The following is a 57,671-nucleotide window of genomic DNA, read 5'->3' on the forward strand; positions in this document are numbered from 1 at the left end:
GCCAGTCGCTGGAAGTCGCCCTCCTCAACGCCAACAAACATCCCCACCCGTTGCGTTTCAAGGTGACGCGGGCCGACGCCGGCATCTTCCAGCGCGTTCCAGGACTCCTGCAACAACAGCCGCTGCCTAGGATCCAGTGTTTTCGCTTCGCGGGGCGAGATCTCAAAAAACATGGGATCAAACTCACTGACTCCTGGCACGCTGCCCATCCAAATACAACGCGTCTTGCTGGGATCCTCGCGATGATCGCCATAATAATCGCGCCAGTCGTAGCGATCAGCTGGGATCTCGCCCACCATGTCAAGTCCTTCGGCTAACACGCGCCACAGCTCATCGGCATTGCGAGCGCCAGGGAAGCGGCCACTGATCCCGATAATGGCGATCGTGTCGGCACTCGATGTTGACGCGACGACAGGAGCCGGTATCGGCAACGGCTCCGTTGCGCTGATCACTTCACCACGATAACAAGCTTCGACCGCCTGCCGGTGGTGTGCTAGTAAATAGGCAGCGATTTTCGCAAGGGTGGAATGGCTAAAAAACAGCTCCGGGGTCAATTTGAGGCTAAGGTGACGACTCAACAGTCCGGCGTATTCCGCCAAGCTAATGGAATCAAAGCCGAAGTCCGCCAAGTTGGTGTCTTCACCAAGCGTATGCCGTTCGGCATTGAGCGGCCGGCTCGCCAAATCCCGCAAATCCCATAACAGAGACTGCTCTACGCTCAGCCCTTTGAGTTCCGGACGGCTTCGCGTCCGCTCGCTCATGGGTTGGGCCGTCGTTGCTTTAATCGTTGAGTTAGCCGTTGCTTTGCGTACCGGATCATTGATCCCGTCCACTAATTGCTGCAATCTTGCTGGCTCACCAGCCAACACCAGCATGTGATCGGCATCGCTGGCGACAATCTGCTGCAACAACGTCAAGCCTTCAGCGTTTTCCAGCATGCGCTGACCGCTCGACTTCAAATAAAACTCGGTCGATGCCTGCTCGCCCACTGCCATACCACCATTGCGCCACAGCGGCCAATGGATCGCCACGACACGCCGAGCACGCCCGGCCTGTGCATAACGCGCATAGGCCTGCTGGAATCGATTAGCCATCGCATAGCTGCACGCTCCCATATCGCCAAGCATCGCCGAGCTAGACGAGAAATAACAGATCAATGCCAGCGGTTGCGCCGCCAGCACTTCATCCAACACAAGCGTGGCCTTGACCTTAGGATGCAATACCGCGTCGAAATCAGCTTGTGCACTGTCAAACAGGCTGCCCTGCGCGCTTAGGCCAGCAGCATGGATCAATCCGTCGATCGGTCCGCTCTGTGGCAGTACCTCGGCCAGCGCAGCGGCCATCGCCTGACGATCAGCACAATCAGCCTGCAAATAGAAAATGCTGCACTTATCATGACGCAGGCTATCAAGTTGCGCCTGTTGGGCCGCCGACAGCGAGGAACGACCGTTCAGAATGAGAGTGAGTTGACCGTCGCTGCGTCGCTTCGCCCGGCTTGAAAGGTCTTGCGCTAACAGCAATCCCAATCCACCCAGCCCTCCGGTGATCAACAGCGTATTGATCTGCTCCAGTGCCAGCGGCTCGACAGCTGCGGTTGCACGAGTCGACGCCAGCCTCAACTGGAAAGTGCGCCCGCTTTGGTATAGTCTGCCGCCCGCCGCATCGCCGCTAAGCTGCAGCCACAGGCGGCGCAGCCAGCGACTGTCGTCGCCGGTATTGTCCGGCAAGTCAATCGCCACCTCGACGGGGCAATGCGCCATTACTGCGCCGAGCGAACGCTCGATGCCGATCCAAGATTCAAGATAACAGCGCTCAAGCGCGTCGCCAGCCCGGCCGGCCAGCAATAATCGGTCGATTGGCGCCGCCGTGGCAGCCATCGCCTTAAGCAGGGCGACAATCGCGCTGTTGTCGATCATCCAGCGACGATCGTCCATACTCCATAAATAGAGCACTCGGCTAGCGCCATGAGCCGACAACACGTGTTGCAGCCCTTCTTGTAACTGCTGCGGATCGTCGACTGCTACACGATAATGGCCATCGTCATCGCGTTCATTTCGATTACCGGCCGCAATAAATATCAATTCGGTTTGCGCACTGAGCGCACGGACCTGCTGCACTAACTGCTGCCGCAGCCCAGGTTCGCTCAGCAAGCAAATCAATCGTTTGATCGGCGCGCCCGGCCCCGGTTCATCAGCCTCCTGCCATTGCTCGGTATAGGTTGCCACTGTCGTTTCGGTGGCCACTGTCGTTTCGGTGACTGCTCTTTCTCTTTGTCCAACAGTAGCTGCCGGCGCATCTAGCCAGTACCGCTCTTTGGCGAATGCATAGCTCGGTAGACCGATTCGGGCCGGACGCGGCCCCTCGCCATAAAGACACGTCCAGTCCAATGCTTCGGTCTCTTCAGCGCCAGCAAGCCATCGCGCCGCCAACTGTCGCATATCGCCAGCGGCTACGGCCTCTTCGGCCGTCATGCTGGCTATGCCAAAGTCGACGCCCGGCTCGCCGGCCATCCACGCTTGCAGCTGTCGCCGTAACTGCTCCACGCTGTCAACCATGAAAATGGCCCGCGTTGCCATCGCCTCCCGACCGGTTTGCAGCGTGTAAGCCAAAGCGGCAAGATCGGGCGTGTGTTGCGCCAGGTATGCCAGTAACCGCGCCACCTGCTCTTTCAAGCGTGACGCATTGCGCGCCGACAACGGAACCAGCACCTTCTCGCCCTGGTGCGTGGCGAACTCGCGCTGCTCACGATACTCTTGCAGCACAACATGAGCGTTTGTGCCAGAAAAACCAAAGGAGCTGACGCCAGCGCGCCGCGGTGCGCTTTGCTCCGGCCAGTCGCGTCCTTCTCGATCGATCACCAGCGGCGAATCATCGAGCTTGATGTGGGGATTCTGTTGTTTAAAGTGGCCTAACGCCGGCAACTTATGGTGCTTCATCTGCTGCAGCACCTTGATGACTCCCGCGATGCCTGCCGCACCCTCGGTATGACCAATATTGGCCTTCACCGAGCCAATATGGCAAAAACCCCGGTCGTTGGTATAACGTGCAAAGGCCCGCTTGAGCGCATTGATCTCGATCGGATCGCCAAGCTTGGTACCGGTGCCATGGGCCTCGATATAACTGAGGCTACGAGGATCAATGCCGGCGTCTTGCCAAGCATGCACGATCACGTTTTCCTCTCCGGCCACGCTCGGTGCAGTCAGTGAGGGCGTGTAGCCACCATGCAACGCCGCCGAACCCTTGATGATCCCATGAATCGGATCGCCGTCAGCCAACGCTTTCGACAGCGGCTTAAGCAGCAGCATCGCCACGCATTCGCCCGGTACGTAACCGTCCGCTTGTGCATCAAAGGTGTGACAGCGTCCCGTCGGCGATAGCGCGCGGATCGCAGAAAAATACCGGTAGTGCCAGGATGACAGCAGTAAGTTGCTGCCGCCCACAAAGGCCATTTCACATTCGCCGTTGCGCAATGAAACACAGGCGGCGTGCAACGCCACCAACGACGACGAGCAGGCCGTATTGAACATCAGGCTCGGCCCTTTGAAGTCGAACCAGAATGAAATTCGGTTGGCGGCAATCACCCCACTGCCCGTGGCGATATAGGGATCCATCGGCAGTCCCAGCTCGGTGATCTTGTCAACGTATTCGTTGAAACAGGACCCGATGAATACACCGGTACGACTGCCTCGTAACTGCCTAATTACTCCAGCGTTCTCGGCAGCAGCGTAAGTGCTCTGCAGTAGCAGCCGCACCTGAGGATCCATCCATTGGGCTTCGCGGCGGGACAGATGAAAAAAGTCGGCGTCGAACTTATCGACGTTGTCGATAAAACTGCCCCACTTGGAATAGGTCTTGTCATGCGCGTCAGGATCAGCATCAAACCAAGGCGCAACGTCCCAGTGATCTGCCGGCACCTCCTTGATCAGCTCGCGGTCCTGCCAGATATTCTGCCAAAATTGGTCAAGGTCGTCGGCGCCACCGAACTGTCCCTGCATACCGATGATGGCGATATCCTGCTGACGGTCACCGCCGCTGACGGCGCTGGGCGAATCATGGGCGACACACTCGTCCATAAAACAGGTTTCAGCAATCGGCGAAGCATCACTTACCTTCACCGGCGTAACACTTGTTTTCACCGGCGCAACGTCAGTCGTCTCGCTACGCCGGGCCAATAATGGCGTAAAAGCTGCTTTGTACTCCTGCCATAAAAACGTCGCCAGTTCAGCCACACTGGGATATTCAAAAAATATTGTCGGCTCCAGCTCGATCGCTGCGGCACTTTCAAGCCGACTCGTCAAGTTGACCAGCTGCAGCGACTCCAGTCCCAATTCCATCAAGTTGCGGTGACGCTGCTTTTTACCAATTTGCTTGGCACCGAGGGCTTGCAACTGTGCCAACAGGTAGTCTTCGATCCCTTCGCGGCTACAGCCACTGTCACTGTCGCGCCGCGCTTTATCGTCAACCAAGTGGCTGCCTCGCAGCCGCTTCAGCGAGCATCCGCTGAATTCGGCCACCAGCACCCCATCGTCGTCGTACAGCTGTGCGTCGAACAACACCAGCTCGCCAGAATTTTTGACTAATTGGGTATGAATCCAGCCCGTTGCCGGTGCTTGGCCACGATGGAGGACCAGCGATTTAACGCCAAACGGAATAAAATTGCTGTCCAGTTGTTCGCTGGCCAGCAGCGGAATGACAGTCAAAAAGGCGCTGTTGATCAACAACGGATGCAAGCTGTAGTGGCGGGACTCCGCGTCGTCAGAGACAGCCAGCGTAATTCGGGACAGCGCTTCGCCGTCATCCTGCCGCTGGTAAAGCGCCTTTAGGGTCCGATAGCTATCGCCGATGTGGATCTGCTCGCTAATCTGGTAGATCGATGCCAGCGGCTCTACCGCTGTCATACCCGCCATGAGCGCGGCTGGATCGACCTGCCGCCGCTGGGCCGCCACGGCCGACAATTCACCACTCGCCTTAGGCTGCCAAGGCGCTGACGGCGAATGTCGGCATACCGCCTCGAAGACCCGCCCATCACGCTGGGTTGCGCGGATCGCCACCTCAAGCTGCTCACCTTCAGCCAGCGCGACGGGAGCGGCAAACGTCAGCTTTTTCAGTTGCAGCGCCTCACCATCGGCGAGCTGGCCCAAGCCGTACTCCAGCGCCAAGCTGGCATAGGTCAGTCCCAACAGGATCTGCTGCTGATTGAACTGGTGATCCTTGAGATAGCGCTCATCGTAATGGTAAACAGCGGCTGCAATGGGGTTCTCGATCGCCGGTGGCGCTTGAATCACCCGCTCCGCCTGGTCACGGCGATAGCTAGCCCGGATCTTTTCAAACTCTCTGGCCGCTTCTTCGACACTGATTTCTTTGCGCTGTATTTTCCGGTGTAGAACCCTAATTTGACTGTCCACTGTTCTCTTCGCTCTCAAATGCGGATATGGCAGGCGGTGTCCAAGCGACTTTCCCGCCCGTGTCCGGTTAGCGACCGGTCAGGTCGAGAAATGCCTTGTTCGAAGGCCGCAAAAACGGCAGGTAGGTTGGCGGCGGCAACTTGCCCACCAGACGCGGTGAGATCCCCTTGGGCCCCATCTCTCGAGCCAACATCGCGATAAACAGCGTGATCTCCAACGCGGCGACATGACGGCCGAGACAGGTGTGAGGACCGCCGCCAAACTGGCAGCTTTCCACCTGGTTCGGTGCCCGATCCATGCCCAGCCAGCGCTCTGGCCTCCAGCTATCCGGATCCGGGTAGCGTTCAGGATGACGAGAAACATGCAGCAGGCTGACACCCACCATCGCACCGGCAGGGACCGTATGACCCATCATTTCAAACTCGGTATGCACCTTGCGCATTTCAAACGGCGCCGGTGGATAGAGCCGCAAGGTTTCTCGGAATATGGCTTCAGCCAGCGGCACTTGCTTGACCAGTTCCTCATGGGTATAAGGCACGCTGTCTAGGCCAGCAACCTGTTGACACAACTGTTGCCAGACGTGCGGGTGCTGCGACAGCATTAACGCCGACCACGCCATCACCGCGGCGGTTGTTTCCGAGCCGGCAAAACCCAGACCTAGGATGTTGTGCACCAATTCGACCTCAGACATGCCGTTGCCGTTATCGTCGCGACCGAAGATCATCGCCCCGATCAGGCTATCACGGTCGTTGTTGGCGCGTACCGTGGCGACGATTTGTGACACCCGCTGCTCCAGCCAGCCGCGCGCCTTACGGCAGCGCCAGGCAGGAAAGCCCGGCAAGTTGATTTTCAGCGGGATCATGCCGAGAAAAAACTCTTCGTACTGGTGGCGCCACTGCTCTAGCTCGTGGGTTTCAATGCCCATAATCCGGAACACCACCTCCAGCGCAATATCCTTGGTCTCTGGGAAAATCGCCAATTTGCGCTCGCTGGTCCAGCGCTTGAGCCGTTGCTCGATGGTTTCCACCACGAACTGGCCGACTCGCGCGCGGGTCAGCCCTTTCGGGGTAAAAGCATCCATGCTAGCGCGACGCGCATTGCGATGGCGTTGACCATCAAAGGCGTTCATTGCCTCGCCGGTGATAACCGGCATCTGTTCGCGCAGATAGGAGTTGTCAGTGTACTTGTTCTGAAGGATCGCCAGGCCATCCTCATCCATAATCTGCAGCACAGGTAGCTTAGTGCCGAAATAAGTCCAAAACATCGGCCCGCAAACCGCCTCGGCCTGGCGCAACTCACTGAGCGCATTCTGACTGATCTTATGGACATGGCCCAGCAGTGGAATCTTGCCTGGCATGACCGGAAACCCGTCTTTCATTTTCAAGTTCTTGGCAACCGGGCGCGCCACGTTGGCCGACTGATCATTGCGCTCGATTTTGAGATCGTTTACCGCCACCTGGCTAGGTTGCGCTTCCATGCCCGCATCTGCCTGCGCCAACGCGATCGTATCTTGTTTATGGTTCATTTTATTCCCCGTTATGCATTCGTTAGACTGTTGTGATCAGTTGCTCAAATTGTTCAGCATTCAGCTCGCCGCTACTAATGCGGCGATAGAGCAGGTTATTGAACAACGGTTGCGGCGTTGCGGCGACCTGCGACGGCTGCGCCATCGCGTGTTCAAACTCATATTCCGGCAAAGCGACCCGATTGCCACCTTCCGGGTAGAGCGTGGACGTGTCCAACTGCGCGCCGCGGCAATAAGCTGCCGCCATCTGCGCGAGCGTGCCTGACGCGGTCCCGGCCTCCCCGTCTTCAATACCATCAAACGGCGAGATCCAGCAGCAGCCTTCCACCGACAGCTCGTCAGACAGCAATGACTGCAGCCGTGCCACCATCTGTTCCATGGTGTCGGCCACCACCGCCGCGCGGTGCGTCAAACGGTGTTCACGCTGCGCTAAGCTGTAGGCCAGATCCTGCAGTTCGAGACTGGGATGAGCAACGGTAAATGCGTTGAACTTTTTTAAGTAGGCTAACAAGCTGTGGCGGCTAGCCGCCGCGAAAACCAACAACTGCGTCTGCCCTTGACGGTGTCTGAGCGGTGTCCGACGCTCCAGGTGCTCCTCCACCACTAGGCTGGCGTAACTGCCACCGGCGCCAAAAGAATTGATTAAGCAACGGCGCGGCTCACGCGCTCCCTCTGCGCTTACCGGCGCCGGCCACGGCGCCACCTGCTGTTGCAAATAAAAAGCGCTGCCCTCGAGCCGTATATGAGGGTTGGGCGGGTCGGCGTTGATCGACGGCGCCAATTGCCCATGCTGCAACTGCAGTAACACCTTGGTGAGCTGGGAAATGCCCGATGCCGCCTCAAGGTGGCCAATATTTGACTTAACTGTGCCAAGCGCGCAGCTGGAGGGCTGCATATCGCCAAACACTTTTTTAAGCGCCGCCACCTCGATTGGATCGCCCAACTCGGAGCCATTGGCCGCCGCTTCGACGTAGTTGATTTGCGCCGGTTTCAAGCCAGCCCGCTCGATGGTTTGCGCAATGAGCCGAGATTGCTGCTGAGTATCCGGAGCCGAATACATCAGCCTGCCACCGCCATGATTGACGCTGGAACTTTTGATCACCCCGTAGATTCGGTCGCCGTCGGCCACGGCTGCGGCCAAAGGTTTGAGCAGCACGGCGCCGGCACCCTCGCCCGGAATCATCCCATCACCTTGACCGAAGCCGCGGCTAACATCGCTACTACCCAAGTAGTTAGCCAGTTTTAGCGTCTGGTACTTGGACGGATCAAGAATTAGATTGACGCCGCCGGCGATTGCCATTGCACAGTCGTTCTGCAACAGGCTTTGGCAGGCCAAGTGGATGGCAGTCATCGAGCTGGAGCACGCCGAATTGACCGCTAGGCTTGGGCCCTTCAAATCGAAATAATGGGAAATCCGATTGGGTATCTGCCAGTCAGTAACATTTGACTTGATCGCTGCCCGCTCCAGGCTGCTCTCGGTCCATGGCGATTGGTGATACATCGAGCCGATGAAGACCCCGACTCCCGCCGCGTCGCGCTGCTGGATTCGGGCGATGGCATCGCTGTTGTAACCTGCGTCCTCAAAGGTACGCCAAGTCACTTCAAGCATCTGTCGCAGCTCTGGCGAAAGATTGCTTACCTCCTCGTGAGGCACACCGAACAACTTGTGATCAAACTCCTCGACTTGTTCAAGGAAACCACCGTAGTACCGTCCAGCCGCCCAGGACTGCGTGCCGGTTAGAGACTCGGACCAACGCGAATTCGGTGCCTCACTGACACAGTTACGTCCATTGCGCAGGTTATCCCAGAAACACGCCAAGTCGGCGGCCATAGGATAGCGGCCACTGACGCCAATAATCGCAATATCCCGACACGTCGTGGGCTGTTCGGCAACCGTCGTGGGCGGTTCGGCGACCGTCGCGGGATGTTCAACGACGCTTGCTTGCGTGGTCGTCGCCATACGACGAGCACTATTGGCATGGTTGTCGATTGGCTGGACATGACGGGGAGCGTGACGCGGCGCACGCTCGTGACTGGCCGCCACCGCAGTCACTGGCTGCACCGCAACCGGGCGATTAGCCTGCTGGCTAGGCGCAAAATGCTTGGTCAGCGCAGCGCGATGCTCACTCAGAAGGTAGTCCGTTAGCTGATTGATCGTGTTGTATTCAAACAGTATGGTACGTGACAGCTCACCGGTTGCTTTCTCCAACGCCTGGATCAGGCTGATCTGCAAAATGGAATCGATGCCGTAGCGATCGAAGGCAACATCCCGCTGCAACCGCTCAGGCGCAATATTGACCAGCTTCGACAGCACTTCAGTAATCAGCTGACGGCACTGCTTGGCTAAAACGGCTTCATCGACCTCGCCCTCAGCCATCGTCGGCGTTGCCCTGGGTGCAATGGCTGCGACGGGTGCGATTGCTGCCACGGGTGCGATGGCCGCGACGGACGCCTCCACCGCGACGTCGGTGACGTCGGTGACGTCGACAACGGGCATGACCCGTTGCTGCGCCGGCAGACGAACCACGCCATCACTCACGGCGACGATAATTTGCTGACCCAGGCCATGACTACCCGCGACTGGGAAGGCAATGTCGCCAAAGCCCTGCGACTGCAGCAGCCGCTGCCAGCTCTCGGGAGCCAGACCGGGACAGCCGTCGATTCTTAGCGCCTCGTCATCATAGAGCCACCAGCCTTCGAGCAGACCGAAGGTCAGGTGAGTAAACATCGAGCGCCCACTGATTTCGTTCAGCAGCAGCAACCCGCCATGGCACAGCGTGGCTTTGGCATTTTGCAGCGTACAACGCAAGTCTGGCGTAGCATGCAACACATTAGTGGCAATCACCAAATCGTATTGATTCGTGCTAATGCCCTGCTCCAGGCAAGCTTTGCTGACGTCAAAAATGGCGGTGCGCAAATAGGGCGCGTCGGGCGCAAAATGCTGTTCGGCATGGCGCAGGAAAGCCTGCGACAAATCTGTGTAGCAATATTCAGCGATCTGATGCCGCCACGGCCGCAGTTTGCTGATCAGCCCAGCGGTCGTGCCGCCGGTGCCCGCGCCGATCTCCAAGATCCGCAGTGGCCGGTTGCCTTCAGCATGACGGCGGGCGATATCCACCACGACCTCACCAAGCGCCTCGTTGAAATAATCGGAAATCTTGTTGTTTTTATAGATATCTTCTACCAACGACATGGAGCCGCCAGGGAACATCACCTCGGTAGCCTGCTTCTCACCGCGCAGGATAGCCGGCAACGCCCGAGCACACGTTTCCACTAGCTGCAACTGAGCATGCAAATCGCCATCCCGGCGCCATTCATCGCTCGCCTGGCGCCACTGCGACCACAGTGATGCGGCAGCAGGGATGGCCGTCAGCAACTGCCCTTGATCGTCGATATAGCCTTTTTGCGCCAGCAAGCGCAGGCTTTCCCGCAGCCACCGACGATAAAAGGGATGGGCGTCAAGGTTCGCCGCCACCGCCGGATGGGCGGCAATCTGTTGTTCAGTCAGTGGGCCACCGCCGGCTAGCTCGCCCATGCAGGCGAAGGTCAGGGCCAGCAACAGTCGGTCCATCTCAGTCGCCGCGCCGTGATGTTGCGGCGGCGGGCCGAGCCTTTGAGCTACATTTGTCCACACATAGGACGCTGGCGGCTTCTCCAACGGGTAACAATGAAGCTGTGTGCCGCTGTCGATACCGGCAATGGTCATCGGCTCAAGCAGTTTGATTAAACCCAACTGTGGCAGCGCACCGGCTAGCAACTGATCCAGTGCCGCCATGCCTTCGTCCGGCTCGATTGAGCCGAGCCCCTGTTCAGCCATCCGGGCTCGATAGCCGGCATTAGCCACCACGCCAACGCTGCCCCAATAGCCCCAGTTGATAACCTTGACGGCGCAACGCCAGTGTTGATTGAGCTGAGCGGCAAAAGCGTCCGCGAAGGCGCAGCCGGCGGCGTAATTGCTCTGGCCAGCGGCCCTGCTAAAGGCAATCATCGACGAGAAAAACAACACAAAATCTAGCGCCGGATTGTCGGCTGGCGTAAAGACCTGGGCCATCCGAACACTGGTCGCCATCTTGGCGTCGAGACAGGCAGTGAACTGCGCTTCGTTCATCTGCTCCAAGCGAGCGTCATCCAGCACCAACGCCGAGTGCACCACGCCATGGATCGCGCCAAACGATTCGACCACCTGCCGCCTGGCCTGCGCCAACTGCTCAACATCAGCAGCGTCAGCCTGGATATACAATGGCGTCGGAGCGTTGCATGCTTGGCTTATTTGTGCCAGCGCCGCCAGCTTGCGATGGATTTCATCGTCAGCGGCGCGGCGGCCAAGCCAAATTACTTTGGCACGGTAATGACGGATTACGTGACGCGTCCACACTTCACCAATGCCGCCGGCCCCCCCTATCACGACGTAGACGCCGCCTTCACGGTAGCTCACGCCGCCATCTGTTTGAGCCTGCTGCGCCAGCGGCAATAGCCGTTGGCAAAACCATTCGCCATCACGCCAGGCCAAGCATTCGCCGGGCAGCCTCTGCACAGGCGTTGCGGCCGGCAACCCCTGAGCGTCAGCCGGCAGATCGATCAGTTCAACCCGCCAATGTTCATATTCCTTTGCCAGTGATCCCGCCAAGCCATGACAGGCCGCCTGCTCCGGCGCCAACGGCTCACCGGTACGCACCGCGACGCTGGCGGTCAAGATCAATTGCAGTTCCAGCGCTCGCTGCTGATAGCCCAGTTGCAACAGCGCCTTGATCAATCTGAACAACGCCAGCACGCTTTGTTCACGGCTGTCGATCAACCGTTGATTCGCAAAATCGGTCGACGGTTGCGGCGCCAGCCAAATCAACCGCTGAAACGGCGCGCAAGCAGCCAGCTGAGCGGCAATCCCGTCAATCGTTGTCGCCAGCGACGGCAAAAATTCAATCTGCGGGTGTTGCTCGGCCAGCCAGTTGCGCCGTCCCCCAGCCGCGCCAATCGCCAGGGTGGGCAACGCTTGCCGGGCGGTGGATGCATGGTCGGCCACCAGCCATTGTGGCGCCAGCAGGCTCAGTCCTGCTGGCAATCGATTGCCAGCGGTGAGAGACGCCATGTGCCCGCGCGTGCCATTCAACGGCCGGGAACTGAAACCGCGGAAACTGACAGCGATGTGCCCTCGCTCATCACACAGCTCGATATTGATCCGCTGCACTGCGCTGCTTTGGCCACGGCGGTCAACGTCGATCAACGCCCACATAACCGGTCGGCAGCCATCGTATACATTCAGTTGCTCTAACGCGAAAGGCAGCAAGGTCTCGTTCAGGCCCTGCGCTTGTTGCAGCAATAAGCCGATCGATGCCTGTACCGCTGAGTCCAGCATACCGGGGTGCATCACCCAGTCGCTGCTCAACCATTTGGCATCCAGCTCGAGCCTAGCCAGCAATTTGCCGTCGCCGAGCCACAGCTGCTTGACACCACGGTGGCTGGGGCCATAGTCGATATTGATGGGTTCAAATAGCGAGTATAGCTGCTCAGCCTCAACGCTACGCTGCCACGGGCCCGCTGCGAGGGCTTCGAGATCCAGTGGCGTCACGGTAGCGGCAGGGATGACTTGTGCGCTGCCTTTGCAATGCTCGACCTCGTCGCCCTGAGCCTGTGAGTAGATCCTGAAATTGATTGTTTGCTGCTCCAGCGCCAGCTCAATATGCAACTCGTTGTGCTGCGACGCCAGCGTATACGGAGCCAGCCAGACAATGTTTTTAAATTGCAGCCAACCGGCGGCCAATTGCTTCGAATCCCATGATTGGGCGATCGCCGCCCGAGCCATTTCCAGATAGCCGACGCCTGGCATGGTTGGACGGCCGTTGACTTGATGGTCGGCAAACCAACACTCTTGGCCGCGCCAGCGGCTACTGAACCGCTGGCGGTAAAAATCCGAGGTATTACGCTCGAGCATCGGGTGCAACCAGCCGCCACCGGGCACTGAATCAGTGACGGGTCCGGTCGCCAAATCCGTCACCCAGTAACGCTCTTGGGCAAACGGATAGCCTGGCAGGCTGAGGCGTTGCATCGAGCGCCCATCGCGATAGAACTGTCGCCAGTCGATCGCCAACCCCTGTGTCCACAATTCCAGCAATTTGTGGTACTTGCGCTTGTCAATCCATGCCGCAAGCGCTGCAGCCATGTCTTCATCCTGACGAAACAGCGCCAGCGCCCGGTTCTCACCTTCGCTACGGCCACGATAGACAGCCTTGCCACCGGCGGCGAAATCGGCAAGTTGGCGCTGCAAATCAGTCAAAGAGTCACTGAGCAGCGCGAGCCGCTCTGGCATCGGATCACGGCCAACCTGCAGCGTGTAAGCCAGATCATCGAGGTAACGCTCAGGGTTGAGCCTGGCCTCGGCCGGCTCCGCGGCAATAAACTCGGCCAGGCGACGCGCATATTCACGCAATTGCTCCGGCGTTTTGGCCGACAGCAGGATCGGTCGCGCACCGGACGTCACGTCGTGGCGAGGGCGCTGCGGCGGTTGGTATTCCTCCAGCAGGATATGCGCGTTAGCACCGCCAAAGCCGAAGGAGCTCACCCCCGCCCGCCGCGGCAACGCATGACCGTTACTGTCCTTGGCAGCCAACCAAGGCCGGCTTTGCTGCACGATATAAAAGGGGCTGTTGTCCAGTTCAATATACGGATTGAGCGCTTCGCAATGCAGGCTCTTAAATAGCACCTTGTGCTTCAATTGCAGCAATACCTTGATCACCCCGGCAATACCGGCCGCCAATTCAAGGTGCCCGACGTTTGATTTCACTGAACCCACGCCGCAATAGCCTGGCTGCAGTGGGCCAATGCCCAACTCTTCACTCAGCTCGCGGAACGCCATTTTCAGGCCGTTGATTTCGATCGGATCACCCAGTTCAGTACCGGTGCCATGCGCTTCGATATAGCCGATGCTGCGTGGATCGACACCGGCTTGGCGATACGCTGTTTTGAGTAACTCCGCTTGAGCCCGCGGGTTTGGCGCAGTCAACGAATTCGCCTTGCCACCATGGTTTTCCGCGGTGCTGCGAATCAGCGCATAGATGTGATCGCCGTCGGCCTCGGCCTGCGAACGATTCTTCAGCACAATCATCCCAACCCCTTCGCCCCGGGCGTAGCCGTTAGCCTGAGCCGAGAAGGTTTTACTGCGCCCATCCAGCGCCAGCATGCCCGCTTTATTGAAGCTGATCTGCGCTTCGGGCGCGATAAGGGTATTCACGCCGCCGACGATCGCCATTTGGCAATCTCCGTTGCGCATCGCCTGAACCGCCCGGTGGATCGCCACCAGCGACGATGAGCAGGCCGTTTCGACTGGCTCGCTGGGACCATGTAGGTCAAGCAGAAAGCTCATTCGATTGGGGCCGACCGACGGTACCATCGCCGTGGCACTGTAACCCTCCACCGGCACGCCGGTTTTGGCGATCAGGCTGCTGTAGCCAGTCATTCCGGTGCCAACAAAAATCCCGGTACTGCTGCCCGCCAGATCAGCAGTGGCATAGCCCGCGTCTTCAATCGCCAGCCAGACATAGGTCATCAGCAGGCGTTGCTGAGGATCCATCAGCTGGGCTTCCCGCGGCGAAATACCGAAGAACAACGGATCAAAGTGGTCCACGCCGTGGATGAAGCCACCCCATTTGACGTTGGTCTTGTTGGGCTGCTGATGCGGATCGCCATAATATTCACGCCAGTCCCAGCGATTGGCGGGGATCTCGCTGATACAGTCTCGGCCTTCCGTAAGATTGCGCAAGAACTGCTCGACATCGTCGGCCATTGGGAAGCGGCCGCTGACGCCGATCACGGCAATATCGTCCTCCTGCGCCGGTTTGCTCGGAACAGAAGAGACAGCCTGATGAGCGGAAGATTGCGCAACTGTCAGTGGGCGCCGCTTGAGCGCCGATTTTGACGCCTGGACGCCATGTTGCTGCGGCGTTGAGGACGATGGCTTGACCTGCTGTTGTGGCGCCCTTTGCTGCGGCGATAGCTTGGCCGCGAGCACGCTACCGTGCTCGCGCTCCAGGTACGCCGCAAAACGGTCAATTGTGGCATGTTCAAAAAAGATCGTCGGCGCCAGGTTAAGTCGCCATTGCTGTTTCAACGTGCCCGCCAGCGCGGTTAGGCTGATGGAGTCGAAGCCGTATTGGCTGAACTCGGCATCGGTACGGATCTCTGCGGCAGGAATTTTCATCTGCTGGGACACGAGATCGATCAGCGCGCGGCGCAATGGCTCGGCTAATGGCGCCTCGGCATCGGTTGGCAACGCCGGCGCTACGTCTTGGTGTTGCGACGCGTTCTCATGCGCGAGTGCCCTATCGGCATCGTCGCCGCCGGTCACCAGCGCGGTCATCTGCTCACGTCGCCCGTTCATCACGAGCAACTGCGGCTGATCCCAGGCAAAACATTGGCACAGCGCATGAATTCCAGCATTGGTGGGCATGGCCACCATACCAGTGCTTTCTGCCATTTGCTGCGCAATCGTCTCATCTACCTTCATGCCGCCTTCTTTCCACAACGGCCAATTGATCGCCAGGCTACGGCCGCTTCGCCGTCCCTGCTTAACCAGCTGGCTGCGGTACGCGGCGTAGCGGTCGACAAAGGCGTTCGCTGCCGCATAGTCAGCCTGGCCGGTATTGCCGATCACGCCGGTACCCGACGAAAAGAAGATCATGAAATCCAATGGCAGCTCGGCAGTGGCTAAATCCAGGTTGCGAGCGCCGGCCACCTTGGCGGCCATCACTTGTTTCAGTTCGTCATCCTGCTTATTGATCAGCAGGCTGTCTCGGATCACGCCGGCGCTATGCAACACGCCATTGAGGCGGCCATGCTTGTCGCCAATCCATGCAACCAATCGCTGCACCGCGTCGCGGTCGCTGACATCCAGCTGCCGGTATTCAATCGTGTTTCGACCCGCGTCGATCTCAGCCACGCGCTGCGGGTCCACCGCAGAGCGGCCTGTCAGAATCAATGTGGCATCGCTGACACTGGCCGCCATCGCCCGGGCAAAAATCTGTCCAAGGCCCCCAAGCCCCCCGGTAATCAAGTAGACGCCACGATCTTTCCATGGCGTGCCGACTGCTAAATCAACGCTCGGACAAGGGCGCCAGCGTTGCACTTGGCGCTGTCCTGCCTGGTAACGGATCTCGACGTCGCCGGTGGCGGCGTTTTCCTTTAGCCGTTGCACCAATGATTGCGGCTCGTCCAACTCAATCAATTGGCCGCTCAAGCCCGGCGCTTCGAGTTGCAGGCTGCGCAGCATGGCCGCTAGGCCGCCGATCATCCGATCGCCTTTGGGGTTGTAGAGCGCAAGCTGGATCAGTGAGCGTGCACTGACGCCCCGACCGAGTAACGGCCGAATCCGCTGCAACAGCGCCAGCGCCGCCTGTTGATAATCCTCGGCTGGATCCTGCTGCGGCACGGCCAGTAACTCACAGCGACAATCGGTACCCTGCTCGGCTAGCTGGCGTTGCACGTCGGCGACACATGGCTCATCAAAGCCGCTGAGCAACACGAATTGCTGGTTAAAGTCGGCCGTCTTACGGTGACGGGCCGCCTCGTCAATCCACTGCGGCTGGAACAGCACAGTTTCTGTCAGCGCAGGCTCGGTCGTGGCCTGATCGCTATGGTCGCCGAGTACCCGAGAGGTAAAACCTTGCATCAGCACGCAAAGCTTGCCCTGCTGATTAAAGAGTTCGATATTGAGTCGTTGCAAGCTGGTGTCGGCCTGCTGGTCGTCGCGCCGCTCGGCATAAGCCACCCTGGCCCACATCCGCTCACTGCAGCGGTCCCATATTTGCAAGCCTTCAAGCGCAAAGGGCAATGCCGGCCGCGTCGCCGGCGGCAGACTGCCCCGATCGCCTTCGGGAAGCACGACGTCAGCGCCGATACTCAGCGCAATCGCCGCTTGGAGCGCCGAGTCCATCAGTGACGGATGCAGCAGGTAGTCATTCAGGCTGTCATGTTGGCAGGACGGCAACGCAAGCTCCGCCAATACCTCCGCCCGTCCCAGCGCGACCGATTGCAGGCCCTGGTAAGCTGGGCCATGCTCAAATGTCATCGCCCGATAAGCTTGGTAGCATTGCTCAGCGCTTAGCTGGCCGCCGTCCATCCTAGCCTTCAAAGCCGCCAAATCAACTTGGCGCTGCGCAGCAGGCTCAACAAAACTGGCCAAGCCCTGGCTGTGCAGCACGGGTTCACCCGAAACAAGGCCTGAAGGCGGGTCATAATCGCGGCTGGTGATCTCGAAGCGGATCTGATTGTCCTCTTCCAGCGTCAACGCCACGTCAATTTGCCGTGCTTGGCCGTCGATGATTAACGGCCGCAACCAGACAACATCGCTCAATACCGGCTGCTGCGCTGTTCCCGCCAAGCCGTTGGCAGCCATCGCCACCGCGGCTCGGGCCATTTCCAGATGACCGACGCCGGGGAAGATCTGCTTTCCACCCACCACATGCTGCTTGAGGAAAAATTCTTCGCCATCAAACACGGTGGTAAAGCGCTGGCTTAGCAGATCTGAAGTATTTTGCGTCAGGAACGGATGCAGGCGACCCACGCTTAAACTGGGTGCCGCACCAACATCACCTCCCGCCGTACCCCGACGGGCAGGCGGTATCCAGAAATCCTGCCGGGCAAAGGGATAAACCGGAGCGTGAATACGTCGGGCGTCGGCATTATAGCGACGGTTAAACGCGTTCCAATCGATATGGCCGCCCGCCACCCAAGCTTTAGCCAGGCGTTGTAAGTCAGCGTGATCGTCGGTAGACGGCAGTTCGATAGCCGAATGCTCGCCTGTGCCAATCTGCCCGTGCCATGCGTGCTCAGATGCACGGCCGTCCAGCCAGTCATTGAGCTGCTGTGTCAGTTGGGCTTTGTCGGTGCATAGAAAAATCAACCGATGATCTTGCGCCAGCCGGCCCGTTTGCAGGGTATAAGCGAGATCCGCAAGCCGAACCGCCGGATCGGCCAATGCTTCGCGCACTCGACAAGCATAATGCTTGAGGCTATCGGCGGTGCGTGCCGATAGTGGCAAGAGCCTCGGCCGTGACACCTCGGCACAGGTCGCAGCGGCCACTTCAACTGCCTCACGGACCACGATGTGCACATTGGTGCCGCTGTGGCCAAAGGAATTAAGCGCCGCCATCCGCAGCCCGCTGTCACCGACTGGCCAGTCTTTCAACTCGCGATGAATAGTGAACGCCGAGTCTGCTAATGCTATCCGTGGGTTCAGTTGTTCAAAGTTCAATAAACCCGGCAACTGCCGGTATTTCATTGACAGTAGGATTTTGATCAAGCTGACGACACCCGCAGCCGCCGAAGTGTGACCGATATGGGCCTTGGCGCTACCTAACGTACAGTAGCCGGTATCAGCGGTGAACTGTCGAAAGGCCCGGGCCAGCGCGTTGACCTCCACCGGATCGCCGAGCGGCGTGCCGGTGCCATGGGCTTCGACATAGCTAATCTGCCTCGGATCAATACCAAAACGCCGATACAGTTCGCTGATCAGCCGCTCCTGAGCCTGGCCGCTCGGTGCGGTAATACCGTTACTGGCACCGTCCTGGTTCATGCCCGAAGCACAGATCACCCCATAGATCGGATCGCCGTCCGCTATCGCTTCCGGTAAGCGTTTGAGGGTCACCATGCCGACCGCTTCCGACAATACGATGCCATCGCTGCGGCTATCGAAGGTGTGGCAGCGCCCAGTGGGCGACAACATATCCATCTGCGACAAGCTGATCAGGCTGGGCTCGCCAAGCGTAGCAAAAACCCCGCCGGCCAACGCCAGATCCGTCTCACGGTTGCGCAGGTTTTCACAGGCCAGGTGGATGGCCACAGCCGAGGATGAACAGCCGGTATTGACGACTAGCGCCGGCCCTTTGAAGTCGAGAAAATAGGACAGTCGTGACGCGATGATGGCATCGGAGGCGCCGATAAACGTTTCATGGAAATAACCCGTCGGCTCGGCGCCGACAAAAATCCCCACCGCCTGATTCCGAAAACTTTTGGGGTTATAGCCCGCATCTTCCAACGCCTTCCAGCTTTCCTGCAGGATCAGCCTTTGATGCGGATTCATCGATTCCGCGTCACGGGGCGAAATATTGAAGAACAACGGATCAAAGTCATCCCGCTGCTCGAGCACGCCTCCCCATTTGCAATAGGTCTTACCGGGCTGGCGCTGCGACGAATAGCTGCGCCGGGCGTCCAGATAACGCTCGCCCAATTCAACGATGCCATCGACGCCAGTGCTAAGGTTACGCCAAAAGCGCTCAACGTTGTCAGCCGCGGGAAACTGTCCCGCCATGCCGATGACTGCGATTTCAACAGGCTCCTGCGCCCGCCCCGTGCCAGACACGGCTTTATCCGCTGCTTCGGTCTGCTCTGTCCCTAGTGTAGCGCTCGCGGCTTTCAGTCGTTGCAAACGCTGTTTGGCCTCGGCCACGGTGATCTGGCGATTTTGAAGTCCGGCAATGATGGACTGAAATTCTTGGCTGCTCATTATGTCGTTTCCCGGCAAGTGCCTACGCTGTACAGCGGTTTTCAACAGCGTCACGTTCTACGGTACCAATACTTACTAAATTAAGCAAAGAATCGATGGATAATTCACCGGATAGAAATTGTTTTTCGAGTTGATGGTCGAGCGGATGCGGTGGCTCAAACTGACGGTATGGCTTGGGGGCGCCATGCGCTGCCGAGCCGGCTTGATGGACGCCGTTTAGCCAAGTGGCCAGCTCTGCGCGATGATGATCGACCAGGTACGTGGACAACGTCGTCACGGTGGGATAGTCGAACAGTATCGCCGCGCTCAGCTCGATGCCGAGTGCTTCATTCAGGTGGTCCACCAAGCTCGCACCGAGAATGGAGTCAAGGCCATAATCAGAAAACGGCTGCTCGTTATCGATCTGCGCCGCGTCGAGCTGCAACGCGCTAGCCAACCCTTGCACCACCAGCGCGGCGGCAGCTTCTTGGGAGGCACCATTCACCTGAGCGGTAACAACCGGATCAAGCGTGGGCGCCAAAACCAGCTCAGGCGTATGCGCCGAAACCGGCTCAGGCGTGTGCGCCGACCCAAGGCCATTGGCAGACTCAACATCGCCACGCTGTCCGCCAGCCAACCGGGCGCTTTCCGCTGGGTATTGGCCAAGCAGGTAGTCAACCAGGCTATCCAGCGTCGGGTAATCAAAGAGCAATGCGGTATTCAGCTCTATACCGAGCGCTTCACCCAGATCGCCGACAAAGCTGACGCCAAGAATGGAATCGATGCCGTAATCGGCAAACGGTTGATCCGTCATGATCCGCTCGGGCTCTAGCTGCAGCGTTTTGGCCAGGCCGTTGAGCGCCACTGCGGTCAGTGCATCGCGACTGTCGCCGTTTCCGACCACGCCAGCGCTGCGCTCCTGAACGTCACTAGCCTGAATTCCAGGACTGCGGTGCGCCTGCGCTGGGCGATCCGCTGGGGCCGCACACGCGTGACCTTCGCTCTGAGCGACGATAATCTGCTGGCCGAGGCAATGGGCGCACTGTGCCGGAAAGGCCACGTCGCAGAACCCGGTCTCGCCCAACACACTGGCCCAGCTTTTTGGATAAAGCGCCGGCGTGCCGGGAATTCTCAGCTCAGGATCTTCGTACAGCCACCAGCCCTTGAGCAAGCCGAAAGTGAGGTGGGAGAACAGCGATCTGTCGCTGATCTCGTTCATCACTAGGATCCCGCCGCGACGCAATACCGCGTTGGCGTGACTTAGGGTGCGGTGAATTCTGCCAGTGGCATGCAGCACGTTGGCCGCGATCACAATATCGTAGTGACCTAGCGTCAGTCCCTGGCTTTCCGGCGACTGCTCGACATTCCACAGCTGGTAAGTGAGGAAAGGATGAGCCGGACCGTACGTTTTTTTGGCGTACATCAAAAATGCCTTGGACATATCGGTGTAGCAGTATTCGGCGATATGCTCACGCCAGGGTTGCAGCGCCGGCAGCACGATTGACGTGGTACCCCCGGTGCCAGCGCCAATCTCCAGGATCCGGATCCGACATTGAGGATCCTTGGCCAGTAGCGCTTCGATGTGCTGCTGAACCACGCCAGCGACCACCTGGTTGAAGTAGTCAGACAACGCATTGTTGCGATAGACCCCTTCGACCTTCTCCATCGATGACTTGGGGAAAATGACATCGGTTGCCTGGACTCGGCCACTGAGTATCGCCGGAAGCTGTTGCAAGCAAGCGTCAACCAGCTCAACCTGGGCCTTGCGTTGAGCAGAAGCCCTCAACTCGCCACTGAGTTGGCGCCAGCGCTCAGCCAGTCGTTGTAGCTGAGAAGACGCCTTGTCATTGGCGCAAATCTGCGCGCCACGGCGCAACACCAGCCCATGCTGTTGCAGCAGATCGATACAGGTTGACCACCAGCGACGATAGTGGTCGCCAATGCCAGCCTGACGGCGCATCACTTCGCTGTCTTCAAAGCATCCCGGCTGCCCAAACAGTCCCATGCGGCACAGCTGGACAAACGTCATGCCGGCCATCGCCTCGTCAAAAGGCATGGGGTCATGGGCAGCCAGCAGCGGTGCAGCGGCAACGCGGTAGCGCTCAAAGCCATCGATCGGCTTATGGTCACCGCCGTCTGCGAGCACGATGGGCTCCGGTTGCAACTGCATGAGTTGCTGCACGGGTGCTGAAGCCGCCATGCAGATAACGTGATCGAGTTGGCCCCGACTCAGTGCCTGAACGAAGCGGGCGAAACATTCAAAGCCGTCGCGATCCTCCAATGCACCGGCGTGGCGGCTCATCGGTTGCGCCGACGGGTCAACCGCCTGTTGCTCCGTGAGCGACGAAAGCCAAAATCCCCAGTTGATTGCGCCTACCGGAAAAGCGGCATGATGTCGCAGGCTACGTACCAGGCTGTCGCAGAAGGTGATTCCGGCAGCATAAGCGCCCAATTTAGCGGCGCCGGAGAAGGCAAAGCTCTGCCCCGACGAGAAGTAGCACATGAAATCTAACGGTTCATTGGCAAACGCCCGGTAGAACTCAATGCCACCACGGCTTTTCACGTCCAAAATCTCGTGGAACTGCGCCTCTGGCATCCGGGTCAGGGCCTCTTCATGGTTGAACACCACACCAGAGAAAATCGCTCCGTTGATCGTGCTGTGACGCTGCTTGATCTGCGCTACAGCGCGCTGCAGCGATGCCAGATCGTTGGCGTCAGCTTGCAGGTACGCCAACTGCGCTGGATCGACCGCACTACCGACACTGCTCAAGCAGCGATCCAGTCGCCGTCGCACCTTGGGATCATCCACCCCACTGCGCCCGAGCCAAATGACGTTGGCTTGGTAGTCGGCAAGCAGGTAGCGGCTGATAATCCCGCCCACTGTACCGCTACCGCCGAGGATCACGTAAACGCCGCCGCGCTTGAGCGCCGGGGTAACAAAATCTGTGTTGGCCCGCACCGGCTGCTGGGCCTGCCAGGCCAAGCTGAAGATGCGACGGCGATAGCGCTGGCCTGCACGCAAGCACAACACATCACCCCGCGCCAGCCCACGCTCACTTTGCAACTGACGCACCCATTGCGGCAGGCTCCGGCTGTCGGCCAGCTCACGACTATCAACATCGAGATGACGCACCCGGAATCGATGCTCGCCCTGGGCAATGGCATAAGCCATGCCGGTCAAACCGCCGCCAAAGGCGTTGACTGGCTCACCAGCCATGCCAAAGTTGTTTTGGCTAATGATATAGCTATCAATCGTTTGACGACCGCCATGTTGCTTGAGCCACTTGATCAACCGGAGCAACACAATCTCGTTGTATCGCGGGCTGTCGAGCAGCGCCTGCCAATCGGTTGCCTCGCCTGAGCCGCCGATAAAATAAAAACAATCGATCGCTGGATAGCCACCGAGACAACAATCCAGTGCTTGCGGATCTGCCACATCCAACAACCAGTGATCCGTGCCCACCAAACGGTTGAGCTGTCCCGGCTCCAATCGGATGACCTTGCCGCCGCCGTCAACAAAATCTGCGCTGGCGAGGTACTGGCTCGCGATCGCTTCGGCAGCGACCGCGGCCGATGCATCGGCGACAATCAAGACGCAACGGTGCTCGCTGATCAGTGGCTGATCGTGTCGCCCATCGGCCTGCCAGCGCGCTACATAGCTCAGTCGATCACAAACGGTTGACGCCACCGACGCAGCCACCGTCTCGATCGCGCTGGCGGGTTGGGCCGGGACTGGGGTTACCTTGGCAACTGCGCGCTCGTCACTGGCGATAGGCGCTCGGGCAGACGGCTCGCTATGGGGCAACCAGAAGGTTTCGCGGGCAAACGGGTAAACCGGCACGCTAATCCGGTAGGGCCGCGGGCCCGGGCGTTCAGCATGCAGCAGCGACCAGTCGATCACCTCGCCGTCCACCCATAATTGCAGCAGTTTGTCGAACTTACCGCTAGCAGCCCAGCGGCGGATAACCGGAGCCCAATCATCATCGGCTTGAGTGGCTAACCGTTCGCGCTTAACGTCGCCCACATAGATGCCGTCACCTGCCTGGCCGCCGCTGTCGATAAACACCCGCAGCTTCATCGCTAGCGCAACGGGCGTCTCAGCCACCAGGCCAAGCCGCGTCGCCATCATCTCCCGGCCGGTTTGCAGCGTATAGGCCAGGTTGGCCAAGTCAGCCTCCGACATAGACGGCCGGGCTTCAATATAAGTTAGCAACGCCTTGGCATAGTCGTGCAGGCGCTCGCCGTCTCGGGCCGACAATAGAATCACCTCAGCGCCACGATGGTTTGGCAGTTCGCGGTATTCGTTGTACTCCTGCAGCAACACATGCGCATTCGCGCCGCCGGCACCAAAGGATGAGACACCGGCAATGCGCGGTCCTTCCGCTGCTGGCTGCCAGTCGCCCAACGCCTGTTGCAAGTAAAACGGCGTGGTATCCAATGTCAAGTTGGGATTGAGCTTGGCGGCATGCAGGCTTGGCGCAATCTGCTTGTGCTTGAGCTGAAGAATCACCTTGCTGACGCCAGCGATGCCGGCCGCGCCTTCTAAATGGCCAATATTCGATTTCACTGAGCCCAGCGCGCAACGACCCAGATCGACGCCGTCCATCGCAAAAGCTTGGCTCAGCCCGCTCACCTCGATCGGATCGCCTAGTTCCGTGCCCGTGCCATGGGCCTCGATATAGCTAATCTGGCTTGCGTGCAGCCCGGCTTGCTCGATCGCCAGGCGGATCACTTTGGCTTGAGCCTGAGGATTAGGCACAGTGTAACCGTTGGTTTTACCACCATGGTTGACCGCCGTGGCGCGGATGATTGCATGGATGTTGTCCCTGTCCGCTAACGCCTGCGACAGTGGCTTCAACAACAGAACGCCGACACCCTCGCCGGGTACGAAACCGTTACCGCCTTCGCCAAAGCTGCGGCAGCAACCGTCTTTGGACAGCATTTGGCCGGCACATAACTCAACATAGTTGGACGGATGCAAATAGAGGTTGACGCCACCGGCGAACGCCATTCGACACTCACCGCGACGCAGGCTTTCGCAGGCCCGGTGCAGCGCGGTCAAAGACGACGAACACATGGTATCCACCGGTTCACTCGGCCCGTTTAGACCCAGGACATAGGAGACCCGGTTGGCTGTTGAGCTAAACGATGTGCGCGGGAATATCAGATGACCTTGTTCACGCAACGCCGGCCCATAGAGGCCGTATCCGGTTTTGGTGATACCGGCAAAGACACCGACATTGCCTTGGTAGTGTTCAACCAGATCCGCCTTGGTGATGCCGGCGTCTTCCAGCGCCTGCCAGCAGGATTGCAGGAACAGCCGTTCCTGCGGATCCATGTTGACCGCCTCACGAGGCGAGATATTAAAAAACAGTGGATCAAAATCGGCAAAACCCTCAACAAAGCCACCCCACTTACTGTAGCTACGGCCCTGCTTCAGCGCCTGCTGCACTGAGTCAACATAAAAGTCCTGCAGCGGCCAACGATTCGCCGGAATTTCGCTGATGCAATCGCGCCCTTCCTTGAGGTTGCGCCAATACTCGTCGAGGTTGTCGGCTTGAGGATAGCGACCACTCATTCCGATCACCGCGATGGGCTCAACCGCAGCTGCCACCACCGGCTCAGCCGCCGTTACCCTGCGCTCAGCGACCGTCGTTTCCAGCTTGGCGAGCCCTGCCTCACCTTGGCTCAAAGCCTGACTCGGCACTCGCCCGCCGCTTTCCACTTCTACCAAGCCGCTCCACAACAAGCAAGCGCGATGATGCCGCTCCACCAAATAGCCGGTCAACTTGTCCAAGCTGTGGTATTCGAAAAACAGCGTTTTCGACAGTTGACGCTCCGCCGGCTGCAGCGATGTCATCCGGGAGAAAGCGTCTTCCAGCGCCTTGTTGAGCCGGGTAATCATGATCGAGTCGATGCCGTACTGCTCCAGCAGCGCGTCGGACTCAACACGCGCGGGCGGCAGCTTGGTAACTTCACAAAACACGGCCTTAAGTCGCTCAAGCGTGGTCGCGATCAACCGCTCACGGTCTACAGCGGCATCGGCCAACGTCACCGGGTCTTGCACGCCACTGCCCGCCGCAGCTAGCACCGCGGCCAACTCTTCAGCGCCTGACGCGGCGGTGAAATGACCGCGGATCTGCGACAGATCGCCTTCAATGATTAAGAGCCGTTCCAGAGCGGCATTCAGTCCCAGTTGTAATGCGTTGACACCATGGACCGACTGCATCGGTGCCATCCCGGTCTTGCGGCGAATATCTGCCCGATCGGCAGCACTGATCTGCATGCCACCGTCCCGCCACAGCGGGTAATTGATTGACATTGTATGGCCAAATCGCTGGCCCTGCTCCACCCGCCTGTTGCGCAAGCTGGCAAAGTGGTCCATGAATGCATTGGCCGCGGCATAGTCAGCCTGCCCCACGCTGCCTAGCACAGCCGAGCACGATGAAAACAAGACAAAAAAGTCTAGGTAAAGCCGGCGGCAAGCTCGATCCAGCAGTTCGGTGCCAATGACCTTAGCAGCAAACACCTCGGCAATGTCCTGGGGAGACTTGCGTGCGAGTAGCCGATCTCGATTGACGCCTGCGCTATGCAGCACGCCGTTGAGGCCGCCATGTTTGGCGCAGATCTCATCCATTAGCTGCTCAAGCGCTTGGGCATCGGTCAGATCGACCCGGTGGTAGCTGACTTGGGCGCCGGCGTCGCGCACTTGCTGCAGACGCGCCTGCTGCTGGTGGTCAAGAGCCGAGCGACCGATCAGGATCACCGTCGCCTCACGGCATTGTTCAGCGATCGCCTTAGCAAAGATCAGCCCCAGGCCACCCGCGCCGCCGGTAATCAGGTAGACGCCTCGATCTTTCCAGCCTGCCGTCGCGCCATGCCTGTGTATCGGTTGGCCCGCAGCGACATCGTCAGCCAACTCCTGCCATTGCAGCTCCAGGCGGCCACCGTCAGCGCCACTTCGTTGCAATACCGAACTGCCGCTGCGGTGCGTCTCAGAGAGCATCACCGTTAGCTCATTCAGTTGTAGTGCTGGCAATGGCTGGCTGGCCTCAACCTCGACTAACAAGCAACGCGCGCTGAGTGTGGGCTGCTCCAGACAAGCCGTTTTTAGTAGGCCATCGAGACCCGCGTAAAGCAAACTGTCCGGCTCGTGCTCGGCAATGGCCAATTCGATATGCACCCGGCCACTCAATTTTTGTAGACGCAGTAACAGTGCAATCGCCAACTCCTGGTAACGCGCTGCCGGCGTGCGCTTGTTAGAAGCCAGGACCTCACAGCTGAGCGCACCTGCTGCAGCGGCAGACAAGGATTGCCATTGCGCCACCTGCTCACTGCTGAACCCAACCAAAAACAGCAAGCGCTGGCCGGCTCCATCATGAGCATGCGCGTTTCCGCCGACAGGCTCCTGCCAAACAGGCCGTGCGAGGAACAAACCCGTAGCAGACTGCGGCAGGTCATCGCCCGTTGATTCACTCGTTGCATTCGGCGCTTCAATCGCGCTGTGCGCGGCGATGGCCGACTGTGCGGTCTGATCGACCCAGTAACGCTCCTTGGCAAACTGGTAACTCGGCAGATTCAGGCGCTTTGCCGATCCGGCCGGCCACCGCGTCGCCCAGTCGATCTCGGCTCCGCCGACCCATTCGGTGGCCAGTCGCCCAGCTTCGTCGGCCGACGATACTGGCGAGTCGCCATTGGCTAGCCGTGCCAGTTGGGCTTGCAGGTCCGAAAAATTGTCGGTCACCACCGCCGCGCGCACCCGCATAGGCTCTCTAGCCGTCTGTAAGGTAAAGGCCATATTGGCCAGCAGCCCCGGCTGCGACGACGCGCTGTTGTCCAGCCAGCGCGCCAGTGCCCGGGCATTGTCCTGCAGGCTTTCCGCGGTTTTGGCTGACAAGGGGAAAATCCGGCTCACTGTCGGTGGCGCCGGACACAAGTCAACGACTTGTCTCGCTTGGTATTCACCGATGACCAAGTGGGCATTGGTGCCACTATGGCCAAAAGCGTTCAGCGCCGACAGCAGCCGTTTGCCGCCCGTAGGCTGCCAGTCAATCGCTTGGTGGTTGATATAAAACGGCGAGCCCTCCAGTTCAATCAACGGGTTAAGCCGTTCGAAGCCAGGCATCGCCGGCAGCTTGCGATGCCGCATCGACAGTAGAATCTTGATTAAGCCGATTACCCCGGCACCCGCAGCCGCGTGGCCGAGGTTAGCTTTGGCGCTGCCCAACACACAATATCCGCGGGCATCGGTGAACTGACGGAACGCGCGGATCAATGCGTTGGCTTCGACCGGATCACCGAGCCGGGTGCCGGTGCCATGGGCCTCGACATAGCTAATCTGCGAGGGGTCGATGGCAAACTTACGATAGGTATCGCGGATCAACTGTTCCTGGGCATCACCGTTTGGCGCGGTAATGCCGTTGCTGGACCCGTCCTGGTTCACTGCCGACGCTTCAATGACACCATAAATCGGATCGCCGTCGGCCTCGGCATCTTCCAGCCTTTTTAGCACCACCATGCCGACACCTTCGGAGATCACCGTGCCATCGGCTGCCGCGTCGAACGCGTGACATTGGCCGCTGGGGCTGAGCATATCGATCGCCGACAGGCTGATCAATCCCCGCTGATCCAGCAGCGCGTACACACCGCCGGCTAGTGCCATATTGCTTTCTGCATGACGCAGGCTTTCGCAAGCCTGGTGGATCGCCACGGCAGACGAAGAGCAACCGGTGTTGACGACCATCGCCGGCCCTTTCAGGTCGAGGAAGTAAGACAGTCGAGAAGCCACGATCGCCTCGGAGCCCCCGGTAAAGGAGTCGTGATGATAGCCACCGGGCTCCGCACCAACATAGACGCTGACCGCACGACCCGCCAGCGTCATCGGGTTATAGCCCGCGTCCTCAAGCGCTTTCCAGCTTTCCTGCATCACCAGCCGCTGGTGCGGAGTCATCGACTCCGCTTCATGAGGCGTGAGGTTGAAAAACAGGGGATCGAAGCAGTCACGGTTCTTCAGTATCCCTGCCCATTTGCAGTAACTCTTGCCGGGCTGCTTATCGGCACTGTAGGCACGAGGATCGAGATAATGCTGCGGCAGCTCTTGCACGCTATTGTGTCCGGCCAGCAAGTTATCCCACAGCTCATCGACATGATCAGCGCCCGGGAACTGTCCGGACATGCCAATCACCGCAATCCGCCCGCTAGCGGCCGGGCTCACCAACGATTGGTCGCTCGGGGCTGCGTCGATAGCCGTCGGCCGACCTGCACCACCCAGCGCAACGGCCATGACTGGACTCATCGTCGCTGCCGCGGCAGCGACTGCCGGCGGCGGTGTCTTCGAGGTGTCGTTGGCTACGGCTGCGGCAGGACGGGCGTCAATCGGTTCAGCCAGCGCCTGTTTGATTTGCTCGCCATACGTGTTTTGCAAATAGTCCCGCAGCTTAGCCACCGTGGCCTGTTCAAACAGGATCGCGCTATTAAGCTTGATGCCCAGTTGCTGGCTCAAATGCTTGACAAAGCCCACCCCCAGGATCGAATCCACGCCATAGTCGGAAAACGGCGTGCGTAGCGCAATGCTCTGTGCGTCAGCCTTAAGCGTCTTGGCTAAAGAATCGATGATTAATTGCTGCAGTTTGCCGGCCATATCTTCGCATTGTCCGGCCTTGCTTGTAGGGTGCTCGTTTAACATTGAGTCGTTGTTTTCCGGTTGGCGCGCCGACGTGGCTGGGGAGGATTGTCCGATGTCTTGCAGGACTAACCCGTCACTATGGGCGGTGATGATTTGTTGGCCTAGCGTGACCCCGTGGTTGATTCGCAGGCTGACTTGCTTGAAGCCTTCACTGCACAGCAGCGCAGTCCAGCTGTCATCGGCCAATAACGGTGAACCGGGGATCCGAAGTGATTCGTCTTCATACAGCCACCAGCCGTCGAGAAGGCCGAAAGTCACGGTCGCCGCTGTGGTCTTGCGGTTCAGCTCGTTCAACGCCAGCAGACCACCACCGCGTAGCATCGCCTTGGCGTGGGCTAGCGTGCGACGCATATTGGCTGTCGCATGCAGCACGTTGGTGGCAATGACGATGTCGTAACCGACAGCGGCAGGGTTGCTATCGTCAAAAGCTTGACTGATATCTAAAATCCGGGTGGTGAAATAAGGGTAATCAGCCGCAAAACAGCTCTGGCCATGCTGTAAGAACGCCCGGGAGATATCGGTATAGCAATATTCACCGATTTGCCCAGCCAACGGCTGCAGCGCGGGCAGCAGCCTTGCAGTGGAGCCACCCGTGCCAGCGCCGATTTCAAGGATTCGCACTGGCCGCTGAGGCTCCACCTCGACCCGGCGGCGCACCTCATCGGTTACCACCGCCGCTAATTGATCATTGAAAAAGTCCGACAGCGTATTCTGTTTGTAAATCCCTTCGACCTTGGCCATCGAACCATCGGGGAACAACAGATCCGTGGGCTGAATCTGCCCAATGAGAATGTGCGGTAGCTGTTGCAGGCAATCATCGATCAAAGCCACCTGAACGCGACGGTCACGGTCTTCCAGATAGCGATCGCGCTGCTCCCGCCACGCCGCCCAGATCGCGGCATGGCGCTCTTGGGCAATGTGTACCGCCAGGCCAAAGGCCTCGCCCTGCTGCTGTAGATAGCCATGCTCTACCAGGATCGCCAAGCACTCCTGCCACCAGCGGCGATACCTGTCGCTGATCCCTGCCTGCTGTCGCCAGGCTTCAGCACTTTGCTGTCCTGGCGCGGTGAAAATCCCCAGCGTCTGCAACTGGATCAACAGCAATACGGCAATCGACTGGTCCAGCATCCGAGGATCAAAGATGTGCTGCAGCCTGGCTAGCTCGGCGGGCTCCAGCTCGACGCTCTGCGCGGGTGGCGCTGGCACGGCAAGTGGATCCAGCTTGTACTGGCGCCCCTGCGGCACGGCCATCAACTGACGCACCGCCGTTGAAGCCTTGATACACAACAACCGAGGCAGCGAGCCGCCAGCCAGGTTGGCGACAAAGCGGCTGAAGCAAGCAAACCCTTCGTCATCGTCAAGGGCATCCATGTGTTGGCTGATCGCCTGCGGTTGCAGCGACGCGCGCCAAAACCCCCAGTTGATCACGCCGACTGGGAAAGCCGCCGCCGGGCGGATCGCGTCGGCAAAGGCATCGGCAAAGGTGATGCCGCACGCATAAGCCGACAATTTGGCCGCACCGGAGAACGCAAAACCCTGGCCGGAAGAAAAATAACAGAGGAAATCGAGTGGCTGCTCGGCAAATGCCTGATAAAAATGGATGCTGCCGCGGCTCTTAATTTCAAGAATTTGCCTAAATTGCGCTTCCGAGGTCTGTTGGATGCTGTTCTCAAAGTCAAAGACCATGCCGGAGAATATGGCGCCATTGATCCGCCCATAGCGTTGCTTGATCTGCGCCACGGCCTGCTGCAGCTGCGACAGATCCGTCGCGTCGGCCTGAATATAGTCGACCCGGCCATGAAAAGAGGCCGCCGTCACACTTTGCTGCACCTCGCGGCTGTCAGCAGCCTTGCGCCCCAGCCAAATCACGCTCGCCTGATAATGCTCGATCAGCTGGCGACTTATCACCTGGCCGATGACACCGCTGCCGCCCAGAATGACATAGACCCCCTGACGCTTTAGCGCTGAACGGCTGTTACCGCTCACGGGCAAGGCCAATGGCGTCAACTGTTGAACAAAACGCTCGCCTCGGCTGAACTTAACCAGCTCTCCCCGCTCTGAAGCGGGTTCAGCGAAGATTTGCGCCAGCAACCGCTGCCGACCCTCTAGCGTATCTAACTCCACGGAGCAGATATCTAGGTTGCGAAGTTGCACCCGGTGATCACTCTGAGCCATCGCATAACCCAGCCCGGCCATGCCCGCCCCCAGCGGATTGCCCACGCGCTGTTCACCGGCAAATGGGTAACGGTCCAGCGACAACAAGAAACAATCTATCCACGCGCTGGCGGCTAAATGGTGCTGCAACGCCTTAAACAATCTAAGCAGTGGCAATTCGTTGTGTTGCACACTGTCGGCTAGCATCAGCGGCGTGACGTCGCGCTTAGCTTCCGCGCCAATCACGATCATCTGCGCCACCTTGCCGACCTCCGCGAGGATCCGCGCAAAACCTTGCGGATCCTCGTCGCCACAACGCCAGCGACCCGCCGCCAACTCGGCAGTCGCGCCCGTCCCGCAGTCGATCTGCACCACCGTGCGGCTATCGCGATAATGATCAGCCAGTGCCGCTAGCAGCAGCCCGGTCGCCGCGCCGCGTTGCTCCGCCGCCACGAGCACAATCGCCCCAGGGCCTGCCAACATGGCCCGCTCGGCCGCCGCTTGCGGCTGCCAGCGCGGCAGATAACAGCAATGGGATAAATCGCTGTCGGCCAGCACCTCACGATCGAGCAACGGCAACGACTCTGCCTGCTGGACGTCAGCCTCGCCATGACACGGGGTGGGGTGCGCCAGTGAGGGCATCCAGTAACGGTTTTTGGCGAACGGATAACCGGGCAAGTTCACCCGCATCGGCTGCCGATAAGCACGATCAAGATAGAGCCGATGCCAGTCGATTACGCCGCCACGCACCCATAACGCCGCCAGTTCGGCCAACTCGCGTTGCTCCAGCCAACGGCCGATTTGCTTTTGCGATTCAGCGTCGGATCGCTGCGCCTCGAGCGCCTCGTCAAACGGATCGACATGACCGTGGAACGCATCGTCGATCGGCTCGCCGTTGAGCCACCGTGTCAGACGGCGCCGCAGATCTGGGAGGGTGTCAACGATGAGCGCTAGCCGCACGTCCATCGCTTCTCGCCCCACTTGTAGCGTATAGGCCAAATCGGCTATCTGAACCTGGTGACCGTCTTCACTGTCAAGGTAAGCCTGCAATCGGGACACCGACTCAGCTAGGCGCTGTTGATCGCGAGCCGACAGCAGGATCAACCAGGGACCGGCTGCGGCGGGTCGTTGGTCTACCGCACCAATATATTCTTCCACAATCAGTGAGGCGTTAGCCCCACCCGCCCCAAAAGACGAAATCGCCGCGATCCGCGTGTCGCCGTTGGCTGGCCACGGCGTCAACTGCCGCTGCACGCGAAATGGCGTACCTTCAAAATGAATTTTGGGATTGAGCTGCTCGGCGTGCAACGACGGCACCAGTTGGCGATGCTTGAATTGCAGCAGCACCTTGCTTAGCCCAGCAATACCCGCTGCGCTTTCACAATGGCCAATATTGCTCTTGACTGAACCAATGGCACAACCCTGACTGGCCACGCCGTTGCAATTGTCAAAGGCTCGGCTCAAGCCGCTGATCTCAATCGGATCGCCCAGTGCGGTGCCGGTACCATGGGCCTCGATATAACTAATCCGGCTGGCGTCGATCGCTGAGCGCGACAGCGCTTTTTCTAATACACGCTGTTGGGCACCGGCGCTGGGCACGGTATAGCCGTTGGTTTTGCCGCCAGCGTTAATCGCGCTGCCACGAATCACCCCATAGATCGGGTCACCATCGGCAACTGCCTTGTCCAGCGGCTTGAGCACCACCGCGCCCACCCCTTCACTATCGACAAAACCGTCGGCGTCATCGCCAAAGGCACTGCATCGTTCGCCTGGTGACAGCATCATCATCTCGCACAGGTTGAGATAGTGGTGCGGATTGACGATCAAGTTGATGCCGCCTGCAATCGCCATCTCGCAGCTGCCATTAGCCAAGCTTTCAAGCGCCAGATGAATCGCCGTCAGCGATGACGAGCAGGCGCTGTCGACCACAAAACTCGGTCCCTGCAAATTCAGCTGATAGGACACCCGATTGGCAATCGACCAATAGTTGCTAATGGGGTTATAGCTGCCATTCATGACCCCAACAAAAACCCCCACCTCGCCCTGTTGATACAGCGTTGCCGGGTTGTAACCCGCGTCTTCAATACTGTGGTAGGCCACTTCAAGGAAAAGCCGCTCTTGCGGATCCATCCGCTCAGCTTCGCGGCGGGAGATGCGGAAAAACGCCGGATCAAACTGATCAACGCCCTTCAGGAAACCGCCCCAGCGGGTATAGAGGTGGCCGGCCTTTCCCTTTTCCGGGTCAAAATAACGGCGCCAGTCCCAACGGTCGGCCGGAATTTCATCGATCGCGCAATGGCCGCCGGCCAGGTTACGCCAAAATGCAGTCATCGACTCTGCGCCGGGATAACGGCCGTCGAGACCGATAATCGCAATCTTGTTCTTGCCGTCCCGCCCGGCCAATTCAACCGTCGCCGGCACGTGATCGATCTCTGGCGTGCCATTGACCTCCAACGCCGGCTGGGCATTGGCCTGCGACCCTTGCTGGTCAACGGCGGCTGCCCCCTTGTTCGGCTCAACCTTGGGCTGTCCCAATAAAGCTTTAAGCTCGTCTTGCCGATGCTGAATAAAATATTCAGTCAGCGCCGCCAAGGTTGGCATTTCAAAGAACAACGCACTGTCAATAGCCTCGAACTGCTCATTGAAAGCATTGGTCAGCCTGACCACTAGGATCGAGTCCAGACCGTAGTCCTCCAGCGGACGAGACAGGCTCATCTTGTCTGCCGGAATCTTCAGCGTTGACGCCACCAGTTTTCGAAGGTAATCGCTCACCCGCCGCCGCCAACTGCCCGACGCTATGCCATCCTGCGTCGGGTTGGAATCGTCATCACGCTGGCTGGCGATGGACGGCCGCGCGCTCGGTCGCTCAACCTTTGCGATAGGTTGACGCACGATACCGTCACTCTGGGCAACGATAATTTGCTGGCCTAGGCCGTGGGCCTGCTGAGCGGGAAACAGCACCGGACTCAGCCCCTCTTGCTCCAGCACCGCCTGCCAGCCAGCCGGCGACAATCCAGGGCAGCCGGGAATACGCAATGCACCATCCTGGTAGAGCCACCAACCTTCTAGCAGACCGAAGCTCAGGTGGGTAAACAACGATGCTTCACTGATTTCATTGAGCAACAACAATCCCCCTTTGCGCAAAGCTGCCTTAGCGTTGCGCAAAGTCTGGCGGATCTCTGGTGTGGCGTGCAGCACATTGGTCGCCACCACCAGATGATAATGATCTGTCGCAATCCCCTGCTCCATGCAAGGACGGGAAACATCGAACAGCCGGGTTTGTAAAAACGGGTTATCCCGGCCAAATTCATGGGCGCCATGCTGTAGGAAGGCATGGGACAGATCGGTATAGCAATATTCGTCGATATGTGCCCGCCATGGCGCCAGCGCAGCCAACAGCCCTGCCGTGGTACCACCGGTGCCTGCACCAATCTCGAGGATGCGTACCGACTCGGCGTCCTTAGGACGGCTTTCAACATAGGCCAACGCCGCTTCGATTAGGACCCGATTGAAGTAATCGGAGATCTTGTTGTGTTTGTAGACTCCTTCCACCAGCGCCATCGAGCCACCAGGAAAAATGACGCTGGTCGCCGGCTTCTCGCCGGTCAGTATAGAGGGCAGGTCCTTCAGGCAAGCGTCAAGCAACTGCGCCCTGGCTGCCAAGTCACTGTCCTGACGCCAATTCGCTAGCCGCTCGTGCCATTGCTGCCATAACGCGTCGGGGTCGCCCACGTCAACACCAGCGACATATTTTAGGCTTTCGGCTAGCCACAGGTAGAAGTAATCCGGCGTGGCGTTACCGTGCTGCGACGCAAGGCGCCGTAAATCTTCGCTGCGATGCAGTCCTAGCCTGTGCAATTGGTTCGCCAGTAGGCGGCACGCCAGCGCTTCAAGCTCACCGGCCAGCGTTGCTGTAGTCTGATTTGCGTCTGTTAGCATGCTTCAATCCTGTGGTAACGCGTCTGCCGTCTCTTCATGGTTGCGATATCAAGGTGTTGCGTCATACGCACTCGAGCGTGCCGGAAACACCGGAGATGGGTTGGCTTGCGCCCAACGGCGGCGCCAACGCTGCTAGTCTATCCGTCAGCCGATTGCGCATCACCGCCATACTGCCGTGGTCATCAGGATAAAGCTTGATTTGCTCATGGCTGAGCAGTCCAGCCAAGCTGTCGAGGCCGTCGATCTCTTCACTTTGAAGGGTTTTCAGCAACGCCAATTGATTCATCACGCCGCCCAACAATTGCTCCAATACCAGCATGCCTTCCTGCGGCTCGATCGAGCCCAATCCTAGCGCGCTCATCCGGTCACGGTAACGGACGTCACTCACCGAGCCGACACTGCCCCAATAGCCCCAATTGATCACTTTGACCGGGCAAGGCCAATCGGCTCTGAGTCGATCGGCAAAGGCATCGGCAAATGTGCAGCCGGCAGCATAGTTGCTTTGGCCAGCGGCTGTGCTAAAGGACATCATCGACGAGAAGAAGAGGACGAAATCCAGCGAAGCGGCGCTTGGCTCGAAAGCCCGAGCCAGTGCAACGCTGGTCGCGACCTTGGCGTTTAGCACACGGGTAAAGGTCTGTTCATCCATATTGGCTAGGCTTTGGTCCTTAAGCACGATGGCCGAGTGCACCACACCGTTGATCTCACCAAAGCGCTCGATAATGTGTCGTCGTACCTCGGCCAGTTGCTGCTCGTTTGCCGCATCGGCCTGGAAATAAACAGGCGCCGGGGCATTATGGCGAAGACTGACAGCAGTCAGTTCATCGAGCTTGGCTTTAAGCTGCTGATCCGGCGATCGACGACCGATCCAGATCACCCTAGCGCGATGGTGGCTGATGACATGGTGGCTCCAAACTGTGCCGATCCCCCCCGCACCGCCGATCACCAGGTAGACGCCGCCGTTGCGATAGGCGGGCTGCTGCGTTGCAGGCGGCGCATCGACCGTCACCCGGGCCAGCTTCCGGAACCACCACTGATCGTGGCGCAGCGCCAGCAATTCACCCGAAGCGGCGTGATCGAATGGCGCATTGGCCAGAGAAGCCAACTGTTCGTTGGGCAGATCCGCGAGTTGCACTCGCCAGTGCGGATATTCCTTGGCCAAAGAGCCAGCCAATCCGTGCACTGCAGCATGGGCTGGCCGGCAGGACTCGCCAGGCAGCGTGTTAATCGCCTGCTCGGTGACCAACGTCAAACGTAGAGGCTGGCGACCGTAACCCAAACTCAGCAGCACTTTGATCAGTCTGAACAGCGCCAGTACGCCGTGCTGTTGTGCGGCAACCAGTTCCGACGCGCTGGCACAATGGTCGTCGCTGGCTGGCGCCAACCAAATCACCTCGGCGAGTTTCGATTGGGTGTTCAGTGCGGCCTGGTAGCCGGCCTCCGAGTCGTCCGTGTTCGGCGCCAACGCAGCGCCGGGATACAGCTTGGCCAACGCCTGGCGCCGCGCCGGGGTTGCGCCGAAGATCAGCGCCGCGCCCTGCTGTTGACGCCGCTCAGCGACCGCACCGTTGACCACCGACCAGATCGGCGCCAGCAGATGGCGCGCTTCCTGCTGCTGGGGGACAAGTGGATCGACCCGCTCGAGCGCCGCGCTTGGCGGTTTTGACTCTGCAGGCAGTTGCCTGGAGCTTAAGCCCAAGAACCGTACGCAGATTTGTCCTTGATCGTCGCAAAGATCAATATCGATTTTGCCGGCCGCGTTATCTGCGTCGTCTCTGTGCAGCAACGCCCACATCCGCTGACGACAAGGCGCGAGGATTTCCACCCGCTCCAGCGCAAAGGGCATTAAAGGCGACGCCCGATCCGCCACGCTGCCGTCGAGCGGCAACAACATGCCGATCGCCGCCTGCAGTGCGCTGTCAGTGATCCCCAGATTCAGCCACCAGTCATCGGCTGTGCCGGGCAATGCGCCATCGAGTTCCAACTGCGCCAGCACATCACGCCGGCTACCCCGCTGCGCCACCATCAACTGGCGGATCCCGCGATGGCTGTCGCCGTAATCTATGCCCATCTCACTAAAGAGACGATAAACTTCGTCGCTGTCAAGCCGCAGTCGCCAGTTCAGGCCCTGCCAGTACGCCAGATCCAATGGCTCTTCATGAAGCGACAGGCCGGTTATCGCAGTGGCCTGGCCATGCAGCACGGATAAGTCGCCCTCGTTGGTGAACCATTTGACACGAATCCGTTCATCCACGCGCGCCAGGCTGATCTGCATACGGCGCGGATTGGACTCAACCGTCAACGGCGCTAACCAGTGCAGCTGCTCAATCACCATAGCGTCTGCTTTGCCGTGGGCCAGCGAATGCATCACCGCGACCCGAATCATTTCCAAATACGCCACACCGGGTAGGGTTTTGCGTCCACTCACCTTGTGATCCTTCAGCCAAGGCTCGTCACCGCTAAATTCAGTTACAAATTGCTGTTGCTCAAATCTTGAGCTGTTTTGATGCACTAACGGGTGCAACTGCATAGGCGTCGATGACGATACGGGTCTAGCTCCCGTAGGTGCCCAGTAACGGCGAGTGGCGAACGGATAACTCGGCAAGCTGATCCGCTGGCGTTGCTCACCGCTGGCAGTCCATAGCGCAGCCCAGTCGATGGACAGGCCCTCGCTCCACAACTGCAGCAACGGCTGCTGTTCACCGTTCTTAAAGAGCCTGACCAGCTGCTCACGCCACTGCCCCTGGAAGCGAGTTTTAAACTGTTCAACCCGCTCGCTGGTCGTGCTCGCGTCGCCACAAATCCAGCCACGACTGTCACCGTCTGACAGGCGACGTAATGCGTCGAGCAAGCTTGCCATCCCGCTGGTGATGAATGCTGCACGATGCTCCATCGCTTCCCGGCCCACTTGGAGCGTGTAGGCAATGGCCGCCAAGCTATCCGTGGCTTGCAAATGCTCGAGTCTGGCCAGCAAGCGGCTGGCGATCTGCCGCAGCTGCTCGGGCTCTCGGGCCGACAGCAGAATCATTTCGGGCTTGCCGCTATCGTCAAGCACGGGCTTAGCTTGACTGTACTCCGCGACGATCAAATGGCCGTTGGAGCCGCCGGCACCAAACGAGGAAATGCCGGCGATCCGCGGTACGGCTTGACCATTCAGCAACGGTTGCGGCCACGCTCGCAGTTGCTGGTTGACTTCGAAGGGCGTTGCCGCAAAGTCAATAAAGGGATTGAGTTTTTGTGAGTGCAGCGACGGCGCAATTTGCCGGTGTTTCAACTGGAGCAGCACCTTGGTCAACCCAGCGATCCCCGCTGCCGCCTCACAGTGACCAATATTTGACTTGACCGACCCTAACCAGCAAGTCTGCTCCGGTTTGCGTGTTCCCAACGCGTTGGCCAGGCCAGCAATTTCGATCGGATCGCCCAGCTTGGTGCCCGTGCCATGCGCCTCGATATAGCTGACGATGGCCGGATCGACGCCGGCGTCCTGCAGCGCGCCGCTGATCGCTGCCTGCTGTGCCCGTGGATTGGGCACGCTGTAACCGGTACTCTTGCCACCGTGATTCAGGTAACTGCCTTTGATTACCCCATAAATGTGATCGCCATCGCGCTGCGCATCGGCCAGTCGCTTCAGGATGACTGCGCCCACCCCCTCGCCCGGCACATAGCCGTCACCGCCTTCACCAAAGCTCGCGCAATGGCCCTGGTTCGAGATGAATTGACCGCTGCTCAGCATCAAGTACTTGTTAGGATGAATCGTCAGGTTGACGCCGCCGGCAATGGCCATCGACGTGCGGCCATTGCGCAAATCCTGACAGGCAAGGTGAATGGCCGTCAGCGAGCTGGAGCACATCGAGTCGACCGTCATGCTCGGGCCCTGCAGATTGAGGCAGAACGATGTCCGGTTGGCGATACTGGCGGTGCAGCCAGCAAAGCCCATGCGCTGGCCACGCAGGCTGGCTTCAGCACCGAATAGCTGGTATTCGCCATACATGACGCCGACGTAGACGCCCACTTGCGCGCTATCCTCGGTCTGCTCGCCACCGATACGGCGGCTGTAACCGGCGTCTTCCATCGCCGACCAGGCGGTCTGCAGGAATAGCCGTTCCTGTGGATCAATCAGTTCAGCTTCCAGCGGCGAAATATTGAAAAACAGGGGATCAAATTGATCGACGCCGTCGATAAATCCGCCCCACTTACTGTTGTGCACGCCACTTTCACGACGATTTTCGCTGTAGTACTCGCGCCAGTTCCAGCGCTCGGCCGGAATTTCGGTGATGCTGTTTTTGCCTCCGCGTAGATTCTGCCAGAAGACCTCCAAATTTTCAGCTTCGGGATAGCGCCCCGCCACGCCGATGATCGCGATATCGTCCCTGCGCTGAGGACCTGGCTGGCTATCTTGCAGCCTTGGCTGGACACGGGGGCTTGTTGTATTCGCCACGCTGTCGAACAGCCGGCGGGACTGACTGCCCTTGCCCCCGGATTCTGGCGTCGCCAGCGGCTTTTGTTCGTCAGTCGGGATTACCGCCGTCGTACCCTGCGGCTCGAGCGGCCGGTTGGCCAAATAGTGCGCCAGTTGCTGCAAGCTGGAGTGTTCAAATAGCAGCGTACGCGGTAAAGCGCCAAAACGTTTTTCGAGCACGCTGGTCATCTCCATGATCTTCAGCGAGTCAAGGCCATATTGCTCGAAGCACTGCGCATCATCGATCTGTTCCAGCGCAATCCCCAGCGTGCTCGCCAGCATTGCGCGCAACTGCGCGTTCAACGAGCCGCAGGCAGCGGATGCGACTTGGCTGACAGCGGGCTTTTGCGGCAGCCGCGCGACGAGATGATCCGCCAAGCTTTGCAAGCTGGGATATTCAAAAAACAACGTCTTCGGCAGCGGCCCAAAGCGTTTTTCCAGCGCCGCCGTCATGTCCATGACCATCAGCGAGTCAATGCCGTATTTTTCAAACGGCTCGTCGTTGTCAAGCCGCGACTCATCGATCTTGATCGTGTCGGCTAACAACCGGCGCAATCCCGTTAATACATCGTCGCCGTCGACCGCTGTGATGGCTGGGCTGACAGGCGCCGGTTCGCGGCTTAGCAGCGCGACCAGTTTGTCTTTGTCGCCTGCCAGGACCATCAACTGATCTTCATCGCTTTGCAGCGCCTGGTATAGCGCCCGAATACCCGTCGTCCCGGTCATCGCCTTGATGCCAGTGCGTTGCGCCAGCGCACGTCGAGCGGCATCGTCCATTTGCATGCCGCCTTCGAGCCACAGCGGCCAGTTAATTGCCACGGTGCGGCCATGGCGCTGTCCCGCCGCGACCCGTTGATTGCGCAGACTGGCAAAGGCATCGAGATAGCCGTTAGCCGCAGCGTAATCACTCTGCCCGGCGTTGCCCAGTACGCTGGCAATAGATGAACATAGCACAAAGAAGTCCAGTGCCACCGCAGCGCTGCACTGGTCGAGGTGGCGCACGCCAGCTACCTTAGCGGCGAACACGTCTTCGAAGTCCTGCTGCGTTTTGTGTGCTAACAGCGTGTCACGAGTGAGCCCGGCGCAATGGATAATGCCATGTAATCCGCCGTGTTCCATCATGATTCCAGCGATCAAGCGCTCAACCTGACCCGCCTGTGCCAGATCCACAGCACGGTAGTGACATTGTGCGCCCAATTGCGCCAGCTTGTCGGCAACCGACGGCGCGTTAGCCTCGGTACGGCCGCACAGCACCACGCTCGCGCCCGGTGCAGCGTCCAGAATCGCCCGCGCGACGATCATGCCCACGCCGCCCAGGCCTCCAGTAATCAGATAGACGCCGTCCGGCCGCCAGGGCGCAGGGCTATGACTTAATGGCCGGTGGTGCCAGGTTAGCTCCTGGCGCCGTAACTTGCCGGCATCAAGCAGATAACGCAATTGGCGCTCACCAGGTGCAGCCCGTTCGGCCGCCAGTTGCCCCGCTAATTGCGACGCATCGAGCCCAAGCGACACTTCTATCAACTGGCCAATCAACGCCGGCTGCTCCCGGCTGGCGCTGTACAACAGGCCGCCAAGACCGCGATAACCGTGCTGATCGTTTGCCGGGATCACCAGCTGAACCATGCAGCGGCGCTCAGTGCGAAGCAGTGGTTTGAGTTGTTCGACCAACGCCAGCGCCGCCTGTCGATAATCGTCACTGTGCATCGCCAGGCTGGAAATGGGTGGATGCGCTTGCAACTGCTCCGGCAGGTTGGCAAAGGCTGGATGGTGGCCCAGCGTCAGCACCAGCTGGGACGTCACCGGCGCATCCGTGGCCGAAGCCAGCGCAGCCTCATGCCATTGCCGGTGGCAGAGCAGTGTTTCGCTGGTAACGTCGTTGTCAGCAGACAACGTTTTGAACGACAACTGACGGATGGTCGCGCAGCACCGGCCGTTTTTGTCAAACAGAGCCAGATCAAAGCGATAGCCACCTGGTGTGCGTCCAGCACGGCGAATCTGGACTTGCAGTGTTGTCGGGCAGTCGTCAAATAGCACCCATTCGGCCAGCCCCTCGGGCAACAGCAACGGTGGCCGCTCTCCAAGCTCATCAAACAACAATGCCATCACCGCTTGCATCGCGGCATCCAGCAGCCCAGGATGAATAGCGTAACCGTCGCTCACCGCAGCGTCTTCCAGCGCAACCCAAGCCAGTGCTTGGTCCCCATGGCGCAGCAGCGACTGGATCCTGCGATGGCTTATGCCATATTCGATGCCCATGGCGGTGAAACGCTGGTAGCAGGCATCAACATCCATCGGGCGAGCGTCGCCAGTCATGAAGTCAAGCTTCGCCGGTTGCGCCACAGCGGTCCCCGCCACCGCCCGGCAATGCAGTTGCAGCTGCCCGGCGAAATCATACGAGCAAATCCCGATTTGGCATTCGCCATCCGGCTGCGCCGCCAGCTCAACAAATAGCTCGCCATGGTTGGTCGTATCCACGCTGAAGGGCTGATACCAGAACAGGTCACGGATAACCCGCGCCGTGCCCGCAGGCCGTTCATCACCCAATGCGTCCGTGAGCGCCGCATCGATCATTCCGATCATCGCCGCACCCGGCAAAACGCCGCGACCGTTGATTCGGTGTCCAGAAAGGAAGCTTTCTTGGCCACTGAACCGGCTGAGGTAACGCAAACCACGTAGGTCAGAGACGTTGCGATGCAAGAGTGGATGAAGTCGCGCCTCGCTGGTCGCTAACGCTTGCGCCGGCTCATCGTTGTGCCAATAGCGCTCACGGGCAAACGGATAACCTGGCAAGCTAATTGGCGTCGGCGTGCCCTGTCGGTACATCAAGCGCCAATCCAGCGTTAACCCGTTGACCCACGCCTCGAGCAATTTTTCAGGCTGGCCACGGTCAATCCAGTTAGCGATGGTGCTTTGTCTGTCTGCACCAGCCAGCAGCGACAGCGCCTTGTCATGATCCTTGACCCGGCCGCTATAGCAGGCAGCTGTAGACGGATGATCAATAAAATCTTGCAGTTGGGTCTTCAAATGGGCGAGTGAGCGAGCCAGCCATCCTAGCCGATACTCCATCGCCTCCCGACCGACCTGCAACGTATAGGCCAGTGCCGGCAAATCGGCGTCGCCTAGCTCGTCCTGCTCCAGTGCATGCAGCAACAGGCTGACCTGCTGCAATAGCTGGGCCTGCGTCTTGGCCGATAACGGAATGATCGCCGGCTGCTGCTCGTTGACGACAATCACCGGACGCGGCCGATGATCTTCGTATTCTTCGATCACTACGTGCGCGTTGGCACCACCAGCGCCGAAGGATGACACCGTAGCAATGCGCTTGAATGCCTGACGGCTGCCGTTGATTATGACCTCGGGTCGATGCCAGTCAGCCAGCGACTGCTGCACCACGAACGGCGTATTAGCGAAATCAATCTCTGGATTGAGTTCATCGGCGTGCAGCGACGGAGCCAGTTGGCGGTGCTTGAGCTGCAGCAGCACCTTGGTGATGCCCGCAATGCCGGCAGCACTTTCACAATGGCCGATATTGGACTTGATTGAGCCAATCGCACAATACTGTTTAGCGGCCGTCTCGGCGCCGCTATTGAACGCTCTGGTCAAGCCCGCAATCTCAATCGGATCCCCCAGCGACGTGCCGGTGCCGTGGGCTTCGACATAGCTTACCGCCCTAGCCTCCACGCCGGCCCTGGCCAACGAATCGGCCACCAGTCGGCTCTGGGCCAATGGATTCGGCACGGTATAGCCGTTGGTCTTGCCGCCGGCATTGATCATGCTGCCTTTGATCACGCCGTAAATCCGATCGCCGTCCGCCTCAGCTTGAGCCAACGGCTTGAGCAGCAGCGCACCCACGCCCTCGCCGGCGACAAAACCGTCGGCATCCGTCCCAAACGCCTTGCACTGCTTGCCTGACGATAGCATTTTCATCTCGGTCAGACGCATATAGTGCACGGGATCGATCACCAAGTTGACCCCACCGACCAACGCGCAGTCGCTCACGCCGCTATGCAAGCTTTCCAGCGCCAGATGGATCGCGGTGATTGACGATGAGCAGGCGGTATCCACCGCCATACTCGGTCCTTGGAAATTGAACTGATAAGACACCCGGTTGGCGATCGACCAATAGCTGGACTGATGGGTGTAGGTTCCATTCATCACGCCGACAAACACGCCCACCCGATGCCGTTCAGACAAACGACCCGGGGTATAGCCGGCATCGCTGATGCAGTGATAGGCCTCTTCCAAGAAAAGCCGCTCTTGGGGATCCATCTTCTGCGCCTCATGGGGCGAGATATGGAAAAACAGCGGATCAAATTTGTCGATGTCCCGAATGAAACCGCCCCAGCGGGTATAAATGCTGCCTTTTTTGCCCGGCGTCTGATCGAAGTATTGACGCCAATCCCAGCGATCCGCCGGCACTTCATCAATACAGTTCTCGCCATTTTTTAGGCGCTGCCACAGCGCTTGGACATTATCCGAATGCGCGTAGCGTCCCGCTAGGCCGATGATCGCGACGTCAGTGCCACCCTGGCCCTTTGGCGCGCTGTCGGGCGTCTTGGCGGCAAAGCGGTGCCCAGCGGCTAGCTTGACTAACGTATTGGCCGCATGCGTCGAGGCTGTATCCACCGACGCTGGCTGTTCGACCACCGACGCCTTATCCAGTCCCAGCAGGGCCCTAAGCTGATCTTTTTGTGACTCAACAAAATGATCCGCAAGCGCGTCGATGGTCTGGTATTCGAAGAACAGCGTACTGCTGATCCCCGACAGCTTGTCGCGCAGCAGGTTGGTCAGCTGCACCACCAGAATCGAATCGATGCCATACGTCTCGAGCGGCTCCCCGGCATCGATCTGCTCGGGCCGAATTTTGAACAGCCCGCCGATCATCTGCTTAAGATAGTGCACCGTCTGATCTTTTAGCGCCTGGGGCGTCACCTCGCCCACCGATACCGTGTTGACGCTGCGCTGCGGTGGCCGCGAAGCGGGAGCCGCCTGCACTGCCAGGCGCTTGGGCGCAACCTTGGTCGGTTCCACATCGCTGTGTCGATCCTGCCAGATGACGCCGTTGCTCTCGGCGATCACGATTTGCTGACCAAGGTCGTGGTCGGCCAGCGCCGGATAATAGACCTGCCTGTAGCCTTCACTCTCCAGCACCTGTTTCCACTGTTTGGGTGCGAGCGCGGGTCCACCGGGCAAGCGCAAATCCTGATCATCAAACAACCACCATCCCTTGAGCAAGCCGAAGGTCAAGTGGGTAAACAGGCCGTTGCGACAAATCTCGTTGATCATCACCAGGCCGTTGTGCTTCAACGCTGCCTTGGCGTTTTTCATCGTCCGCCGTAGATCCTGCGTCGCGTGCAAGACATTGGTGGCCATCACCAGATCATAGTGACCAATCTTGATGCCTTGCTCAGCCAAAGGCCTGTCAACATTGAAGAGCTGATAGCTGAGGTACGGGTTGTCCGGCCCGTACGTTTGCCGCGCATGCATCAGGAATGCCTGTGATACATCGGTGTAGCAGTATTCCGCGATTTGCCGCTGATAAGGCCGAAGTTTTTCAAACGCCCGTGCACTGGTGCCGCCAGTGCCGGCACCAATCTCCAGAATACGGATCGGCGCCTGTTCCAGCCGTGCCCTGACAAACTCAACCATCGCGTTGAGCATCACTTCATTGAAAAAATCGGACACCGGATTATGCTTGTAGATCCCCTCGACCATGGCCATCGATGAGTCAGGGAACATGATGTCCGTGGCCATGATTCGCCCATTGAGGATCGCTGGCAGCACCCGCAGGGTGGCCTCGGCAAGGATCACCTCAGCTTTCAGACTGGCGTGTTCTAGCCAATCCGGCTTTTGCGCCTCCCATTCGTTCCATAGGGATTCAACTGCCAGCGGCTGAGGATGGGCCACACGATAGGCTGTCGGACAATGGCCGCCCTCCATGGACAGGTAGCCGCGCTGCGCTAGCTCGTCAAGGCTCTTATCGATCCAGCGCTCATACATCGGCAGCAAACCGCTGCGTTGCTTCATCTGCTCGATGATTTCGTGCTCGCTACTAAACCAGCCCAGTTGCTGCAGCTGGGCGTACAGCAAGCGGCCTTGCAACGCGTCGATGGCCGCCTTGCGGGCCTGCATCTGCTGCGTCACCGTCCGAATCGCGTGGTTGTCCACAACCAGATGTTTTTTTATCCGGGCAATCAGCGACGGGTAGGCTTGCGTCAGTCTCTGGCCATACTCGCCAAAAGGCCCAGCCGGATGCGTCGGCAGCGCCAGGTGGCTGAACGTATCGCTAAGCCGCTGCGAGGTCCGCAAGAACGTGAGCTGGGAAAGCGGCCCGGCCAACAGCATGTCCAACGCAGCCATCGCCTGCTCGCCCTCGATCGAACCGAGACCGACCTCAGCCATTCTTCGACGATAGTCTTCGCTGGCCACCGAGCCGACATGCCCCCAGTAACCCCAGTTAATCACTTTGACTGGGTAGGAACACTGCTGTGCAAGATAATGGCCAAAGGCGTTTTTAAACGTACAGCCGGCGGCGTAGTTGCTCTGCCCAGCTGACTTGGTAAAGCTTTGCAACGACGAGAAAAACAACATGAAGTCCAGCGGCTGATGCGCAAACATCTCAGCCAGACGAACGCAAACATCCACCTTAGCGGCCAAGCCGGTGGTAAATCTTTGCTCATCCATCCGCGCCAGACTTTGATCCTGAAGCTGGATGGCTGCATGAACCACGCCATGGATCCTGCCATACTCGGTGTAGACTTGTGCCACCGCCTGTCGTAGCGCGGCATGGTTGCTGGCATCGGCACGAAGATAGCGCGGCGCGGGTCCAAGCTTGGCAAGCTCGGCGATCGCCTGGTCAATGTCGCTGTTCTGCTCGCGACGTCCCAGCCAGATAATTTGCGCCCGTCGAGTGCGAATCAGATACTCGCTCCACAACCGGCCGATACCACCGGCGCCGCCAATCACCAGATACACGCCCTCATCGCGATAGAGACTGTCTACGTCGCCTAGCTGCGCGGCCGCATCCGTTGCATCCCATTCCGACAGCGGTAGGTAAGGCGCAAGATATTGACGGTACCAGACATCGTCGCGACACACCAGCGCATCGCCACGAGGATGGGTGGGCAATGACAGCGGATCCACAGTGGGCCAACCGTCGCCTACCGGCAGATCCACCAGCCGCACCCGCCAGTGACTGTATTCCTTGGCCATGACGCCAATCAGTCCATGCACGCTGGCATGAGCCGGTGCCACCGGCCCGGTCACGGCTTGAGAGTGGCTGTCAGCCTCGTTAGATACTGTCAGCACACCTCGAGTCATCACCGTCCAGGTCAGCGGCTGCTGATCCAGCGCCAACGCCAGCAGTGCCTTAATCAAGCGAAAGCAGCTCAGCACGCCATGCTGCTGGGCGCGGATCATGCCGTCGAGATTCTCCTGCTGCGCCAATGTTGCCGGTGCCAGCCATATCAGGTGCTCAATGGGCCCCACTTCGCGCAGCCGTTCCGTAAGCTGCTCAATAGATTCATGGCCATCCAACAACAATGAACCCGCTTGCGGATAACGGGCGATCAACTGTTTGTGGCCCTGCGGATCATTGCTAATTAGCAGCAGCCGGCCGGTAGACGGGACCAGGTCTTGGGGGCAGAAACGTTGCCACTTTTCCACCAGATAACAGTCGCTTTGTGGCCGATCTTCAAGCATCACTTCCAGCGGTGACGGCTTTTTCATGACCCGTAGCGCAAATTCACGCAGCGCGGCGCAATGTTGGCCCTGTTGATTATAAATATCGATATTGAATGTCGACTGTCCCGCTTCAGTCTGCTCGGTGCAAGGGCGCACCCAAGCCCAGATCTGATGACCCAGCTCGGCGCCGCTCAGCTGTAGTTGCGTCAACGCAAAAGGCACCCACGTATGCGTCAGTTGCGGCGTCAACCCTTGATCGAGCTGATCCGCGACGAGTAAGCCTACGGTCGCCTGCAAAGCGCCGTCCATCAGGCTGGGATGTAAAACGAGTCGCTCGTGCTCCGAGGTCAGCGCTTGCGGTAGTTCAATCTGCGCCAGCACTTGGCCACCATCGATCCGCAGCGCTTTCACCGATCGGTGCCACGGGCCATAGTAGATCTGCATGCTGTCGAACAGCCGATACAACGCATCCGCGTCGAGCATATGGCCGCCGATCGCCGCTTGTAGCGAAGTCAACGATTCTGCCGGTTCATCGGCATCCTGAACAAAAGCCGCTTCGCCTTGGCAGCACACCGCCTGCTGTTTGCGCTCGAGAATGTCGAAGGTCAGTCGATGTTCGTCAGGACTGTCGATACGGATCTCGACTTCAACCGAGTCGTCGCTTTGCTGGCTGAGCATGACCGGCTGTGACCACACCAGATTGCGCAAGCTCAGCACGCCGGTTGGCACCTGCTCCCCCAGCGAGCGGATGATCGCCTCACGCGCCATTTCAAGGTAGGCGACGCCCGGCAAAACCTTGTGGTCACGGATCAGGTGATCCCGCAGGAAGAACTCCCTGCCGTCGAATATTGAGATAAATTTTTGCTGCGACAAATCCGATACGTTGGTGTGCAGCAAAGGATGCACCCGTCCCCCACCGCTTTGCTGTCCCAGCGACGGGAAGTGGGACTCGCCAGAGACCCAGATCCGTTCGCGAGCAAAGGGGTAGCTGGGGAGGCTGATCCGCTTGGCCGCCTCTTTCGGCTGACCAAATAGCGTCCAGTCAAGCGCCAGCCCTTTGACCCACAGCTCCAGCAGCTTATCGTATTTGCGTTTGTTGGCCCAGGCGGTCAAGGTCGCCGCCATATCGTCATCATGGGCGAGCACCGCGATTGCCGCCTTATGATCTTTGACCCGGCCGATATGAATGCCATCAAAGAAGCCGAACGGTTCGGGCTGGTTGGCCAGTAACTCGGCGCTTTGCGCCAGCTTGTCCTGCAATTGGTCGATCGACTCGGCGATAAAAGCCAGGCGATACTCCATCGGCTCCCTGCCCTGCTGCAACGTAAAGGCCAGATCGGCCAGCCGCGGCAGCGTAAGCTCAGCACCGGTCCGATGCAGGAACTGATGCAGTTGCTCGACTTGCTGTCGTAATTGAGCGGGCGTTCTTGCAGATAGAGGAATCATCGCTGTCTGTCCACCGACGTCGTCGTCCCGAGTCGGTGCAATATACTCAGCAATGATCACGTGCCCGTTTGAGCCACCCGATCCGAAAGACGAGACTGAAGCCGCACGGGGATACTCTCGCTCCCGGCCATCGAGATTCAACACCGGCCGCCGCCATTCCTGCAGCTGCTGAGGGATATAGAACGGCGAATCGGCAAAGGGGATGTTGGGATTCAAGCGCTTTGAGTGCAGCGAGGGCGCCAACTGGCGATGCTTAAGCTGCAATAGCACCTTCGCGATCCCGGCAATGCCTGCCGCCGACTCCAAGTGTCCAATATTCGACTTGACTGAGCCCACCGCGCATTGTTGAGCCGACGCCATCGCGCTACCCAGCGTCGCGCTGCGCCGAATAAAGCCCAATTGCAGGCCAGTGATTTCGATCGGATCGCCAAGCGCTGTGCCCGTGCCATGGGCCTCGATATAACTTAGCTCTCGTGGATCCATGCCGGCCTTGTCGAGCGAATCGGCGATCATGGCGCCCTGCGCATTGGGGCTCGGCACGGTGTAGCCATGGGTCTTACCGTTATGGTTAATTGAGGTCGCCCGGATCACCGCATAAATGTTGTCGCCGTCGGCCTCGGCGCGGGACAGCGGCTTGAGCAGCACCGCGCCAACCCCCTCGCCGGGCACAAAACCGTCCCCCCCGTCGCCAAAGCTGCGACAGCGACCGTCAGAAGACGACATCGTCAGCTGGGACTGAATGAAATATTTGTTCGGATGCAATGACAGGTTGACGCCACCGGCCAGCGCCAGTTGGCACTCGCCGCGCCTTAGGCTCTCGACCGCCAAGTGCAGCGCCGTCAACGACGATGAGCAGATGGTGTCGACCGCCATACTTGGACCGTTGCAGTCGAAGACGTAAGACACGCGATTGGCGATCGAACCAAACGACGAATCGACCGCATCATCGGTGCAGTCCGGAGCGCTCGAGCGCGTATACAGCAAGTATTCGCCGTGCATCACACCAACGAATACCCCCATTTCACCCTGGTAATGACGCCGCAGCCCGGCTCTATCGTAGCCGGCGTCTTCAAGCGTGCGCCAGGCGGTTTCGAGGAAGATCCGCTCTTGAGGATCCATCCGCTCGGCATCCCGCGGCGAAATATTGAAAAACAGCGGATCAAAACGATCGATGTCGTCGATAAAGCCGCCCCACTTGGTGTGGATCTTGCCTTTTACACTGCGGTCGCGGCTGTAATATTTGCTGTGTTCCCAACGCTCGGCGGGTATCTCGCTGATACTATCGACACCGTTTTTGAGGTTGTTCCAAAAACTGTCGATATCCGCTGCGCCGGGGAACCGACCGGCCAAACCAATGATGGCGATCGGCTCATTTCGCTCGCCCCGGTCATAGCGTCGCACTGCCGTTACGTGTGGCTGCTGTTGCACCCTGGCGGCTAGGACGGGCTGCGTCGCCTGAATCCCCAGTAATTGCCGGCTGCGCAGCGGATGCTCGGCGACAAAATAGCCCGCCAACGCAGCAATACTTTGGTATTCAAAGAACAAGGTCGCCGACAGCTCGCCAAACTCCTGGGCCAAACGTTGGTTCAGCGTGGTAATCATGAGCGACGTCAAGCCATAACGATCGAAGGTGTCTTCACAATCGAGGTTATGTTCAGGAATCGCCGATACCTTTGAGAAATGGCGCTTGATATGGTTTTCCAGTGCCTGTCGCAACACCTCATCTTGTTCTGGCTGCGACGTGTCATTTCCTAGCTGCGACGCCTCGTTTCCTGGCCGCGACGCCTCGTTTTGCAGCACGTCGGCGCAATCGCTGTTTGCCGACGCAGCGATATGGCAATCGACGGCCGCAAACGGATAAGCCGTCAACGCCACCCGGCGATGGTGATGCCGAGCGATCTGCGCTAAGCTGCTCTGTCCGGCGACCCATTGGCCAGCAATCGCTGTCAACGCTTGGCGGTCCAGTCCCTGAAGATCCTTTTCAATACGGCTGGGCTGCGGCTCTTTTTTGAGGCTGCCGCGCAGCGGCATCTGCGAATGTTGACCTTGAAGTCGCGCCACCAACTCGTCTCGGCTATCGGCCACGACCGCCAGGCGATGGTTCAGCGCGACTCGACCGACACACAGGGTGTAGCTGATATCCCCAAGGCTGACATCGTTAAACCGTCCAGCTTGCATATCGTCAGCAAACGCCGCCACCAATTGATCAAGCTGCTCGCTACTTGCGGCGGCAAACGGAAACAGCCAGGGCCCGTCGCTTTGCCGTACAGCGGCCTGTTGCGGCGGTGCCTCAACAATCAGATGACCACCAGATCCGCTAGCACCAAAAGCATTGATGAGCGCGCGCTGCGGCCCCCGCCAGTCGCTCAGCTGATCGGCGATGGCAAGATGGTTGTCGTCTAAACAAATCATCGGGCTGAGCGGATTGCAACCGAGCGTCGGCGCGATCTGCCGGTGTTTCAGCTGCATCAGCACTTTGGTGATCTGCGACAGCGCCGACGCTGATTCGAGGTGACCGATATTGGCTTTGATCGACCCCACCAACAGCGGCGCATCGCTACGGCGCGCGCCAAACACGTTGCTGATCGCCGCAAACTCAGCCCCATCCGCGAGGCTGGCGCCGGGGGCCGCGGCCTCGACATAGCCGATCTCGTCAGCGGACAGTCCCGCCTGTTGTAGCACTCGACGCATCGACAGCGCGTGGCTATCGGCATTGGGCGCACCGTAACGGAAAGTCTTACCGCTATGACTGATCGCCGTCGCGCGGATGACACCGAGGATTGAATCGCCATCCCGCATGGCGTCTTCGAGTGGCCTAATCAACAGCGCGCCGACACCTTCGCCAGCCACCCATCCATTGGCATGGCGGCCAAACGGATAAGATTGGCTATCGTCAGACAACAGCTTCAATGAAGTCAGCAGCTCGAGGTGCGACGGATGGCTGATCAAATTGACGCCACCGACAATCGCTGCCTGGCACTCGCCCTGGCGAATACTGTTGCAAGCAAAATGCAACGCAGTCATCGCCGACGAGCATGAGGTATCGAAAGCGACGCTGGGGCCATTGAAATCGTTGAAGAAAGACACACGGTTGGCGATCGCCGACAGGAACGAGGTGGCCCGCTCGCCTTGTTCAGTCGGCCGATGATGCTGGTAATCGCCCCACATTGCGCCGACAAACACGCCAATGCGCTCGGCCTGCCGCCGCAGACTCGCAGCGGTATAGCCGCTACTTTCCAGACAGTGCCAGACCGCTTGCAGGAACAAACGCTCCTGGGGATCGAGCGTTTTCGCCTCCGCCGGCGTAATCTTGAACAGCAATGGATCAAACAACTGCTTGCCAGCCAGGGCACCCACCGCCCACTGTGGCGAATCGCCCGCATCGTCGCTGCCGTAAAATAGCGCTTCGCGACTCAATGGGATGATGCTTGCGCGGCCAGCGCTCAAATTTTGCCATAGCTCATCAGGGTTCGCGGCGCCAGGATAGCGGCCGCTGATGCCGATGATTGCCATCGCGTCGCCATTGCAGTGCGCCTTGACCGCTCGGGACGACACGTGTTCATTGATCTCATGCGCCGACGCGTGAGCGACTTGAGCGGATTCATCGGTTCCGTGCATTTCTAGCCGCGGCCAGCCAGCGGGCAGTGGTTGCGTCACCGCGCCGCCCACAAAGCTGTGTACCAGCTCATCGCCGTCATCCAGATCGAACGCGTCGCGGATTTTATTGAAATACATCGATCCAATCGGACACAGGCCAATGCCGAACTCACCCTGCTTTTCTAGCAGTAGCTGACCGATTCTGCCCGCTTGAAGCAAATTGAAATAACGGCTTTCATCGCCGTAGGTCGTAGAGTGACCGGCGATGATAAAAATTCGCAACCGTGCCTGATGAGCGTGCTTACGGTTAAACGGCGTGTAGCAACTGTTGATTGCCGCTAGATCGCCGTCGCTGATCCGCACTAAGCTATGGCTGTCGCCCTGGTAGCGGTATACCCCGGCAGGCAACCATGGCCCTTGGCAGCCTTGCTGTACGCTTTGTTCAGCAACGTGCAAATAAACTTTCAGCGCTAACCCGGCATCGGTGTGGTACAGCTGCCCGTTGACCTGATCGGCCCGCAACAGGTTTAACAGCCGGCTCAGCTGACCCAAATTCAGCGGCCCATCGCAGTATTGCCGCTTGGCAGCCCGCAGCCGCAGTGCGTCAGCGCTGATCGGCTCGGCGCACAGCTCAATTACGCCGTCGCCCTGCTCCGGCAAGTCATGGCGAATCTGGCGCTGCTCTTCATGCAGTTGAGCCAATTCCTCCCGAGTTGGTAACGCGAAACCGTTATTTTTCTCGCTTAGAAAATCAGCAAACAGAGGGCCAGACTGACGCCAGTGATCATTCAGTGCTTGACCTTCCACCGCCACGGCAGCCGGCGCAACGCCCTCGATCAAGCAGTGCAGGAACCGATGGCTCGGCCGTAATTTAAACAACCCGGCAATCGCCGCAAAATCGACGCCATAGGCCGGAGTCAGCGCGATGTCAAAGTCGCGCTGGCGGGACAACAATAGCTGCTCAATATAACCCGCCTCGAGCACCAGTAAGAAGGGTGACGCCTTATTGTAGATTGGCGCGATCGCGTCATTTTCGGCGATCAGGAACAATGCAAAGCCAGCCTCGGCCAGCTGCGCGCGTTGCGCCGGCGGCAAAGCCTGTGCATCCAGCTGGGCCGGTACGCTAACGGGCAGCAGGCGGTTGAGCTGCGGTTGGTAATAATAGACGCCGCCAGCCAAGCCGTCGATCCGCTCTTCAGCCACATACAGATAGCACTGGATAGCATTCAAGCCACCCGCCGACGAATAAAGGTACTTGCCCTGGCCGTCTAGCGGCACCTCTCGTAGCAGCGACAGCAGACGTCCAAGCCGTTCGAGATTCGCAAATGAGCCTTTGGTCGGTCGCCAGTATGCCCGAGGATCAAAACTGACTTTTTCTAACGGGACCGAACCCCTGTCCGTGGATTGGCAAGCCGGTGCAGCGCTCAGCGGCGGCGGCTCCACCTCGTCAGCCGTTATGCCTTTAGCCTCAAGAATATAAGCGGTAACTGCAGCGATGGTCGGATGCTCCAAAAACACATCGACTGGCAGCGTCACCTGATGCTGCTGTTGGATGCTGTGGACTGCTTGCACCAACGTAAAGGAGGTGGCGCCCTGATCAAACAGATCGTCATCGGCTGCCAGTTCGTCGATCCCAAGCGCCTCGATAAAATACTGCTGCAGCCAGGCAGTCAGCGACTGCGAGTTGATCGCTTGCCTGCGCGGTTGGGCCGTCGCCTCCACGTCACCCGTGAGCAGCGCCTTGCGGTCCGCTTTGCCGTGGGCGGTCACGGGAATCTGGTCAATAAAGCTAACCAGATTGGGCACCATATATTCCGGCAAACGCGCCTTAATGAAATCCCGTACCGCTTTCTTGTCCAGCCCCTGAGCCACCACAAAGGCCACGAGTTTAGGATCTGCTGAACCAAGATCCTTAACCAGCACCGCCGCATCGTCGATCGCTGGGTGGCTTTTCAGTGCGCTTTCGATCTCACCCAGTTCAATGCGAAAGCCTCGCAACTTGACTTGCGAATCGAAACGGCCAAGCAGCTCGATCTCGCCATTGCAGAGGAAACGGGCCTTATCACCTGTGCGGTAGAGTCTGGCGCCGGCCTCGCCAGAAAACGGATCGCGGATAAATTTTTCAGCCGTCAACTCAGGCCGATTGAGATAGCCCCGAGCCAGGCCGACACCGCCAATGCACAACTCGCCAGTTTCACCGATCGGCACCGGCTTTGCTTCGCTATCCAGAATATATATCTGGATATTATCGATAGGTCGACCGATTGGCACGAGCTGGTCTTCTCGCGGCTCACCTCGCCAATAGGTCACGTCCACTGCCGCTTCGGTCGGACCATATAAGTTATGCAATTCGGCGCTCAACAGTTGGCGGAACTGGAGCAGCAAGTCGTGAGTCAGCGCCTCGCCGCTAACAAATACTTTCTGTAGCGATATGCATTCGGAGACCGCCGGATGCTTAAGGAAAAAGCGCAGCATCGAAGGCACAAAATGGCAGATGGTGATCTGCTCCGCTTGAATGACCTCCACCAGGTAATGCGCGTCCTTGTGACCTTCCGGCTTGGCCATCACCAAGCAAGCGCCGCTGAGCAGCGGCAAAAACAGCTCCCAGACGGAGACATCAAAGGTAAACGGTGTTTTTTGTAAGATCCTATCGGCTGCGCCAACCTCATAATGGCGCTGCATCCACAGCAGGCGATTACAGATTGCCTTATGCGGCAGCATGCAGCCTTTAGGCCGGCCGGTAGAGCCCGACGTATAGATGATATAGGCAAGATCATCGGGACCATTGATTGGCACAGGATTGGCCTCATCGCCAAACAGCGCTTGCTGATTAGCATCGTCCAAGCAAAGCACTTCGCCGTCATATCCCGCTAGCCGACTACGAAAACGCTGTTGCGTCAGCAACACTGTCACCGCAGCGTCGTCAATGATCAACGCCAATCGCTCATCGGGATAGCCGGGGTCCAGCGGCAAATAAGCACCACCGGCCTTCATGATCGCCAGTAGCGCAATGATTAGCCCTACTGATCGCTCCATCTGAACGCCCACCAGACTATCTGGCCCGATGCCTAGCTCCCGCAGGTAATGGGCTAGCCGATTGGCCTGCCGGTTTAACTCGCGATAGCTTAAGGCCTGGCCTTCGAAACGCACCGCCACCGCGTCCGGGCTGCGCTCAACCTGCTCTTCGATCAACTGCTGTAAGCACTTGTCCAGTGGGTATGCCTTATAGGTATCGTTCCAACCGGAAAGGGTCTGACTGTCTTGTATGTTCACGAATTACTATCCTGGTCATTGTGCACAGCAATCATGTCCGGGCGATGCCGCTGTTTGCTCTGCTAGCTGTCATTCGTCAAGCCGTGCTCTGTCGCTTCGCGCCCTTCCAGCCGAACTAGGGCAACTTCCTCTGCGACTATGAGTCCGTATCTGGCTATGAGTCCGTGTCTAAATGTAGGATGGCGAGGCGATTCAACTCATTACGGGATATTTGTCTGCAGCTAGCGTCGCCGCCAGTTGGGGCGCCTGTACCGTCCACAGGCTATCGTCATCGGCCAACGCCTCGAGCAACCGGCAGTAGTCGGCAAACATCGCTTCGACCTGCGCCGGCGCCAAGCAGCCAGCCGCGAGATCCCAATGGATCAACAGCGCGTCTTGATGCTCGATGCTGAGATTGTCCAACGCCACCCCATGCGTGCGACTCGCGCTCTTGGTCAACCTCGTTCCGTCTGGTAGATCCAATGGTCCTTGCGGATTGAGCCGGGTAAAAACCACCGGAAAATTCAGCTTCCGCGGTTGCTGCTTATCCGTTGCTACCTTACGCAGCGCCTGCAAGCCGCTGATCGCGCCGTGGCGTTCGTCCTCCGTGAAGATTCGCTCACAACGCCGAACCCGCTCGATGAAAGTCATCGGTTCGTCGTTAAAGTCGATCCAACTCAAAGTCGTAAAGTCACCGACCAGCGCGTTGATCTCAGGGTGTACCGCAGGCCTGTGCCAGCCTGGAGCCACCAAAGTAAAGGCCTGCTTGCTGCTATGTTCGGCAATACTCCACGCATAGGCAGAAATCAGGAGTGCGTCCGCGCAGATGCCTGCTTGCGCGATGCGGTGGCGTAGCGCCGGCCAGCAATCAAGGCGGTGCTCGTAGCCTAGATACTGCCCCTTAGCATCTTTGTCACTCACCCGCGGCCCCTGCGGTAGCAGGCGGAATTTTTCTTGCCAGTACGCAGCGGCGTTTTGCGCCGCTGGCGAACGTCTGTATTGTCCAAGCGCTTTGATATAACCACCGAAATTAATCGATAACGGTGCCGGTGGGCGGCCATGGTAGAGGTCCAGCAACTGGCGGATCAGCAGATCCCGACTGGGCAAGTCGGCAATCAGCAGGTCTACCGCCAGATGCACCAGGCTGCACCGCCCGTCCAACTGACTGACTCGCAATTCGGCATAGGGCCAATCCCCCAGCGCCGTTACCCGACCGAGCATTTCATCGGCAATCTGGTCCACATCGACGCCCTGCTCGCTCAGTTCGAGTTGCAGTGGTGGCACAGCCTCCATGAGCTGCTGGGTGCCGCTGGGCAGAATGCGGGTGCGCAGCATCGGGTGGTGAGCCACCAATTGCCGCCAAGCCTGCTCCAACCGACTCATTTCAAGATCCTCTATGGCCACCGCCATATAAAGGTGGGAGCTGCTTTGCTTGGGATAAAGCGAGCGGCTAAACGCATACGCCTGCTGTTGATCAGTCAACGCAAATGGCGTTTTCGGCGGCTCGCTCGGCGCCAGCATAAAGGAGCCCGTATGCCCGGCGGTCGAAACGGGTAAGGGTTGCTTAGCGGCCATTAATCGCCCCACCAACTCACCCGTGTTTACAGCCTGCCAGTCAACCTCGCCATCTGCCAACTTGTGCAACAAATGGCAGTAGTCAGAAAACAGCTGGTCAATCATGCCATCCGGATAGCAGTCGATGGCGACGTCCCAGCTGAAACTCAGTGCACCACCGCACTCTCGCAGTTGATGATCGAGGTTGATCTGCGGCGTTTGCGTGACACAGTAGTGCTGCGCGTCGCCAAAGCTGTCCGCACCTCCAATCACTGGGTTGTTGAGCATCGACGTAAATACCACCTCGCCGCCGCTAAAATGCAGCGACTTGCCGCAGCGGCGCCGGGTTTCTCGCAGCGCGGCAACGCCGCTGACGCTCATATGGTCAATGTCCTCAAGCAATTGGCGCTGAACCCGCTGCGCCAATGCAGCCAGGGTTTCTTCCCCTGCGCCGACAAAGGCAAAAAAATGGTTCGAGATGAACGGTCCAATTACATGAT

At 59.0% G+C, this 57,671-nt stretch carries 6 protein-coding genes (2 of these 6 cut by a window edge); all 6 read right to left on the bottom strand.

The features are described 5' to 3' along the window. On the bottom strand, nt 1-5,405 hold the 5' end (the start) of the coding sequence (locus KPG66_RS07560; protein ID WP_237070485.1) for an SDR family NAD(P)-dependent oxidoreductase. Its footprint begins 7,330 nt before the window's first position; the window shows 5,405 of its 12,735 coding nt (coding positions 1-5,405); it begins with the start codon at nt 5,403-5,405; the stop codon falls past the left edge of the window. A gap of 67 nt (nt 5,406-5,472) precedes the next feature. Continuing rightward, nucleotides 5,473-6,903 (bottom strand): cytochrome P450, encoded by a 1,431-nt coding sequence (locus KPG66_RS07565; RefSeq protein WP_237070487.1) that lies wholly within the window; start codon nt 6,901-6,903, stop codon nt 5,473-5,475. 49 nt (nt 6,904-6,952) lie between these two features. Next, a complete protein-coding gene (locus tag KPG66_RS07570) occupies nt 6,953-19,423 on the bottom strand; it encodes an SDR family NAD(P)-dependent oxidoreductase (protein ID WP_237070489.1) in 12,471 nt (4,156 codons plus the stop codon). A gap of 22 nt (nt 19,424-19,445) precedes the next feature. Beyond that, a complete protein-coding gene (locus tag KPG66_RS07575) occupies nt 19,446-35,180 on the bottom strand; it encodes an SDR family NAD(P)-dependent oxidoreductase (protein WP_237070495.1) in 15,735 nt (5,244 codons plus the stop codon). A 61-nt stretch (nt 35,181-35,241) separates the two neighbouring features. Then, on the bottom strand, nt 35,242-55,638 hold the full coding sequence (locus KPG66_RS07580; protein WP_237070497.1) for an amino acid adenylation domain-containing protein: 20,397 nt from the start codon (nt 55,636-55,638) through the stop codon (nt 35,242-35,244). 192 nt (nt 55,639-55,830) lie between these two features. Beyond that, nucleotides 55,831-57,671: the 3' portion of a GNAT family N-acetyltransferase gene (locus KPG66_RS07585; protein ID WP_237070499.1), read on the bottom strand. The gene runs 5,242 nt beyond the window's last position; 1,841 of the gene's 7,083 nt are visible here — the last part of the coding sequence; its start codon lies beyond the right edge, outside the window — the gene reads right to left on this strand; the stop codon is at nt 55,831-55,833.

The organism is Mycetohabitans sp. B2, from assembly GCF_021733735.1.
In the GTDB taxonomy this organism is placed as follows: domain Bacteria; phylum Pseudomonadota; class Gammaproteobacteria; order Burkholderiales; family Burkholderiaceae; genus Mycetohabitans; species Mycetohabitans rhizoxinica.

What these genes read in the sequence shown, in the direction of transcription:
- KPG66_RS07570 (WP_237070489.1), bottom strand. Translation starts at nt 19,423, where the DNA reads ATGAGCAGCCAAGAATTTCAGTCCATCATTGCCGGACTTCAAAATCGC.
- KPG66_RS07575 (WP_237070495.1), bottom strand. Translation starts at nt 35,180, where the DNA reads ATGCTAACAGACGCAAATCAGACTACAGCAACGCTGGCCGGTGAGCTT.